44 protein-coding genes and 1 pseudogene are annotated in these 48,538 nt (G+C 68.2%); 25 read left to right on the forward strand and 20 right to left on the reverse strand.

Translation table 11 applies throughout. The features are described 5' to 3' along the window. Positions 1-157 precede the first annotated feature (157 nt). The 4 genes from ACFOLC_RS09655 to ACFOLC_RS09670 all read right to left on the reverse strand — a co-directional run bounded on the left by ACFOLC_RS09655 (position 158) and on the right by ACFOLC_RS09670 (position 3,973). On the reverse strand, positions 158-892 hold the full coding sequence (locus tag ACFOLC_RS09655) for a 2OG-Fe dioxygenase family protein (RefSeq protein ID WP_386759045.1): 735 nt from the start codon (positions 890-892) through the stop codon (positions 158-160). 26 nt (positions 893-918) lie between these two features. Continuing rightward, the gene (locus ACFOLC_RS09660; RefSeq protein WP_386759046.1) at positions 919-1,323 is read right to left on the reverse strand and encodes an MAPEG family protein; all 405 of its coding nucleotides are present in this window, start codon (positions 1,321-1,323) and stop codon (positions 919-921) included. Between the two features lie 127 nt (positions 1,324-1,450). Continuing rightward, positions 1,451-3,190, reverse strand: coding sequence for a M28 family metallopeptidase (locus tag ACFOLC_RS09665; RefSeq protein ID WP_386759047.1), 1,740 nt, complete (start codon positions 3,188-3,190; stop codon positions 1,451-1,453). Between the two features lie 114 nt (positions 3,191-3,304). Continuing rightward, entirely contained in the window at positions 3,305-3,973 is a 669-nt protein-coding gene (locus ACFOLC_RS09670) for a hypothetical protein (protein WP_386759048.1), read from the reverse strand. A gap of 146 nt (positions 3,974-4,119) precedes the next feature. Between ACFOLC_RS09670 and gpmI the strand changes: the two genes are divergently transcribed. From gpmI to ACFOLC_RS09685, 3 genes and pseudogenes are all read left to right on the forward strand, one after another. Further along, positions 4,120-5,688, forward strand: coding sequence for a 2,3-bisphosphoglycerate-independent phosphoglycerate mutase (gene gpmI, locus ACFOLC_RS09675; protein ID WP_386759049.1), 1,569 nt, complete (start codon positions 4,120-4,122; stop codon positions 5,686-5,688). Beyond that, positions 5,688-6,908: a murein hydrolase activator EnvC family protein gene (locus ACFOLC_RS09680; RefSeq protein WP_386759050.1), complete on the forward strand. Its 1,221-nt coding sequence runs from the start codon at positions 5,688-5,690 to the stop codon at positions 6,906-6,908. The genes gpmI and ACFOLC_RS09680 overlap by 1 nt, the downstream gene beginning before the upstream one ends. Before the next feature lie 159 nt (positions 6,909-7,067). Beyond that, a pseudogene (locus ACFOLC_RS09685) lies at positions 7,068-8,378 on the forward strand (S41 family peptidase); the annotation flags it as partial. Positions 8,379-8,613: 235 nt separating this feature from the next. On the opposite strand, the gene ACFOLC_RS09690 reads toward ACFOLC_RS09685, so the two are convergent. After that, positions 8,614-8,934 (reverse strand): DUF1820 family protein, encoded by a 321-nt coding sequence (locus ACFOLC_RS09690; RefSeq protein ID WP_386759051.1) that lies wholly within the window; start codon positions 8,932-8,934, stop codon positions 8,614-8,616. Positions 8,935-9,047: 113 nt separating this feature from the next. Next, positions 9,048-9,740 carry a rhomboid family intramembrane serine protease gene (locus ACFOLC_RS09695; protein WP_386759410.1) on the reverse strand — a complete coding sequence of 231 codons (693 nt, stop codon included), beginning with the start codon at positions 9,738-9,740 and terminating at the stop codon, positions 9,048-9,050. A gap of 256 nt (positions 9,741-9,996) precedes the next feature. Between ACFOLC_RS09695 and ACFOLC_RS09700 the strand changes: the two genes are divergently transcribed. Then, positions 9,997-11,355, forward strand: a complete 1,359-nt coding sequence (locus ACFOLC_RS09700; protein ID WP_386759052.1) for an OmpP1/FadL family transporter — start codon at positions 9,997-9,999, stop codon at positions 11,353-11,355. A gap of 84 nt (positions 11,356-11,439) precedes the next feature. Here the strand turns inward: ACFOLC_RS09700 and ACFOLC_RS09705 are convergent, their stop codons facing one another. Further along, positions 11,440-12,168 (reverse strand): glutathione S-transferase family protein, encoded by a 729-nt coding sequence (locus tag ACFOLC_RS09705; RefSeq protein ID WP_386759053.1) that lies wholly within the window; start codon positions 12,166-12,168, stop codon positions 11,440-11,442. A 118-nt stretch (positions 12,169-12,286) separates the two neighbouring features. On the opposite strand from ACFOLC_RS09705, the gene ACFOLC_RS09710 reads away from it, so the two are divergent. Beyond that, positions 12,287-13,183 (forward strand): LysR substrate-binding domain-containing protein, encoded by an 897-nt coding sequence (locus tag ACFOLC_RS09710; protein ID WP_386759054.1) that lies wholly within the window; start codon positions 12,287-12,289, stop codon positions 13,181-13,183. A 214-nt stretch (positions 13,184-13,397) separates the two neighbouring features. On the opposite strand, the gene putA is transcribed toward ACFOLC_RS09710, so the two are convergent. Next, a complete protein-coding gene (putA, locus tag ACFOLC_RS09715) occupies positions 13,398-16,634 on the reverse strand; it encodes a bifunctional proline dehydrogenase/L-glutamate gamma-semialdehyde dehydrogenase PutA (protein ID WP_386759055.1) in 3,237 nt (1,078 codons plus the stop codon). Positions 16,635-17,066: 432 nt separating this feature from the next. On the opposite strand from putA, the gene coxB reads away from it, so the two are divergent. From coxB to ACFOLC_RS09740, 5 genes are read left to right on the forward strand one after another with little or no spacing between them, the layout of a single operon-like run. Next, positions 17,067-18,026: a cytochrome c oxidase subunit II gene (coxB, locus tag ACFOLC_RS09720; protein ID WP_386759056.1), complete on the forward strand. Its 960-nt coding sequence runs from the start codon at positions 17,067-17,069 to the stop codon at positions 18,024-18,026. 26 nt (positions 18,027-18,052) lie between these two features. Beyond that, a complete protein-coding gene (gene ctaD / locus ACFOLC_RS09725) occupies positions 18,053-19,666 on the forward strand; it encodes a cytochrome c oxidase subunit I (RefSeq protein ID WP_386759057.1) in 1,614 nt (537 codons plus the stop codon). A gap of 16 nt (positions 19,667-19,682) precedes the next feature. Next, the gene (locus tag ACFOLC_RS09730) at positions 19,683-19,817 is read left to right on the forward strand and encodes a hypothetical protein (RefSeq protein WP_386759058.1); all 135 of its coding nucleotides are present in this window, start codon (positions 19,683-19,685) and stop codon (positions 19,815-19,817) included. Next, positions 19,814-20,410 (forward strand): cytochrome c oxidase assembly protein, encoded by a 597-nt coding sequence (locus ACFOLC_RS09735; RefSeq protein ID WP_386759059.1) that lies wholly within the window; start codon positions 19,814-19,816, stop codon positions 20,408-20,410. The genes ACFOLC_RS09730 and ACFOLC_RS09735 overlap by 4 nt, the downstream gene beginning before the upstream one ends. A 46-nt stretch (positions 20,411-20,456) precedes the next feature. Next, positions 20,457-21,335, forward strand: a complete 879-nt coding sequence (locus ACFOLC_RS09740) for a cytochrome c oxidase subunit 3 (RefSeq protein WP_386759060.1) — start codon at positions 20,457-20,459, stop codon at positions 21,333-21,335. A 139-nt stretch (positions 21,336-21,474) separates the two neighbouring features. Here ACFOLC_RS09740 and ACFOLC_RS09745 read toward each other — a convergent pair whose 3' ends face one another. Further along, on the reverse strand, positions 21,475-21,690 hold the full coding sequence (locus ACFOLC_RS09745) for a twin transmembrane helix small protein (RefSeq protein ID WP_386759061.1): 216 nt from the start codon (positions 21,688-21,690) through the stop codon (positions 21,475-21,477). Positions 21,691-21,756: 66 nt separating this feature from the next. Here ACFOLC_RS09745 and ACFOLC_RS09750 point away from each other — a divergent pair, with 66 nt between their 5' ends. The 4 genes from ACFOLC_RS09750 to cyoE are packed head-to-tail and all read left to right on the forward strand — an operon-like array spanning position 21,757 to position 25,200. Continuing rightward, positions 21,757-22,503, forward strand: a complete 747-nt coding sequence (locus ACFOLC_RS09750; RefSeq protein ID WP_386759062.1) for an SURF1 family protein — start codon at positions 21,757-21,759, stop codon at positions 22,501-22,503. Positions 22,504-22,515: 12 nt separating this feature from the next. After that, positions 22,516-23,109, forward strand: coding sequence for a hypothetical protein (locus ACFOLC_RS09755; protein WP_386759063.1), 594 nt, complete (start codon positions 22,516-22,518; stop codon positions 23,107-23,109). Between the two features lie 22 nt (positions 23,110-23,131). After that, positions 23,132-24,271, forward strand: coding sequence for a COX15/CtaA family protein (locus tag ACFOLC_RS09760; protein WP_386759064.1), 1,140 nt, complete (start codon positions 23,132-23,134; stop codon positions 24,269-24,271). Beyond that, positions 24,271-25,200, forward strand: coding sequence for a heme o synthase (gene cyoE, locus ACFOLC_RS09765; RefSeq protein WP_386759065.1), 930 nt, complete (start codon positions 24,271-24,273; stop codon positions 25,198-25,200). The genes ACFOLC_RS09760 and cyoE overlap by 1 nt, the downstream gene beginning before the upstream one ends. A gap of 86 nt (positions 25,201-25,286) precedes the next feature. Here the strand turns inward: cyoE and dnaG are convergent, their stop codons facing one another. From dnaG to rpsU, 3 genes are all read right to left on the reverse strand, one after another. Then, positions 25,287-27,029, reverse strand: a complete 1,743-nt coding sequence (gene dnaG / locus ACFOLC_RS09770; RefSeq protein WP_386759066.1) for a DNA primase — start codon at positions 27,027-27,029, stop codon at positions 25,287-25,289. Positions 27,030-27,148: 119 nt separating this feature from the next. Continuing rightward, on the reverse strand, positions 27,149-27,595 hold the full coding sequence (locus ACFOLC_RS09775; protein ID WP_386759067.1) for a GatB/YqeY domain-containing protein: 447 nt from the start codon (positions 27,593-27,595) through the stop codon (positions 27,149-27,151). Positions 27,596-27,753: 158 nt separating this feature from the next. After that, on the reverse strand, positions 27,754-27,969 hold the full coding sequence (gene rpsU / locus ACFOLC_RS09780) for a 30S ribosomal protein S21 (RefSeq protein ID WP_031371286.1): 216 nt from the start codon (positions 27,967-27,969) through the stop codon (positions 27,754-27,756). Between the two features lie 124 nt (positions 27,970-28,093). Between rpsU and tsaD the strand changes: the two genes are divergently transcribed. The 5 genes from tsaD (at position 28,094) to ACFOLC_RS09805 (ending at position 32,330) form a co-directional block, all read left to right on the forward strand. Continuing rightward, entirely contained in the window at positions 28,094-29,161 is a 1,068-nt protein-coding gene (gene tsaD, locus ACFOLC_RS09785) for a tRNA (adenosine(37)-N6)-threonylcarbamoyltransferase complex transferase subunit TsaD (RefSeq protein ID WP_386759068.1), read from the forward strand. Between the two features lie 76 nt (positions 29,162-29,237). Then, the gene (gene folB / locus ACFOLC_RS09790; protein ID WP_386759069.1) at positions 29,238-29,591 is read left to right on the forward strand and encodes a dihydroneopterin aldolase; all 354 of its coding nucleotides are present in this window, start codon (positions 29,238-29,240) and stop codon (positions 29,589-29,591) included. 8 nt (positions 29,592-29,599) lie between these two features. Beyond that, complete coding sequence (locus ACFOLC_RS09795; RefSeq protein WP_386759070.1) at positions 29,600-30,865, forward strand: mechanosensitive ion channel family protein; 1,266 nt, start codon at positions 29,600-29,602, stop codon at positions 30,863-30,865. Then, a complete protein-coding gene (gene folK / locus ACFOLC_RS09800) occupies positions 30,862-31,344 on the forward strand; it encodes a 2-amino-4-hydroxy-6-hydroxymethyldihydropteridine diphosphokinase (protein WP_386759071.1) in 483 nt (160 codons plus the stop codon). Before ACFOLC_RS09795 ends, folK begins: the two co-directional genes overlap by 4 nt. Before the next feature lie 137 nt (positions 31,345-31,481). After that, entirely contained in the window at positions 31,482-32,330 is an 849-nt protein-coding gene (locus ACFOLC_RS09805) for a DUF6159 family protein (protein ID WP_386759072.1), read from the forward strand. A 135-nt stretch (positions 32,331-32,465) separates the two neighbouring features. Here ACFOLC_RS09805 and ACFOLC_RS09810 read toward each other — a convergent pair whose 3' ends face one another. After that, positions 32,466-33,215 carry a pteridine reductase gene (locus ACFOLC_RS09810; protein WP_386759073.1) on the reverse strand — a complete coding sequence of 250 codons (750 nt, stop codon included), beginning with the start codon at positions 33,213-33,215 and terminating at the stop codon, positions 32,466-32,468. A 60-nt stretch (positions 33,216-33,275) separates the two neighbouring features. Between ACFOLC_RS09810 and ACFOLC_RS09815 the strand changes: the two genes are divergently transcribed. From ACFOLC_RS09815 to ACFOLC_RS09825, 3 genes are all read left to right on the forward strand, one after another. After that, the gene (locus ACFOLC_RS09815; protein ID WP_386759074.1) at positions 33,276-34,508 is read left to right on the forward strand and encodes a class I SAM-dependent methyltransferase; all 1,233 of its coding nucleotides are present in this window, start codon (positions 33,276-33,278) and stop codon (positions 34,506-34,508) included. An 11-nt stretch (positions 34,509-34,519) separates the two neighbouring features. Next, entirely contained in the window at positions 34,520-34,921 is a 402-nt protein-coding gene (locus tag ACFOLC_RS09820) for a VanZ family protein (protein ID WP_386759075.1), read from the forward strand. 144 nt (positions 34,922-35,065) lie between these two features. After that, positions 35,066-37,699 (forward strand): TonB-dependent receptor plug domain-containing protein, encoded by a 2,634-nt coding sequence (locus ACFOLC_RS09825; RefSeq protein ID WP_386759076.1) that lies wholly within the window; start codon positions 35,066-35,068, stop codon positions 37,697-37,699. A gap of 269 nt (positions 37,700-37,968) precedes the next feature. Here the strand turns inward: ACFOLC_RS09825 and ACFOLC_RS09830 are convergent, their stop codons facing one another. From ACFOLC_RS09830 to ACFOLC_RS09840, 3 genes are all read right to left on the reverse strand, one after another. Further along, positions 37,969-39,207 (reverse strand): multifunctional CCA addition/repair protein, encoded by a 1,239-nt coding sequence (locus tag ACFOLC_RS09830; RefSeq protein WP_386759077.1) that lies wholly within the window; start codon positions 39,205-39,207, stop codon positions 37,969-37,971. A gap of 552 nt (positions 39,208-39,759) precedes the next feature. Further along, positions 39,760-40,659 (reverse strand): complex I NDUFA9 subunit family protein, encoded by a 900-nt coding sequence (locus tag ACFOLC_RS09835; protein WP_386759078.1) that lies wholly within the window; start codon positions 40,657-40,659, stop codon positions 39,760-39,762. 27 nt (positions 40,660-40,686) lie between these two features. Beyond that, positions 40,687-42,759: a lytic transglycosylase domain-containing protein gene (locus ACFOLC_RS09840; protein ID WP_386759079.1), complete on the reverse strand. Its 2,073-nt coding sequence runs from the start codon at positions 42,757-42,759 to the stop codon at positions 40,687-40,689. 153 nt (positions 42,760-42,912) lie between these two features. Between ACFOLC_RS09840 and ACFOLC_RS09845 the strand changes: the two genes are divergently transcribed. Beyond that, entirely contained in the window at positions 42,913-43,716 is an 804-nt protein-coding gene (locus ACFOLC_RS09845) for a sulfite exporter TauE/SafE family protein (RefSeq protein ID WP_386759080.1), read from the forward strand. A 157-nt stretch (positions 43,717-43,873) separates the two neighbouring features. After that, the gene (locus ACFOLC_RS09850) at positions 43,874-44,164 is read left to right on the forward strand and encodes a DUF6916 family protein (protein WP_386759411.1); all 291 of its coding nucleotides are present in this window, start codon (positions 43,874-43,876) and stop codon (positions 44,162-44,164) included. Here the strand turns inward: ACFOLC_RS09850 and ACFOLC_RS09855 are convergent. The 4 genes from ACFOLC_RS09855 to ACFOLC_RS09870 form a co-directional block, all read right to left on the reverse strand. After that, positions 44,157-44,723, reverse strand: coding sequence for a GNAT family N-acetyltransferase (locus ACFOLC_RS09855; RefSeq protein ID WP_386759081.1), 567 nt, complete (start codon positions 44,721-44,723; stop codon positions 44,157-44,159). The genes ACFOLC_RS09850 and ACFOLC_RS09855 overlap by 8 nt on opposite strands. Positions 44,724-44,727: 4 nt before the next feature. Continuing rightward, positions 44,728-45,267 (reverse strand): phage tail protein, encoded by a 540-nt coding sequence (locus ACFOLC_RS09860; RefSeq protein ID WP_386759082.1) that lies wholly within the window; start codon positions 45,265-45,267, stop codon positions 44,728-44,730. Positions 45,268-45,355: 88 nt separating this feature from the next. Beyond that, positions 45,356-45,886, reverse strand: a complete 531-nt coding sequence (locus ACFOLC_RS09865) for a phage tail protein (RefSeq protein ID WP_386759083.1) — start codon at positions 45,884-45,886, stop codon at positions 45,356-45,358. A gap of 71 nt (positions 45,887-45,957) precedes the next feature. Next, positions 45,958-46,497, reverse strand: coding sequence for a phage tail protein (locus ACFOLC_RS09870; protein ID WP_386759084.1), 540 nt, complete (start codon positions 46,495-46,497; stop codon positions 45,958-45,960). Positions 46,498-46,697: 200 nt separating this feature from the next. Here ACFOLC_RS09870 and ACFOLC_RS09875 point away from each other — a divergent pair. Further along, positions 46,698-48,538, forward strand: a 1,841-nt coding sequence (locus tag ACFOLC_RS09875) for a putative Ig domain-containing protein (RefSeq protein ID WP_386759085.1), incomplete at its 3' end; no start/stop codon positions are given.

Raw genomic sequence — 48,538 nt, forward strand, 5'->3', positions numbered from 1 at the left:
GCATGCCAATGCCGGACTGCCTGGCCTGCGGACCCGCACGCCGCCCGGATAATCCAAGGCCTTGAATCAGAACAACGGCAACGTCGTGCCTGCAGGTCTTCGAGTCACGTAGTGCATGAAGTTTCGCAGCCCGCGAATCCGGGGACTGCGAAGCACGTCAACCGGCCTTGCGCAATGTCACCACCAGCACGTCGCGGTGCGATGGCAAGCCAGGGTCTTGTGGCGTGACTGCAGTGACCCCGTGGAAGACGCGGTTGTCGTCGACCAGGGCGGCATCGAGGGGCGTGGTCAGGGTGAAGCTGCCGAGCTGGGTGCCGTCGGCGCTGTGGATCGTGGTGGTGCCGCTGACGATGTTCTGGCGGTCGACCAGCAGCACCAGTACGTAGTCGACGCCGTCGCGGTGCACGCCCTCGGGCGTCGGTTGACCCGGCTCATCCGGGCGGGCCTCGATACGGAACTGATGCAGCTCGATGTGCCAGGAGCGCACGCTCGGGGCGAGGCTTCCGAAGAAGTCGCGGCTGAATTCGAGGATCGCACGCAGGCTGATGCTGTCAGCAATCTCCGGCAGCACCGGCTCGAACCAGCGTTCGATGTCGCCCTGCAGGACGTTGTACTGCAGGCTCTGGTAATGCGGCTGGTGCGGCTTGCGCTGGATCGCACCCGTGGGTGCGGCCGAGAACACCGCATGGCGTCGTCGTCGATGGCGACCGAGGCTGGCCAGGTACGGGTCCGGTGCCAATTGATTCCAGCTCGCGGCGAACGCCGCCCAATCATCGAGCGTATGCGCCTGCTCGAGCAGTACGCGCATGGCGGTCGCGTCGACGAAACCAAAGCCATCGCGTTGCAGGTGACTACGCAGCGCGGGCATCGGGTTGTCGCTGACAGAGGGCATGGGCAGGGTATTCGATGAGTCGATGGTCACGCGGCCGCGGTCATGCGCAGTGCCGCCTGTGCCAGCAACCACAGCACGCAGACGAAACCGCCGGTCCAGGCCAGCGTGCGCAGCATGTGCTGGTTGGCGATGTAGAGCAGGCCGTGCAGCACGCGGAAAACGATGAAGACGACGGCGAGCCAGGCGATGCGCTCGTGTGCGACGCCGGCCAGCTGGGCCAGGATGACGCCGGTCGCGAACGGTGCAAACGCCTCGAAGCTGTTGAGCTGGGCGGCATTGGCGCGCTGCGAGCGCGGGTTGTCCTGGCGTGCCTGCCAGGCACGCGGGTCGCGGTTGTTGTAACGCTCGCCACTGGCCTTGGCGATGGCGACCCACAGGTAAGGCAGTGCGGCGGCGATCAGGACACACCAATAGGCCGTGGCAAGGGTCATGACGGGTTCCGGGAGTTCGGGCGCGATCAGCCTAACCGAAACCGGCCGAAGCGAATCCACCCGGCCGGAAACGGCAACGGCGCCCCGATTCCGGGACGCCGTTGCGTATGACCGCCTTGTGCACAGGTTACTTCGCGGCGGGTTGCATCAGCTTGTCGTGCGCGGCGCGGAAGGCGTTGCCTTCGTACCAGTTTGGCCATTGCTCGTTGCCGGCCAGGGTCTTGCCGACGCCGTACAGGGCGTCGAGGTCCTGGACCACGCCGTCGAGTTTCCAGGCCGGGTCGTACTGGTCACCGGGCTTGTGGTAGCGGTGGTCGCGGTAATCGACCTGGGCCTTCAGGCCAGCCTCAAGGCCGCCGTCGATCAGGTCGTCGCCGCCCTTGGCGTACAGCGCCGGCACGCCGGCCTTGGCGAAGTTGAAGTGATCGGAGCGGAAGTAGAAGCCGTTTTCGGGCGTGGCCTCGGCTTGCAGCACGCGTTGCTGGCCGCTGGCGACGGTCTTGAGGATGTCCTCCAGTTCCGAACTGCCGGAGCCGACCACGGTCATGTCGCGGGACTGGCCGATCACCGGCATCGCATCGAGGTTGATCACCGCCACGGTCTTGTTGAGCGGGATGCTCGGGTGGGCGACGTAGTACTTGGAGCCAAGCAGGCCGGACTCCTCCAGCGTCACCGCCAGGAACAGCAGCGAGCGGTCCGGCGGCGGCGTCTGCTTGCTGAAGGCCTCGGCGATCTCGAGGATGCCGGCCACGCCGGTGGCGTTGTCGACCGCGCCGTTGTAGATCGTGTCGGTGTGCGGCTCGCCACCGCTGGAGGCGCCATGCTCGTCGGCCTCATGCGCATGGTTGCCGAGGTGGTCCCAGTGCGCCATGTAGACGATGGCCTCGTCCGGACGCTTGGCGCCCGGCAGCAACGCGACCACGTTCTTCGACGACTTCTGGCTGGTCTTGCTCTTGAGGTCGACCGATGCCTTGGCCTGCAGCGGGATCGCCTTGAAGCCCGGTTGGCCGGCGGCCCGGTAGAGCGCGTCGAGATCCTGGCCGAGGTCGGCGAACAACTTGCGCGCGACCTCGCCGGTGATCCAGCCCTGCACCGGCAGGCGCGGCTCCGGGTCATCCTGCGAGGGCAGGTCGAACTGCGCGCCCGACCAGGAGTTCTTGACCACGTCCCAGCCGTAGGAGGCACCGTCGCTGTCGTGGACGATCAGCGCGGCGGCGGCGCCCTGGCGCGCGGCTTCCTCGAACTTGTAGGTCCAGCGGCCGTAGTAGGTCATCCGCTTGCCCTCGAACAGCTTCGGGTCTTGCGAATGGAAGCCGGGGTCGTTGACGAGGATGACCACGGTCTTGCCCTTGACGTCGACGCCGGCGTAGTCGTTCCACTTCTGCTCGGGCGCGTTGACGCCGTAGCCGACGAACACCAGCTCGCTGCCGTCGACCTTGACCTCGGGCTGGCCGGTGCGGGTGCCGACGACCATGTCGCTGCCGAACTTGAGCTCGCGCGGCTGACCCTTGACGTCGAGCTTGAGGGTGGTGGCTTCGTCGGCCGTGGTCTCGACCATCGGCACGTCCTGGAAATAGCTGGCGCCGTTGCCCGGCTTCAGGCCCAGGCGCTTGAACTGCGCTTCCAGGTACTGGACGGTCTTTTCCTCGCCGGCGCTGCCGGGGGCGCGGCCCTCGAATTCATCGGACGCGAGCGTCTTGACGTGCGCGGCGAAGTCGGCGGCGTTGATCGCGCCGTCGAAGGCGTGGTCGGATGCGGGTGACGGCGCAGGCGCGGTGGCCGTCGGCGCGTCGGCCTCGGGCTGGGTGCAGGCCGCGAGCGCAAGCGCGCCGAGCATCGCGGTCGTGAGCAGGGTTGTACGGGACATGGGACCTCCGGAAGGATCGATCGCGCCGGCCGGTGGGTGCCGGCGCGAAATTCCATTCTAGGCCCGCGGGCCGGACCGGCGTCGTGCCGGGTCCGGCAGTTCGGGACGACCGGATTACTGCGCCGGCGGCGTGGTGCCCTCGAAGCGCACCGCGGTGGCGCCGGTGATCGGGCCGGTCTTGGCGGTGCTGTGCACGTACAGGGTGACCTTGCGCTCGAACACCAGCGGGCCGTCGACAACCGCGTTGGGCCCGATGATCACCCGCGGGTCGCGCTGCCTGGTCGTGAACCACGACGTGCTGCTGGGCTTGGCGTAGTGCAGCCCGCCCTTGACGTGCGAGCCGGCGCCGACGGTGACGTCGCCGTTGACCGTGGCCAGGCCGCCGCTGACGTCGGTGTCGACCAGGCCGATCGCGCCGTTGACGGTTTCGATGTCGCCGCGGACGCTGCCGCCGCGATCGATGAAGACGCCGCCGTTGACGGTTTCGACGCCGTCGTCGAGGCGGGCCCGGGCCGCTACGCGGATGCTGCCGTTGACCGTGGACAGGCCGCCGGCCTGCACGTTCTCGGCGAGAGTGATGCTGCCGTTGACGGTCTCGGCATCGCCGGTCCGGGCCTGGCTGCCGACCTTGATGCTGCCGTTGACGGTGCCCAGGTCGCCGGCCTGCTGGCCGGCCTCGACGGTGATGCTGCCGTTGACCTTGTCGATGTCCTGGTTGGCGAAAGCGGCCGGTGCGGCGAGGGCCAGTGCGAGCGAGAGAGCGAGTCTGGAGCGGATGCGCATCGTTTGGGTTCCGGTTTGGACGGGTTTCAAAGTATGGATGCCGCGGAGACGGTGCCGGTTTAACCCGCTTCGCTACAATCGCGGGCAATGCCGCGTGCGGGCCCTGCCCGACGTCGCCGCCTCGTCACTCTAATTGGGAATCCGACGTGTCCGCAGAGATTGTGCGCCCCCACCCCGTGGTCCTGCTCATCCTCGATGGCTGGGGTCACCGCGACGACCCGGCCGACAACGCCCTGGCCCAGGCGACGCTGCCGCATTGGCACGCCCTGCTGGCCGCCGCACCGCACACGCTGATCCACACCGAGGGCCGTCACGTCGGCCTGCCGGACGGGCAGATGGGCAATTCCGAGGTCGGCCACATGAACCTGGGCGCCGGCCGCATCGTCTATCAGGACCTGACCCGGGTCGATGCCGCGATCGAGGACGGCAGCTTCTTCGCCAATGCCGAGCTGCGCGCCGCCTGCGCCGCGGCCAAGGCGCACAACGGTACGCTGCACGTGATGGGGCTGCTGTCGCCGGGCGGTGTGCACAGCCACGAGAACCACATCCTCGCGATGCTGGACCTGGCCAAGCGCGAAGGCGTCGCCGACGTCGCCGTGCATGCGTTCCTCGACGGCCGCGACATGCCGCCGCAATCGGCCGAGCCGAGCCTGCGCCGGCTGCAGGCCGCCTGCGATCGCCTCGGCAACGCCCGCATCGCCTCGGTCAGCGGGCGTTACTTCGCGATGGACCGCGACCAGCGCTGGGACCGCCAACGCCGCGCCTGGGACGCGATCGTCGAGGCAGCGAGCGAGCACGTCGCTGCCGATGCACTGAGCGCACTGCGCGAGGCCTACGCGCGCGGCGAGACCGACGAGTTCGTCGCGCCGACCGTGATTTCAGCGGGCACGGCGGCCGGCAGCGCGCCTATGCGCGACGGCGATGCCGTGGTGTACATGAATTTCCGCGCCGACCGCGCACGTCAGCTGACCGCAGCGTTCGTCGCGCCCGGTTTCGACGGGTTCCAGGCGCGGCGGCCGCAGCTGTCGCGCTTCGTCTGCCTGACCGGGTACGACGCCCGGCTGCCGGCGTCGGTGGCGTTTGCCCCCGACGAACTGCGCAACACGCTGGGCGAGGTGCTCGCAGCCCATCACCTCAAGCAGCTGCGCATCGCCGAGACCGAGAAGTACGCGCACGTCACCTTTTTCTTCAGCGGCGGCCGCGAGGAGCCCTACCGGGGCGAGACGCGCACGCTGGTGCCGAGCCCCAGGGTCGCCACCTACGACCTGCAGCCGGAGATGAGCTGCCCCGAAGTGACTGCCAAGCTCACCGCGGCGATCCGTTCCGGTGACATCGACGTGGCGATCTGCAACATCGCCAACCCGGACATGGTCGGCCACAGCGGCATCCTGGCCGCCGCGATCCAGGCCGCCGAAGCGGTCGATATCGCGATCGGCGCGATCGTCGAGGCCGTGCGCGACAGCGGCGGCGCGCTGCTGGTCACCGCCGACCACGGCAACCTCGAAATGATGCGCGATCCCGCGACCGGCCAGCCGCACACCGCGCACACGGTCGGGCCGGTGCCGTTCGTCTACCTCGGCCCGCGCGCGGCGACGCTGCGCAGCGGTGGGGCCCTGCGCGACGTCGCGCCGACCATCCTCGACCTGCTCGGCCTGCCGCAGCCGGCCGAGATGAGCGGGCGCAGTCTGCTCGAAGCCGGCCAGCCCATCGACTGATGCGGGCCCTGCGCACGCCCCTTGTCGTCGTCCTCGCCGCCGCGTTGCTGGCGTTGCCGGTCGCGGCGCAGAACAGCCGCGAGGCCGAGCGCAAGCTCGAGAAGGTGCAGCGCGAGCTCAAGTCGGTCGCCGCCGAGCGGCGCAAGATCGAGGGCCAGCGCGGCGCGGCGACCAAACAGCTGCGCGAGGCCGACCAACAGGTCGGCCAATCCAGCCGCAGCCTGCGCGCGATCGAGAGCCGTCTGGCGCACGAGCAGTCGTCGCTGGTCGCGCTGCAGCAACAGCGCGACGCGTTGCAGGGCAAGCTGGGTGCGCAACGCGAGGAACTGGCGCTGCTGCTGCGCGCGACCTACATGCAGGGCAACGATGCACCGCTGAAGCTGCTGCTGGCGCAGGACCGTGCCGCCGATGGCAACCGCCTGATCGCCTATTACGGTTACGTGCAACGCGACCGCACCCGGCGCATCGCCGCGCTCAACACCGAGCTCAGCGAACTAGATGCGGTCGAGCGCGCGATCGTGCTGCGCAAGAGCGAGCTCGACAGCACCCGCAAGCAGCAGCGCAGCCAGCTCGGCCAGCTCGAGAGCGATCGCAAGGCGCGTGCGACGCTGGTCGCGCAGCTCGACCAGCGCTACAAGGACCGCAGCAGCCGCGAGCGCGCGCTTGGCCGCGATGCCAAAGGACTGCAGCAGGTGCTGACCAAATTGCGCGCGGCCGCCGTACGCGCTGCGGCGCAGCGCCGTGCCGCGGCCGAGCGTGCGGCACGCGCGGCGCAGCGCAGCGGCAAGCCTGACGCGCCAACGCGCCGACCGGTGACGGTGGCGAGCGCGCCGCCGTTGCAGGTCGGCGGACTGGGCTGGCCGGTGTCCGGTGCCTTGCTGGCCGGCTACGGCGGCACCATGCCCGACGGCCGCGGCAGCGACGGCCTGCTGATCGGCGCCAACGCCGGCAGCACGGTCAAGGCGGTCGGCGACGGTCAGGTGGTCTACGCCGAGTGGATGACCGGCTACGGCCTGCTGCTGATCGTCGACCACGGCAATGGCTACATGAGCCTGTACGCACACAACGACGCCCTGCTCAAGGACGTCGGCGCGACCGTGAAGCGCGGCGATCCGGTCAGCACGGTCGGCAGCTCGGGCGGGCAGGGCCGGCCGGCGTTGTACTTCGAGTTGCGCCGCAACGGCGCGCCGGTCAACCCCAATACATGGCTGCGGCGTTAATGGCCCGATGCCGGTCACGGCGGCGTTAACGAAAGCTTCCATCGCGGCCGCCTAACGTGTTCATAATCCGTCGAACCGCCGCTGCCGGCTGCGGTCCAAGCCGGTATCCGTTGTTCGTGTATTGCCCGCGTGTTGCCGCGTGTTGCCCTGGAGTCGTGCATGTCCCTGCGTTATCTGGCCCCGCTCGTGTTCGCCGCTTTCGTCACCGCGCCAGCCGCGGCGCAGGACGCGCCTGCGCAGGACGTCGCGCCGATCGAGTCGCCCGATGCCGAGACCGCCGACTCCAAGGTGCCGCTCGACGAGATCCGCCGCTACGTTTCGGTCTACAACGCGGTCAAGCAGGCCTACGTCGAACCGATCGACGACAAGAAGCTGATGCACTCGGCGATCCGCGGCCTGCTGTTCGACCTCGACCCGCACAGCGTCTACCTCGACAAGAGCGATGCCGAGAATTTCGAAGAGCAGTCGCGCGGCGCCTACGACGGTGTCGGCGTCGAACTGCTGCGCCAGCCCGACGGTTCGCTGCGGGTGATCGCGCCGATCGACGACACCCCGGCCGCGCGCGCCGGCATCAGGGCCGGTGACATCATCACCGCGATCGATGGCAAGGCGTTCAAGCCCGACGAGGGCGACAGCTCCGGCCCGCTGCGCGGCCCGACCGGCAGCAAGGTCACCCTGACCGTGGTGCGCGAGGGTCGCGACAAACCCTTCGACGTGACCCTGACGCGCGAGACCATCCGCATCGTCAGCGTGCGCAGCAAGATGCTCGAGCCGGGGTACGGCTACGTGCGCATCGCCTCGTTCCAGGCCGACACCGCCGCCGATTTCGAGAGCCAGCTCGACAAGCTCAAGGCCCAGGCCGGCGGCAAGCTACGCGGTCTGGTGATCGACCTGCGCAGCAATCCGGGCGGTCTGCTGACCTCGGCGGTGCAGATCGCCGACGACCTGCTCGAGTCCGGCAAGATCGTCAGCACCCGCGGCCGCATCGCGATCAGCGACGCGCAGTTCGGCGCGACCCCGGGCGACAAGCTCGACGGCGCGCCGGTGGTGGTGCTGGTCGATGCCGGCTCGGCGAGCGCTTCGGAAGTGCTGGCCGGCGCGCTGCGCGACAACGGCCGCGCGCGCATCGTTGGCAGTCGCACGTTCGGCAAGGGCTCGGTGCAGACGGTGTTGCCGCTCGACAACGGCGACTCGGTCAAGCTGACCACCGCGCGTTACTTCACCCCGAGCGGCAAGTCGATCCAGGCGTTGGGCATCATTCCCGACGTGACCCTGCGCCCGGGCAAGGAGGCCGAAGGCGGCGTGCGCAATTTCAGCGAGGCCAGCCTGCCCGGCCACCTGCGCGGCGACGAGGAAGACCAACCCGGCGCCAATGCCGGCGACGTGCTGGAGGGCGATGCCCCGATCACCGCGGCGTTGGCTGAATTGAAGAAGCCAACGGTGGCGAGTGCGGCGCCGCCTGCGACCAAGCACTAAGCCGCATCCGACTAACTGATGTTTGATTTGCCCTAGCCCCCTGAGTCAGGGGGCGGTTCGCGCCGCAGGCGCGCAAGGGTGGGGGTGTGGAAGCGCACTGGCCGGGGCCCGAAGTTTGCGCAGCAAACTTCGGGCCCCGGCCAGGCGTAGCCTGAGTCAATGCCGCGAAAGGGCGGGGTATGGAGGTCCACGCGTGGGGAGTGAGCCGCCGCAGGTGGATCGCTCCCCGTTACCGCGGTTTGGCGGGCAGCGGGAACGGCGTCACCACCTTCTCGCCGGTGGCGGCGTCGCGGATCGCCGACTGGCCTTTGCGCTCGACTTCCTCGATGCGCACGATGCTCTGCATCGGCAGATGCAGCACACGGGTGTTGCCGAACTCGTCGCGCAGGCGCTCCTCGGTCGGGTCGATCACGACACCGTCGTGCACGTCAAACACCAGTTCGCCGACCTCGGTGAAACCCCACAGGGCGCCGGAGGCGACGCGGCGGGCGTACAGCTCGTAGACCTTGCCGGCGTTGAGGAAGGTCACTTTGTAGAGAGTCTTGGCCATCAGGCGGGAATCGGGAATGGGGAATAGGGAATCGCAAAGCTGCGATGGGCTCGGTTCCACGATGGGGTGGAAGCATGGGCATCTCAAGCTCTTGCCGTTTCGATTCCCGACGCTCAGAAGCCGCGTTTGCGGCGCAGGCGCCGGACAATGCCGGCGCGTGCGATCAGCGCGAACGCGCCGCCGAAAGCGAAGCCGGCCAGGTGCGCCGACCAGGCCACCGCGCCGAAGGCCGGGCCGATGAAGGTGAACACCAGTTGCAGCAGCGCCCACACGCCGATCAGCAGCGGCGCCGGCACCTTCACGAACTGCAGGAACAACCCCAGCGGCACCACCACGCCGAGCTTGGCGCCCGGGAACAGCGCCAGGTAGGCGCCGATCAATGCCGACACCGCGCCGCTGGCGCCGATGATCAGCCGGTCCGGCGTACCGATTGCGATCACCGCCGCCAGATTGGCGACGGCGCCGCCCAGCAGGAACAGCGCCAGCAGCCGCCACGGCCCCATCGCGCGCTCGGCAGGCAGGCCGAAGATCAGCAGGAACACCAGGTTACCGAGCAGGTGCGCCCAGTCGGCGTGCAGAAGCAGCGCGCTGAACAGACGCAGGGTGCTGCCGTCACGCAGTGCCTGCAGCCAGTCCTGCGGCGAGGCCAGCCCACCCGAAAGCGCGCCCCATTCCATCATCAGGCGGTGCTGCGCCGGGTCGGGCAGCAGCTCGGCGCCGATGAAGCACAGCCACAGCGCGCTGAACAGCAACGGCGTCGCCCAACGCAGCGGCGTGCGCTCGCGCGACGGGATCGCCACGAACACCATTCAGGCCCCGCCGCCGGCCGGGCCGGCACGGTCAAGAGGGCAAATCAGGGCGGGACAGCGCTTGGGCATGGGGGCGAAGAGGGTGGCTGGCCGGTGGCCCGGCTATTGTTAGCGTTGGGTTAATAGCCGCGCTATAGTGCATACGGCGTCGTACGTCGGGAGGGCTTCCGGCACGCGCTGACGACCGGCTCGGCCGGTCCTCAGGCAAAGACGGCCGCGGAAGACCAAAAATACTCCAATGGAGACTCCACGCATGCAACACGTTCACGGTTTCACGCGCCTGTCGGCGCTCGCACTCGGCATCACCGGCGCTCTGGCGTTCGGCCAGGTTCACGCCTCGGGCTTCCAGATCAAGGAAAACAGCGTCAAGGCCCAGGGCCGCGCGTTCGCCGGCTCCGCCGTCGCCGCCGGCGATGCCTCGGTCGTCGCCAACAACCCGGCGGCGATGACCCAGTTCGAGGGCACCACGGTCCAGGCTGATGTCACCACCATCGACCTGGGCTTTGAGTTCGAGGGCTCCGGCACCGCGCTGGGTGGCCGCCCGATGACCGGCGACAACGGCGGCGACGCCGGCGACCTGATCCCGGTGCCGGCGATGGCGTTCGTGCACAAGCTCGACAACGGCCTGGCGCTGGGCGCCATGGTCAGCGCGCCGTTCGGCCTGGTCACCGACTACGACGCCGACTGGGTTGGCCGCTACTCCGCCGACAAGTCCGACCTGCAGACCATCGACCTGACCCTGTCGGCCGCGCTCGACATCACCGAGCGCTTCTCGGTCGGCCTGGGCATGATCTATGAGCGCGCCGACGTGACCCTGTCGAAGGCGGTGGACTTCGGCACGATCATCTGCGCCTCGGGCAGCCCGGCCAACTGCTTCAACCCGGCCTACCCGTTCCGTCCGCAGGCCAACGACGGCCATGCCGAGGTCGAAGGCGACAGCAACAGCTTCGGCTGGCTGGTTGGCGCCACCCTGCGTCCGACCGACAAGCTGTCGATCGGCGTGTCGTACCGCTCCGAGATCGACCACGAGATCGACGGTTCGGTCGACTGGACCGTGCCGGGCAATGTGCAGGCCGCGCTCGGCGGCAACCCGAACACCGCCGTGCTGTTCAAGGACGGTGGCGCCCGCGCCGACCTGACCACGCCGTCGGTCACCACGGTCAGCGTCGCCTACCAGTTCACCGACGCCTTCTCGATGATGGCCGACTGGTCGCAGACCGGCTGGGACTCGCTGCGCGAGATCAACATCGACTTCGCCAACCCGGATCCGAACTCGGTCGAGGACTTCGACTGGAAGGAAACGCAGTTCTGGTCGCTGGGCGGCGAGTACAAGCTTACCGACGCCTGGACCCTGCGCGGTGGCTACGCCTACGACGAGAGCCCGACCGACATCGCCACGCGCACGCCGCGCCTGCCTGACGGCAACCGCAAGTGGTACTCGCTCGGCGCCAGCTGGCAGGCCACGCAGAGCCTCGAGGTCAACTTCGCCTACACCTACCTCGACGCCGGCAACCCGCAGATCGACCTTGCCGACGCCCAGGGCCACACCCTGGTCGGCGAGTACGACGCAAACGTCAGCCTGTACGGCATCTCGGCGCAGTACAAGTTCTAAGCAAGCGCGTCATCGAAAGAAAAAGCCCCGCTTCGGCGGGGCTTTTTTGTGGCGCAGCCTGGGCGCGCGATCCGCAACGGTGCCTCAGGCGGCCAGCGGCAGCCACTCCAGCGCTTCGCCCATATCGACCTCGCCGAGGAAGCCACCGGCCGTCACTGCCGGCTTCTGCTTCTCGATCGCGTGGGCGAAGACCACCGCCGGATCAGCTTCGAGCTTGTCATACAGGCGCTGCAGGTTCGGGTAGTCGCGGCGGTCGATGACGTCGTGGTAGCGGGTCCAACGGGCGATGCCGGCGAAGTAGGCGTCGGCCAGGGTCTTGTGTTCGCCCAGCAGCCAGGGTTGATCGCCGAGCATGGCCTCGAGCAGCGCATGGGCGCGGATCACCTTGGCGCGGCCGTATTCGCGCAGCACCGCCGCTTCGTTGGCGTCGCTGCCGTGCTCGAGGATGTGCCACAGCGGCACGAAGGCATTGAAGAAGGTCGTGTTGAGGAAGCCGAGCATCTGGTTGAGGCGGTCGAACTGCGCCGTGCCCTGGGCGAAGCCGATGCCCTTCGCGATGCCGCGCGCGCCGATGTGGTTGAGGATGGCGGCGCTCTCGCTGATGATCTGGCCGTCCGCGGTCAGCAGCGAAGGCGTTTCCGCGACCGGGTTGATGCGGCGGTAGGCGTCGCTGGTCACCATTTCGGGCATCTCGATGCGGGACAGGCGGTAGGGCTGTCCCAGCCATTCCAGCGCGACGATCGAACCGAACGAGCAGCCCGAAGGCACGCCGTAGAACAGGGTGGGGGCGGTGGCGGAGGAGGGGGTGGTCATGGTGGTTGTCCTTGATTGAGGGACCCGAAGTCGGGGTGCGATCAATCTATTTCCGTGGACATTGACTGAGTAGTAGGCAAATATTGGACTTATCGTCCATGATTACGGACTTTGCACCGTGCTCAATCTCAACGACCTCGTGCTGTTTGCCGCCGCCGTCGAGCACGGTGGCTTTGCTGCCGCCTCACGCCATCTGGGTGTGCCGAAATCGACCATCAGCAAGCGGGTGGCCGAGCTCGAAGAAGGCCTGGCAGCGCGCCTGATCCATCGCACGTCGCGCAGCTTCGTCCTGACCGAGCTTGGGCGTGACTTCTACGAACATGCGCGCGCCGCGTTGATCGAGACCGAGGCCGCAGAAGCGGTGGTGCGCCGGCGCCAGGCCGAACCCGGCGGCACGGTGAAGATCACCGCCTCGGTGCCGACCGCGCAGATGCACCTGGCGCCGCACTTGCCGGCGCTGGCGCGCGCGTACCCGCGCGTGCAGGTGCAGGTGGTGGTCACCGACCGCTTCGTCGATCTGGTGCAGGAGGGCTTCGACATCGCCGTGCGCAGCCACTTCGCGCCGTTGCCGGATTCCGGGCTGGTGCAGCGGCAGTTGCTGGTCGAGCCGATCCTGCTGGTGGCCGCGCCCGCCTACCTCGATCAACGCGAGGCGCTGCATTTGCCCGCGGATCTGGCCAGCCACGACGGCCTGCTGACCGCAGCGACGGCCACCCATTGGCAGCTCTCCGATGCGAACGGCGAGACGGCGCAGGTGACGCCGCTGCCGCGAATGGTGGCCAACGAATCGACCGTGCTGGTCAGCGCGGCGATCGCCGGGCTGGGCGTGGTCTGCCTGCCCGAGACGATCTGCCGCGCGCCACTCGCGGCCGGGCAGCTGGTGCGCGTGCTGCCGGAGTGGAGTGCGGGCCGTGTCACCACCACGCTGGTGATGCCGCACCGGCGCGGCCAGCTGCCGGCGGTGCGCGCTACCGTGGAGTTTCTGGCGCGCTGCCTGGGCGCAGCAGACACCTGAAAAAACACGCGCGAGGAGAAACCTCGCGCGTGGTGTTGGCGGCGGGCGTTGGGCCCGCCGAATGCTGGCGGCGTTTACTCGTTCCGGCCCTGCGCTTCGCGACGGGCGTTCGTAAGCACGCGAGCCAGTGGCTCGCAAACGCGCTTACTCGTCCGGCCCGCCGCAGCGCGGCGGGCGTTCGTAGCCACGCGCGGCAGTGCCGCGCAAGCCGTGGCTACTCACCCAACGTCAGCAGCGAGGCGTTGCCGCCGGCGGCCGTGGTGTTGATGGTGATCGTCTTCTCGGTGGTGAAGCGCGGCAGGTAGTGCGGGCCGCCGGCCTTGGGGCCGGTGCCGGACAGGTTCTGGCCGCCGAACGGCTGCACGCCGACCACCGCACCGATCTGGTTGCGGTTGACGTAGCAGTTGCCGACCTTCGCCCGCGCGCTGATCTTGTCGACGGTCTCGTCGATGCGCGAGTGGATGCCCAGGGTCAGGCCGTAGCCGGTGGCGTTGATCGCGTCGATGACGTTGTCGAGCTGGTCGGCCTTCCAGCGGATCACGTGCAGCACTGGGCCGAAGACCTCCTTGCGCAGCTGGTCCAGCGACTTCAGTGCGTACGCGCGCGGCGCGAAGAAGCTGCCGTGGGCGGCATCGCCGTCGAGTGCGACCTCGCCGATCTTGCTCGCTTCCACGTCCATGCGCGCGGCGTGGTCGACCAGCATCTGCAGTGCGTCGTTGTCGATCACCGGGCCGACGTCAGTCGACAGCAGGCCGGGGTCGCCGACCTTCAGTTCATTCATCGCGCCGGCCAGCATCGCGGTGACCTTGTCGGCGATGTCGTCCTGCACGAACAGCACGCGCGCGGCCGAGCAGCGCTGGCCGGCCGAAGTGAAGGCCGAGCCGATCGCGTCCTTGACCACCTGTTCGGGCAGCGACGAGGAGTCGGCGATCAGCGCGTTCTGGCCACCGGTCTCGGCGATCAGCACGCCGATCGCGGCATCGCGCGCGGCCATGGCGCGGTTGATGGCGCGCGCGGTGTCGGTTGAGCCGGTGAAGGCCACGCCGGCCACGCGCGGGTCACGCGTCAGCGCGGCGCCGACGGTGGCGCCGTCGCCGGGCAGGAACTGCAGCACCGCTTCCGGCACGCCGGCTTCGTGCAGCAGCTTGATCGCGTAGTAGCCGATCAGGTTGGTCTGCTCGGCCGGCTTGGCGATGACGCTGTTGCCGGCGGCCAGCGCCGCGGCGATTTGTCCGGCGAAGATCGCCAGCGGGAAGTTCCACGGGCTGATGCAGACGAACACGCCACGGCCGGACAGCTGCAGGGTGTTGGACTCGCCGGTCGGGCCCGGCAGGGCTTCCACCGCGAAGATCTTGCGCGCCTGCTGGCCGTAGTAACGCAGGAAGTCGACCGCCTCGCGCACTTCGGCAACGCCGTCGGGGATGGTCTTGCCGGCTTCCTTGGTGCACAGCGCCAGGTACTGCGGCATGCGCTGCTCAAGCATCTGCGCCGCGTGCTCCAGGATCGCGGCGCGCGAAGCGGCCGGCGTCGCATTCCATGCATCCTGCGCGGCGACCGCGTTGTTCAGCGCCAACTCGACCGTGGCGGCATCGGCGGCCTGCCATTGGCCGACGGTCTCGCGGCGGTCGGCCGGATTGGTCACGGCGATGTGCGGACCGGACACGGTCGCGCCCGGCACCAGCGGTGCGGCACGCCAGTCGGCCTTGGCTGCGGCATTGACCTGCTCGGCGAGCATGCGAAGTTGATCGTCGTTGGCGAGGTTGATGCCCATGGAGTTGCTCCTCTCGAAATACTGATGTGCAGCCGCATAGCTGCGGTACAGGTCGACCGGCTGCGGGATGCGCGGGTGTGGAATGGAATCGAACGACGACACGGTTTCGACCGGATCGCGGATGAGGTCGTCGATGGCGACGTCCTCGTCGGTGATGCGGTTGACGAAGCTGGAGTTGGCGCCGTTCTCGAGCAGGCGCCGCACCAGGTACGGCAGCAGGTCTTCGTGCGAGCCGACCGGTGCGTACACGCGGCACGGCACGTCGAGACGATCGGCCGGGATGACCTCGGCGTAGAGGTCGTCGCCCATGCCGTGCAACTTCTGGAACTCGAAGTGTTTCTCGCGGCCCATCGCCTTCGCGCGCTGGTGGATCGTGGCGATCGTCTGCGCGTTGTGGGTGGCGAACATCGGGTAGATCGCATCCGATGCTTCGAGCATGCGGCGCGCGTTGGCCAGGTACGACACGTCGGTGTTGGGCTTGCGCGTGAACACCGGATAGCCGGCCTGGCCGTCGACCTGCGCGCGCTTGACCTCGCTGTCCCAGTACGCACCCTTGACCAGCCGCACGGGAATGCGACGGCCGTTGCGGCGGGCGAGGTCGGCGATGAACTCGATCGCCTCCGGTGCGCGCTTCTGGTAGGCCTGGATGGCCAGGCCGTAGCCTTCCCAGCCGTCGAGCGAGATGTCGCGGTAAGCCGCGGCGATCACGTCGAGCGACAGCTCGAGGCGGTCGGCTTCCTCGGCGTCGATGGTGAAGCCGATGCCGTAACGCTTGGCCAGTTGTGCCAGTTCAAGCACGCGCGGCGTCAGTTCGGCGAACACGCGTTCGCGCTTGGCGTGCTCGTAGCGCGGATGCAGTGCAGACAGCTTGACCGAGATGCTTGGCGCGGCGAACACGTCGCTGCCGATGTAGTTGCCGCTCTGGCCGATCGCATGGATCGCGTCGCGATACGCCTGCTGGTAACGCAGCGCGTCCTGGGTGGTCAGCGCGCCTTCGCCGAGCATGTCGAACGAGTAACGGTAGCTGGCGTTGTCGCCCTTGCGCGAACGGCCCAGCGCTTCGCCGATGGTGCGGCCCATGACGAACTGGTGGCCCATGATCCGCATCGCCTGGCGCACCGCCAGGCGGATCACCGGCTCGCCGACGCGGCCGATCAGGCGCTTGAAGGCGTTGTGCACGTCGCGCTTGGTGTCGTCGGCCAGGTCGACCAGGTGGCCGGTCAGCATCAGGCCCCAGGTCGAGGCGTTGACCAGCACCGAATCGGACTGGCCCATGTGCTTCTTCCAGTCGGCGTCGCCGAGCTTGTCGCGGATCAGCTTGTCGGCGGTTTCCTGGTCCGGAATGCGCAGCAGCGCCTCGGCCACGCACATCAGCAGCACGCCTTCCTCGCTGCCCAGGTCGTACTGGCGCATGAAGGCCTCGATCGCGCCCTGGTCCTGGGCGCGATCACGTACGCGGCGCACCAGGTCGGCGGCGGTGGCCTGCGCGGCGGTGCGTTCGGCGTCGGGCAGGTGCGCCTGCTCGAGCAGATGGCGGACGTGGGCGGCCTCGTCGCGGACCCAGCCGGCGGTGAGTGCGGCGCGTGGGCCGGTTGGGGCCGGCGGGAGTTCGGGGCTGAGCAGCAGCGCGTGCGGCGGCGGGACGTCGCTGGTGACGGCAGAGGAAGCGGTGGTGGTCATCGGACCCGTGGGACAGCCGTGGGAAGCCCGTTAGTTTAGAGCTTTCGGCCGATCCCGGCCTGTGCGCGGCCGGTCCGCCCGCCGCGTCGGAATGGGGCGGCGGTGCGCAGTCGCGACGGGAACGCCCGAGATTGCGGCAAACCTTGCGGCACAGGGCGTTTCGGGCCATTTGCGCAAGGCGCGGAGCCGTGTCATGAACGCGCCGCGGGTTGCCGCAAGGCGGGGCGGCGGCTACCATTTCTCGGTTATCCGTAGCGCCCATGGGCCAGATTGCCCAGGCGTGATGGGCCCCCACGCAGGTGTTTGGGGCTCGCCAGCCACCTCCTTCCGGACGGTCCCCGCGTGTTGGCGCGGCCGGTGCCGGGAGAGGCAGCCCGCGGAGCACGACAACGCAACCACGTTTACCTAGTGACTTTTCTGGGGCTCGAACAGATGAAAGCCGGTCGTTTCAAGCAGTGGGCAGCGGGCATCGCCGCGATGGCGCTGCCGGTCCTTGCGTTTGCGCAAGCGACCGACCCGAAGCCGTGGCAGCTGAACATGGGTCAGGGCGTCACCGCCCAGTCGGCCAACGCCTATTCGGCGCACATGTTCGCGCTGTGGGTGTGCGTGATCATCGGCATCCTGGTGTTCGGCGCCATGGCCGTGGCCATGTTCAAGTTCCGCCACTCCAAGGGCGCGGTGCCGGACAAGGACTTCACCCACTCCACCAAGCTCGAGATCATCTGGACCGTGGTGCCGGTGGTGCTGCTGGTGCTGATGGCGTTCCCGGCGACCAGCAAGCTGATCGCGATGTACGACACCCGCAACGCCGAGATGACGGTGAAGATCACCGGCTTCCAGTGGATGTGGAAGTACGAGTACCTGGGCGAGAACGTGGCCCTCACCAGCCGCCTCGACCGCAAGAGCGACGAGATCCGCCAGAGCAAGGCGGTCCCGACCGCGGCCGACCACGCCCACTACCTGCTCGACGTCGACAACGTGCTGGTGCTGCCGACCGACACCAAGATCCGTTTCGTGATCACCGCCGACGACGTGATCCACGCCTGGTGGGTGCCGGCGCTGGGCTGGAAGCAGGACGCGATCCCGGGCATCGTCAACGAGGCCTGGACCGAGATCCAGAAGCCGGGCATCTACCGCGGCCAGTGCGCGGAGCTGTGCGGCAAGGATCACGGCTTCATGCCGATCGTGGTCAAGGCCGTGCCCAAGGCCGAGTACCAGCAGTGGCTGGCCGCCGAGAAGGCCAAGAACGCGCCGGCCCCGGCTCCGGCCCCCGCCGCTCCGGCTGCCCCTGCACCGGCCGCTCCGACCGAGGCGCAGCCGCAAGGCAGCTCCACCCCGAACACCGAAGCCACGGCCGCAGCTGCTCCCCAGCACGCTCCGGTCGCCGGCTGATCGTCACGCATTCTCTGAGGTAGGCCATGGCCGTCACGCACGCTGACACCCATCACGATGATCACGCCCACAAGCAGGGCTTCATCGAGCGTTGGTTCTTCTCGACCAACCACAAGGACATCGGCACGCTGTACCTGATCTTCAGCTTCATCATGTTCATCATCGGCGCGGCGATGAGCGTGGTGATTCGCACCGAGCTGGCGGTCCCGGGCCTGCAGCACGTCAGCCCCGAGTTCTTCAACCAGATGACGTCGATGCACGCGCTGGTGATGATCTTCGGCGGCGTCATGCCGGCCTTCGTCGGCCTGGCCAACTGGATGATCCCGCTGCAGATCGGCGCGCCGGACATGGCGCTGCCGCGCATGAACAACTGGTCGTTCTGGATCCTGCCGTTCGCCTTCACCCTGCTGCTGATGACCCTGTTCCTGCCCGGCGGCGGCCCCGCCGGCGGCTGGACGCTGTACCCGCCGCTGTCGCTGCAGGGCGGCAGCAACGTCGCCTTCACCATCTTCGCCATCCACATGATGGGCATCAGCTCGATCATGGGCGCGATCAACGTCATCGCCACCATCCTCAACATGCGTGCCCCGGGCATCGACCTGCTGAAGATGCCGATCTTCTGCTGGACCTGGCTGATCACCGCGTTCCTGCTGATCGCGGTGATGCCGGTGCTGGCCGGCGCGGTGACGATGCTGCTGACCGACAAGTTCTTCGCCACCTCGTTCTTCAATGCGGCCGGCGGCGGCGACCCGGTGATGTACCAGCACATCTTCTGGTTCTTCGGGCACCCCGAGGTCTACATCATGATCCTGCCGGCGTTCGGCATTGTCAGCGAGATCATCCCGACCTTCAGCCGCAAGCCGCTGTTCGGCTACCAGGCCATGGTGTACGCGACCGCCGCGATCGCCTTCCTCTCGTTCATCGTGTGGGCGCACCACATGTTCACCGTCGGCATGCCGCTGGGTGGCGAGATCTACTTCATGTTCGCGACGATGCTGATCTCGATCCCGACCGGCGTGAAGGTGTTCAACTGGGTCACCACCATGTGGCGCGGCTCGATCAGCTTCGAGGCGCCGATGCTGTGGGCGATCTCGTTCGTGATCCTGTTCACCATCGGTGGCTTCTCGGGCCTGATGCTCGCCATCGTGCCGGCCGACTTCCAGTACCACGACACCTACTTCGTGGTCGCGCACTTCCACTACGTGCTGGTCACCGGTGCCCTGTTCGGCATCATCGCCGCCGTGTACTACTGGTGGCCGAAGTGGTCGGGCCGCATGTACAACGAGACCTGGGCCAAGTTCCACTTCTGGTGGACGATGGTGTTCGTCAACCTGCTGTTCTTCCCGCAGCACTTCCTCGGCCTGGCCGGCATGCCGCGCCGCATCCCGGACTACAACGTGGTGTTCGCCGACTGGAACCTGATCAGCTCGATCGGCGCGTTCGGCATGTTCATCACGCCGTTCCTGATGGGCTTCATCCTGTGGCGCTCGCTGGCCACCGGCGCCAAGGCCGACGCCCGCGCCTGGGAAGCCGCAAAGGGCCTGGAGTGGACCGTGCCGAGCCCGGCGCCGCACCACACCTTCACCACGCCGCCGGTGATCCGCGACGGCGACCTCGCCCATGGCGACATCTCGCACTGAGTCCGAGCCGGCCGACATGACCCCGACCACCGCCCCCCGCAATGACGATGCCGCACGCCGCAAGGCCGTGCGCCGCACCGCGCTGTGGGTGGCGGCGATCGCGGTTGGCATCTACATCGCCTTCATCCTCAGCGGAGTGCTCGGGCAATGAGCGACGCGCCCGACAGCCGCAAGAGCAGCAGCGCCGGCCTGACCAAGATGGTCGTGGTGGCGATCGGCGCATTCGCGCTGACGTTCGCGCTGGTGCCGCTGTACCGCATTGCCTGCGAGAAGGTGTTCGGCATCCGCCTGGAGCGCAGTGCCGCCAGCGGCGTGCAGGACGCCAAGGCGGCGCCGGCGAAGCGGACGATCACCGTGCAGTTCGACGGCGGCGTCAATTCCAAGTTGCCGTGGGAGTTCTCGCCGCACCAGGTGACGATGCAGGTCGTGCCGGGCGAGCAGTACCAGACCACCTACTACGCGCGCAACACCAGCGACCGTGCCGTCGTCGGCAGCGCAGTGCCTTCGGTGGCGCCGGCGCGCGCGTCGGGTTACTTCAACAAGACCGAGTGTTTCTGCTTCACCGCTCAGACCCTGCAGGCGGGCGAGGCACGCGACATGCCGGTGCGTTTCATCGTCGACCCGAACCTGCCGGCCGACGTCAACACGATCACCCTGTCCTATACCTTCTTCAAGAACGACACGCTGACCGCACAGCAGCAAGGCACGGCCAAGGCCGCGCCCGCGCCGCTTTCGGCTCCGTGACGTAGATCCTTTCCTTGTAATCGCCGCACTTATACGGAACGCCGCCATGGCCCAAGCCCACTCGCCAGACGCCAACATCTACTTCGTGCCGCACAGCAGCCGTTGGCCGTTCCTCGGTTCGATCGCGTTGTTCACGACCATGATCGGCGTTGCCAGCTGGCTCAACGAGGCCAGCTGGGGCAAGGGTGTCTTCTTCTTTGGCATCGCGCTGCTGATCGCCGTGCTGTTCGGCTGGTTCGGCGACGTCGTGCGCGAGTCGGTGCGCGGCAACTACAACAAGCAGGTCGACACCTCGTTCCGCATGGGGATGATCTGGTTCATCTTCTCCGAGGTGATGTTCTTCGGCGCGTTCTTCGGCGCGTTGTACTACGCGCGCCAGTTCGCGCTGCCGTGGCTTGGCGGTGAAGGCGACGGTGTCATGACCAACTCGCTGCTGTGGCCGGGCTATTCCACGGCTTGGCCGAGCAACGGTCCGGGTGCGATCGGAGGTCTCTACCAGACCATCCCGGCGTGGGGCCTGCCGCTGCTCAACACCATGATCCTGCTGACCTCGGGCGTGACGGTCACCATCGCCCACCACGCGCTCAAGGCCGGCCACCGCAAGCAGCTGTTGCTGTTCCTTGGCCTGACAGTGCTGCTCGGCGCGCTGTTCCTGTTCTTCCAGGCTGAGGAGTACATCCACGCCTACAAGGAACTGAACCTGACCCTGGGCTCGGGCATCTACGGCTCCACTTTCTTCATGCTCACCGGCTTCCACGGCGCGCACGTGACGCTGGGCACGATCATGCTGGCGGTGATCTGGTTCCGCTGCCTCAAGGGCCACTTCAGCAAGGACCAGCACTTCGCGTTCGAGGCGGTGGCCTGGTACTGGCACTTCGTCGACGTGGTCTGGCTGGGCCTGTTCCTGTTCGTCTACGTGCTGTAAGGCCGTGCTTCGTGATGGGTGATTCGTGATTGGCGAATAAACACCAGCACGAGCCCGGTCGAACAAGAAAGGCGACGGCATCACCGTCGCCCTTTTTGCTTTTACGAATCACCAATCACCAATCACCAATCACGGCTCCTCACGGCCCGCCGTGGAACTTGATCCAGCCCATGTAGTTGGCCAGGACGACCAGCAGGATCAGCGCGACGGACAGCGCGATACGACGGGTCAGTGCGTTCACGGTGCGCTTGCTCTCGCCCTTGTCGACGAGCATGTAGTAGAGGCCGGCGCCCAGGTTCCACAGGATCACGATCAGGAAAGCGATGACCAACAAGGTCTTCAGGGAATCGTTCATGGCAGCGTCCGATCGGCCCCGTGACGGGGCGTATTCGTCATTATCGCAGCCACACGCGAGGAAGTCGTGAGCCGTCGGAGCAGCCTCATCATCGGATGGATTGCGGCAACCTTGGCGATCGCGCTGTTCGTCCATCTGGGCCTGTGGCAATCGCGTCGTGCGGTCGAGAAACAGGCCATGCTCGATGCCGCGGCGCAGGTGCTGGAAACCCGCACGCCGAAGCCACTGGCCGTCGCGTCCGATCCACGGCGCGCGCGCGCGTACGACTGGAGCGCAGGCGCCGGTTCGTTCGAGGAAGACGGTGCATGGCTGCTCGACAACCAACTGCGCAACGGTCGCGCCGGTGTGCGTGTCTATCGTGTATTCCACCCCGGCCGTGCCGTGCCGTCGCTGCAGGAAGGGCGGTTGCTGGTTGACCTGGGCTGGGTGCCGCTGTCGGGCGATCGCCGGATGCCCGCCCTCGAGCCCGCGCCATCGGGCATCGTCGAAGTGCGCGGCCTGTTGGCGCCGCCTCCCTCGGGTGGCCTGGCCATGGGGCCGGCTTTCCGCCAGGAAGGCGCGCATCGGCTGATGACGCGGCTCGATACCAGGCAGATGAGCGCTGAGCTGGGACTGGCCGTGCCGCTCGCGCCGCGCGTGCTGCGCCTGGACCCGGCCCTGCCGAGCGGCTACCAACGCGACCTCGAGCTGCTGCCCAACACGCTGCCGCCGGACAAGCACCGCGGCTATGCCGTGCAGTGGTTCGGGCTGGCGCTGACGGTGCTGGCCACCGCGCTGATCCTGACCTTCCGCAAGCCGCGTCGACGACCGTAGGAGTCCCGTGCGATGAACACCGACAACACCCACCGCACCCGCAACCGCAGCCTGCTGATCGCGCTGTTCGTGATGTTCTTCGGCAGCATGCTGGTCGCGGGCCTGCTGCGTTTCTCCGGCTGGCGCCCGGAAGGCATGAAGAACCACGGCGAGCTGCTGCAGCCGCCGACCGACCTGCGCCAGCAGGTGCCGCAACTGCACGATGGCACGGCTTACCGCTGGAACCCGGCCGGGCGAGTCTGGCGCATCGTGGTCGCACCGCCGGCCGATTGCGCGGCGCAATGCGAGCAGCTGGCACGCGACATCGACACGGTCTGGCAGCTGTTCGGCAAGGATGCGGACGACGTGCACGTGTTGTGGCTGTGCCAGGCACCGGACTGTGCGCCACCGGCGAACGTGCCGCGCCCGGCGACGTTGCGCGTGCTCCGGCCCGATCCGGTGCTGCGTGCCGCCTTGCCGCGCGTCGACGAGACCGCTGCAAAGGGCGCGCGCGGTGTGCCGGTGTACGTCATCGATCCCTACGGCTTCGTCATTCTGCGCTACCCTCCCGGCTTCGATCCGGCCGGGCTGCGCGCCGACCTGGCCAAGCTGCTCAAGCTGAAGTGATCCGTCCGGAAGAGTTCTGCGCATGACCAAGCCCGTCGCCTACCGACATTTCCATCGCATCGCCTGGCTGGCGGTCGCGCTCGCGCTTGGCGTGATCGTGTTCGGTGCCTTCGTGCGCTTGTCCAATGCCGGCCTGAGCTGCCCGGACTGGCCGACCTGCTACGGCCGCGCCGCATGGCCGAGCACGGCGCACGAGATCGGCGACCACGCCGCCACCGCGATCCGTCCGGTCGAGGTGCACAAGGCCTGGCGTGAACAGTTCCATCGCATGATCGCCGGCGTGCTGGGCGTGCTGGTGCTGATGCTGGCGCTGCTGGCCGCACGCAAGCGCCGTTATGGCGCGCTGCAGGTGATCGCCGCGGCGGTGCTGGTGGCGGTCGCCATCCCGCTGTACATGCAAGGCCAGCACGTCGCCGCCTCCGTGCTGGCGATCCTCGGCGAGGCCGTGTTGCTGTTCGCGGCGTTGCGTTGGAGCAACCTGGACCTGTCGCGCGTTGCCGCGCTCACCCTGGCGGTGATCATCTTCCAGGCACTGCTCGGCATGTGGACGGTGACCTGGCTGCTCAAGCCGATCGTGGTGATGGCGCATCTGCTCGGCGGCCTGCTCACCTTCTCGCTGCTGCTGTGGACGGCCTGGCGGGCGACCGACCTCCCGATCCGGCTGGCCGAGGCCGTTGCCGTGCGCCGCTGGATGATCATCGGGCTGGTGCTGCTCGGCGTGCAGATCGCACTGGGCGGCTGGACCAGCGCCAATTACGCCGCGCTCGCCTGCGGCAACGACTTCCCGACCTGTGTCGGGCGGTGGTGGCCGCCGCACGACTTCGGCGAAGGCTTCGTGCTGTGGCGCGGCATCGGCGTCGACTACGAAGGTGGCATCCTCGACGGCGAGTCGCGCATCGCGATCCAGCTTGCGCACCGGATGATGGCGGGCGTCGTGTTCGTCTACCTGCTGTGGCTGGCGGCAAGGTTGCTGCGCACGCCGGGCATGCGCGGCTGGGCGACGCTGCTGGGCATACTGACGCTGGCGCAGGTCGCGCTCGGCATCGCCAACGTCAAGCTCGGCCTGCCGTTGTCGGTGGCAGTGCTGCACAACGCCGGCGCGGTGCTGTTGCTGTTCGTGCTGGTGTCGCTGCTGGCACGCTTGCGCGAGCCTGCGCCGTGATGTCCGCGACGCTGCGCCAGTACTGGGACCTGACCAAGCCGCGCGTGGTTGCGCTGATCGTGTTCACCGCACTGGTGGGCATGCTGCTGGCGGTGGACGGCATGCCCGATCCCGCGGAGACCAAGCGCGGCCTGCTCGGCTTCCTCGGCATCTGGCTGGCCGCGTCCAGCGCGGCGGCGATCAACCAGCTGCTCGACTCGCGCATCGATGCCAAGATGGCGCGCACCTCGTGGCGGCCGATCGTCGCCGGACAGATCACGCCGGCCCAGGCGCTGGTGTTCGCGCTGATCCTGGCGGCGCTGTCGATGCTGATCCTGGTGCTGTGGGTCAACACCATCACGGCGTTGCTGACGTTCGCCTCGCTGATCGGCTACGCGGTGGTCTACACCGTGTTCCTCAAGCGCGCCACGCCGCAGAACATCGTGATCGGCGGCATCGCCGGCGCGGCGCCGCCGTTACTGGGTTGGGCCTCGATCACCGGCATGCGCGGCGAGTGGGATTGGGCGCACGCGCTACTGCTGGTGTTGATCATCTTCGTATGGACGCCACCGCATTTCTGGGCGCTGGCAATCTTCCGTCGCGCTGACTACGCGCGAGCGATGGTGCCGATGCTGCCGGTCACGCACGGAGTCGAGTACACGCGTTGGCAGATCCTGTTCTATACGATCCTGCTCACTGTGGTGACGATTCTTCCGCGCGTCATCGAGATGAGCGGTGACTTCTACTTGTGCGGTGCCATGGTTCTGAACGCTGCCTTCCTGTGGCACGCCTGGAAGCTGATGAGCCCACCCGACGAGCTGTACGCGATGAAGGTGTTCAACTACTCGATCGTCTACCTGATGGCGCTGTTCGCGTTCCTGCTGCTCGATCATTGGCTGCTGCCATTGCTGCAGCCCGGGGCGGCCTTCAAGTTGCAGCCGGTGGCTTGATCAAAGTCGTCCTATGACGGATCCGGGTTGATGCGGCCACCGCATCAGGGCCTACCCTGGGCGTCGCGGCCGTGCGATCGGTCCGATCAGGCGAAGCGTGATTGCAGCAGGCCGCGCAGCTCGGCCTTGTCGGTGTCGTCGAGGCCGCTCTCGCGCTGCTTGCTCTGCAATTCTTCCAGCCGCTGCTGCAGGGTCTGGCGGTCGAGCTGGGTCATGGCGTCGATGAATTCACTGCGCCAGGCGCCTTCGTCGCCGGGCAGGGTCTGCGCGGCCAGCTTGTACAGCGCCGCCTGTTCCTCGCGCTCGGCGAAGTGTTCGATCAGCGAGCCGGTGCCGATGTCGGGGCGGTGCTGGACCAGCTGCAGCAACTCGATCAGCAGCGGCACGCCGGGCTGGCGCAGGCCGGCGAAGCGGAACGGCGGCCGTGATTCCAGGGCGAGCGCCGGTTGCTGCAGCAGCAGCGAGATCGCGCTGCGCACCACGCTGCGCTTGGGGGCCGGGGTGCCGCTGGCGGCGCGGGCGCGCTGGGTCGGCACGTGTGTTTCCGGCGAGCTGGTGCGCGCGCCCACGCCGGTGAGCTCGGTGAGGCGTTGCTTCATCAGGTCGCCGAAGGCGCCGTCGGGAATCTGCGCCAGCAGCGGCTTGGCGCGTTCGGCCAGGCGGCCCTTGCCTTCCAGGGTGCCGAGATTGACGTCGCCGGAGAGCGAATCAAAGAAGAACTGCGACAGCGGCGTGGCGTCGCGCAGGCGCACATCGAAACCGTCGCGGCCTTCGCTGCGGACCAGCGAGTCCGGGTCCTCGCCCTCGGGCAGGAACAGGAAGAACGCCTGGCGGCCGTCCTTCATGCGCGGCAGCACCGACTCGACCGCCTTCCACGCCGCGCCGCGGCCGGCGCGGTCGCCGTCGAAGCAGAAGTAGACGTCGGGCGCGTTGCGGAACAGCAGCTCGGCGTGGTCGGGCGTGGTCGCGGTGCCCAGTGTGGCCACCGCGCAGTCGACGCCATGCTCGAACAGCGCGATCACGTCCATGTAGCCCTCGACCACCACCAGCTTGTCGATCTTGTTGTGTGCCTGGCGCACCTGCCACAGGCCGTAGAGCTCGCGGCCCTTGTGGAACAACGCGGTCTCGGGTGAGTTGAGGTATTTGGGACCGGCGTCCCGGCCGTTATCGGACGCACTGAGCACGCGACCGCCGAAGGCGATCGTACGCCCACGGCGGTCGTGGATCGGGAACATCACCCGGTCGCGGAATTTGTCGTAGACGCGGCCGCTGTCGTTCCTGGAGAACAGGCCGGCGCGTTCGAGCAGCGACATGCGGCGCGGGTCGGTACCGAGCGCGTCGCGCAAGGCGTTGAAGCCGTCGGGCGCGTAGCCGATGCCGAACTGCGCGCGGATCGCCTCGCCGACGCCACGGCCGTCGAGGTAGGCGCGCGCCTTGTCGCTGCCGGCGAGTTGCTTCTGGAAGAACTTCGATGCCGCCTCGACCGCGTTGTAGAGGTCGGCGCTGTCCGGGTTGACGTTGCGCTGCTGGGTGTCGCGTGGCACTTCCATGCCGACGCGCTTGGCCAGCTCCTCGACCGCATCGAGGAACTCGAGGCGGTCGTAGTTCATCAGGAAGCTGATCGCGGTGCCGTGCGCGCCGCAGCCGAAGCAGTGGTAGAACTGCTTGGTCGGCGACACCGTGAACGACGGTGAGCGCTCGTCGTGGAACGGGCAGCGCGCCGAGTATTCCTTGCCCTGACGCTTCAGTGGCACGCGCGCGCCGATGATCTCGACGATGTCGGATCGCGCTAGAAGATCATCGATGAACGCGTCGGGGATGCGGGCCATGATCTACAAGAATGCCACGCGGTTCATGCCCTGTAGGAGCGGCTTCAGCCGCGAGCTGTCGGACTCCGGCCATGCAAAGGCGGCCAAGAGCTCGCGGCTGAAGCCGCTCCTACCAAAATTCAGCTGGCGAGCCGTTGCTTCACCAGCGCCGATACCTGGCCCATGTCGGCCTGGCCGGCGAGCTTGGGCTTCAATGCGCCCATCAGCTTGCCGATGTCGGCCGGGCCGATGGCGCCGGTCTCGCTAACCGCGGCATCGATCGCGGCCAGGATCTCGGCCTCGCCCAGCTTGGTCGGCAGATAGCGCTCGATCACGACGATCTCGGCCAGCTCGACATCGGCCAGGTCGGGGCGCGCGGCGGCCTGGTACTGGGTGACCGAGTCGCGGCGTTGCTTGACCATCTTGTCGAGCACGGCGATCACCGCGGCGTCGTCAAGCTCGATGCGCTCGTCGACTTCCCTCTGCTTGATCGCGGCGTTGATCAGGCGGATCACGCCGAGGCTGTGCTTGTCGCCGCCCTTCATGGCGGCCTTCATGTCGTCGGTGAGTCGCTGCTTGAGGCTCATCGGGCTGCTCCTTGGCAGGGGGGACCGGGCGGAGTGGGGCGCGGTCGAGTGGTCGAAATCCAGAAACACAAAAAGCCGGCAGCGCAGGGCGCGGCCGGCTCGATGATGGCGTTGAAGCGACAGGTCCGCGCGCTGCGCGAGGCCTGCCGCGGACGCGATCAGTACAGGCGCTGACGCTTGGTGACGTCGCGCGAGGCGCGGCGCGCCTGACGCTTCACCGCAGCGGCGGCCTTGCGCTTGCGTTCCTGGGTCGGCTTCTCGTAGAACTCGCGCTTGCGGGTCTCGGCCAGGACACCGGCCTTCTCGCAGGTGCGCTTGAAGCGACGCAGAGCAAACTCAAAAGGCTCGTTTTCGCGGACTTTGACGCTGGGCATACGTAATCTCGTTTCGGTGACCGGCCCGGGCAGACCGGGAGAGCCGCGCATTATAGCGATGGGCGCCTTGAAGGTGCAACATAGGGCCCCATCCAGGGCCCAGGCCCGTGAATCCGCAACCGACGTGAAAGTCCTCGGCATCGAAACCAGTTGCGACGAGACCGGCGTGGCCGTGTACGACACGGACGCCGGCCTGCGCGCGCATGCCCTGTACAGCCAGATCGCCCTGCACGCGCAGTATGGCGGGGTGGTGCCGGAGCTGGCCAGCCGCGACCACGTGCGCAAGCTGCTGCCGCTGATCCGCCAGACCCTGGCCGACGCCGGCCTGGGCGTCGACGACCTCGACGGCGTGGCCTACACCGCCGGTCCCGGCCTGGTCGGGGCGCTGCTGGTCGGCGCCGGGGTGGCGCGGGCGCTGGCCTGGGCGCTGGAAGTGCCGGCGGTCGCCGTGCACCACATGGAGGGTCACCTGCTGGCGCCGCTGCTGGAGGACGACCGCGAGCGCGGCCGCCCCGAGCCGCCGTTCGTGGCCTTGCTGGTCTCCGGCGGCCACACCCAACTGGTCCATGTCGAGGCGATCGGCCGCTACCGTCTGCTCGGCGAGACCCTGGACGACGCCGCCGGCGAGGCCTTCGACAAGACCGCCAAGCTGATGGGCCTGCCGTACCCGGGCGGGCCGCAACTGGCGGCGCTGGCCGAGCACGGCCGGCCCGGCGTGTACAAGTTCGCCCGGCCGATGACCGACCGCCCCGGCCTCGACTTCAGCTTCAGCGGCCTCAAGACCCAGGTGCTGCTGGCCTGGCAGAACAGCGACCGCAGTGACACCACCCGTGCCGACATCGCCCGTGGCTTCGAGGACGCGGTGGTCGACACGCTGGCGATCAAGTGCCAGCGCGCGCTCGACGCGGCCGGCTGCGACACCCTGGTGGTCGCCGGCGGGGTCGGCGCCAACAAGCGCCTGCGCGGCAAGCTCGACGAGATGACGCGCCAGCGCGGGGGGCGCGTCAGCTTCCCGCGGCCGGCGTTCTGCACCGACAACGGCGCGATGATCGCCTTCGCCGGCGCGCTGCGCCTGCAGGCCGGGCAACACGAAGACCTGGCCGTGAAGGTCACGCCGCGCTGGGACATGGCGAGCCTGCCTGTGGTCGCAGGCACGCCGGGAGTCGGGAATCGGGAGTCGGGAGTCGTCTAACTCCCCGGATTCCCATCATTCGCCTCAGACGCTTTCGCCTTTACGATTCTCCACTTTCCATTTCCTATTCCCGTTCATGGACCACGTCTTCATCGAAGGCCTCGAAATCGAGGCACTGATCGGCATCTACGACTGGGAGCGGCGCATCCGCCAGACGCTCGTGTTCGACCTGGAAATGGCCTTCGACAACCGCGTGCCGGCGGCGAGCGACGCCATCGAGGACACGCTCAACTACAAGGCGATCAGCAAGCGCCTGGTCGAGTACGTGTCGCAATCGGACTTCGGCCTGGTCGAGACGCTGGCCGAGCGCGTGGCCGCGATCGTGCTCGACGAGTTCGGCGTGCGCAGCGTCAAGCTCAAGCTGAGCAAGCCCGGCGCGGTGCGCGGTGCGCGCGCGGTCGGGGTGATGATCGAGCGCTCGGCGCCGTGAGCAGGCACATGGACTGGCTGCCCGAATCCCTGCAGCCACTGCTCGACTGGCCCTACGCACCGACCGTGATCCAGGCGTTGGTGCTGGTGCTGGTGGCGGTGTTGTCGAGTTGGCTGAGCCACAAGATCCTGCGCCGCGTGGTCACGCCGCTCGTGCGCGCCTCGCCGATGAAGTGGGACGATGCCCTGCTGGTGCGGGGCGTGTACTCGCGCCTGGCGCACGTGGTGCCGGCGCTGGTGCTGTACTTGGGCTGCGCGGCCATCCCCGGGTTGCCGCAGGTGCTGGTGACCGTGGTGCGCCACGTCGCCGCCGCGTACGTCGTGCTGACGGTGGCGCTGGCCCTGGGCGACCTGCTCGATGCTGGCAACGACCTCTACGAGGGGCGCGGGCCGCATGCACGCGAGCGGCCGATCAAGGGCTACCTGCAGGTCGCCAAGATCGTCGTGTTCGTCGTGGCCTTCGTGCTGATCGTGGCGACCCTGGTCGACGAGTCGCCGCTGTTGTTGCTGTCGGGCTTCGGCGCGATGTCGGCGATCATGTTGCTGGTGTTCAAGGATTCGATCCTGTCGCTGGTGGCCAGCGTGCAGTTGGCCAGCAATGACATGCTGCGCCTGGGGGACTGGATCGAGATCCCCACGCTTGGCGCCGACGGTACCGTGATCGACATCGCCCTCAACACGGTCAAGGTCCAGAACTGGGACCTGACCATCACCACCGTGCCGACCTATCGCCTGGTCAGCGACAGCTTCAAGAACTGGCGCGGGATGCGGGAGTCCGGTGGGCGCCGCATCAAGCGCGCGCTGTACATCGACCAGGGTTCGGTGCGCTTCATGACGGCGGCCGAGCTGGATGCATTGAGTCGGACCGCGCCGATCGGCGATTACCTGGCGGACATGAAACGCGAGATGGAGGCCGACGGCCGGCCCGCCCGAACCGACCTGCCCAGCGACGATCTGCGTGAGGTGACCAACCTCGGCACGTTCCGCCACTATGTCGAGGCCTACCTGCGCGCCAGCACGCGCCTGCGCCAGGACATGGATTTGATGGTGCGCCATCTCGCCCCCGAACCGACCGGGTTGCCGCTGGAAATCTGGTGCTTCACCAAGACCACGATCATGACCGAGTACGAGACGATCCAGGCCGACATCTTCGACCACCTGATCGCAATCCTGCCGGAGTTCGGCCTGCGGCTGTTCCAGCAGCCGGGCGGCGCCGATTTCACCCGGGCCATGGCCGAAGGCGGCAAGGCCGCGGCCCAGTCCCCGTTGCCATGAGTCGCGCCTACCTGAGCCTGGGCAGCAATCTCGATGCTGCTGTCCACCTGCGTGGCGCGATCGCGGCATTGCGCGATCGCTTCGGCGCGGTCGTGCTGTCGCCGGTGTATCGAACGCGCGCGGTCGGTTTCGACGGCGCCGATTTCTACAACGCGGCGGCGATCATCGAGACCGGGCTGGAGCCGCAGGCGCTCAACGCCTGGTTGCACGCGCTCGAGGACGCGCACGGCCGCGACCGCAGCGGTCCACGCTACGGCGACCGCACGCTCGACATCGACATCGTGCTGTTCGACGACCGCGTGCTGGAAGGCCCGGGCAACCTGCGCATCCCGCGCCCGGAACTCAAGCACGCGTTCGTGCTGCGACCGCTGGCCGAGATCGCGCCCGACGTAGTGGTGCCGGGCGGCGGTCGTACATTGGCGCAGCTGTGGGCGGCGCATCCGGAGTGCGGCGCGGATCTGGAGTCGGTCGCGATCTGACCGTCGTTGCCGCCTCGTGGGGATGACGGCTGTTCGAGATCGCCACTCGGCGGTGCCCGTACTGAGCCTGCCGTAGCAGTCACGCGGTCGGCCGCTTGCCGGCGACCCGGGTTTGGTCCGAGGATGCGCCCTGGCCCATGGGGACGAAGGGGATGGCGATGTTCGAGAAGTTCTCGCGCAGTTGGGAGCTGGTCAAGGCGAGCGCGGCGGTGCTGCGCTCGGACAAGGAGCTGATGCTGTTTCCGATGATTTCGGCCGCCGCCACGCTGATGGTGCTGGCGACGTTCCTGGTGCCGATGATCGGCTGGCGCGTGTTCCAGCACGGTTTCGGCGTGTCCGCGGCGGTGTGGACGTTCCTGTTCTATTTCTGCCAGTACACCGTGATCTTGTTCTTCAACAGCGCCCTGGTCGGTGCGGCGATGATTCGCCTGGAAGGCGGCGACCCGAGCCTGGCCGACGGGCTCAATGCCGCCAAGGCGCGGCTGCCGGCGATCCTGGGCTACGCCGCGATCGCCGCGACCGTCGGCCTGGTGCTCAAGCGGATGAAGGACGACAGCCATTTCCTGGTGCGCCTGCTCGGCGGCGGCCTCGGTGCGGCGTGGACGCTGGCGACGTTCCTGGTGGTGCCGGTGCTGGTCAGCCAGGACATCGGTCCGGTGGATGCCTTGAAGAAGAGTGCGGGCCTGCTCAAGCGCACCTGGGGCGAGAACGCGATCGGCAACATCGGCATCGGCGCCGCATTCGGCCTGATCATGTTCGCGGTGATCGTCGTTGGCGTGTTGCTGGCGTATGCGGCGGCGCAGCTGTCGATGGCGCTGGCGGTGGTGATCGCGGTGCTGTTCGTGATCGCGGCGCTGCTGCTGGGCGTGTACCAGTCGGCGCTGAGCGGCATCTACTCGGCGGCGTTGTACCGCTACGCGACCCACGGCGAGGCGCCGCCGGCGTTCCAGGGGCTGCATCTGGAGAGTGCGTTCCAGCCGAAGTGATTAGGGCAACGCTGATAAGCGTCGTCATCCCCGCGAAGGCGGGGATCCATGGACGTCAACCCCTTGAACAACAACATCCTTGGATTCCCGCCTTCGTGGGAATGACGAGCAAGAGCGACTTATTCAGCGTTGCCGCTAGGCATTAAGCAGCCGCCCGCCATCCAGATGCAGCACCTGCCCGGTGCTGTAGTGCGCATCCTGCAACAGCCAGCGCACCGCCTCGGCCACCTCCTCCGGCGTGCCGGTGCGTGCCAGTGGCGTGCGCGCCAGCATCGCCTGCTGCGCGGCGGCATTGCCGCCGTCTTCCGGCCACAGGATCGCGCCGGGCGAGACCGCATTGACGCGCACCTCGGGGCCGAGTTCCAACGCCAGCGATCGCGTCATCATCAGCAGCGCCGCCTTGGCCATGCAGTAGACGGTGTGCTGGCGCAGCGGGCGCTCGCCGTAGATGTCGGTGAGGTTGACGATGGCGCCGCGCGTCGCCTGCAGGTGCGGCGCGGCGGCCTGGGCCAGGAAGAACGGCGCCCGTGCATTGCTGGCCAGCAGCGCGTCCCACAGCGCCGGCGTGGTGCTGCCGATCGGTGAAGGCGTGAACGCAGAGGCGTTGTTGACCAGCGCGTCGAGCCGGCCGAAGCGGCCGATGGTGTGGGCGACGAGCTCCGGCAGGCGGTCGAACTCGGCCAGGTCGGCCGGCAACAGGAGCGTGCTGCCGGGGCGCGTGCGTTCGAGTGCGGCGGCCAGCGCCGCGGCCTCATCCTGCGAATGGCGGTAATGCAGGGCCAGGTCGTAGCCGGCCGCGTGCAAGGTGCGCGCGATCGCGGCGCCGATGCGCTTGGCGCTGCCGGTGATCAGCGCGACCGGCGCGGGCGAAAGGGCGATCGACATGACGAGGCTCTCCGGGGGCGTGCCGTATCCTGAGCGCCCAGTGTCCCACGCAGCCGTTGCATGTCCACCGACTCCACGCCCCTCGACCGCCGCCGCGATGCGCAGGCGTTGCCCGCGCCCGATGCCGACGCGCTTGCCCACAGCGCGCAACTGGAGGCGCTGATCCGCGCGCAGATCGCCGACAGTGGCGGTGCGATCCCGTTCTCGCGCTTCATGGAGCTGGCGCTGTACGCACCGGGCCTGGGCTACTACAGCGCCGGCGCCAGCAAGTTTGGCGAGAGCGGCGATTTCGTCACCGCGCCGGAGCTGGGCCCGATCTTCGCCGCCTGCGTGGCCGATGCGGTGGCGCCGGTGCTGCAGCAGCTCGGTGCCGACGCGCCGGCCGCACCCGGCGTGTTCCTTGAGCTCGGTGGTGGCACCGGTGCCTTCGCCGAAGTCGCGCTCAAGCGCCTGCTCGAACTCGACGCCTTGCCCGGCCGCTATGCCATCCTCGAGCCGAGCGCGCAGTTGCGCCAGCGCCAGCGCGAGCGTCTGCAGGAGCGGCTGACGCCGCCGCTGTTCGAGCTGGTCGAGTGGCTCGACGGTCCGCTCCCGGGCGACTGGAACGGCGTGCTGTTCGCCAACGAGGTCATCGATGCGCTGCCGACGCCGCGCTTCGCCATCGAGGCCGATGAGGTTTACGAGGAGCACGTCGCGGTCGAAGACGGCCGGCTGGTGCGCGTGCTGCGCCCGGCCGACGGCTTCCTCGGCCATGCCGTGCGGCACCTGGAGCGGCAGCTTGGCCAGCGCTTCGCGCACGGCTACCAATCCGAGGTGCTGCCGCAGCTGCCGTACTGGCTGCAGGCGGTGTCCGGCGGCCTGCAACGCGGCGCGATGCTGTTCGTCGACTACGGCTACGCGCGTGGCGAGTACTACCTGCCCGAGCGCAGCGACGGTACGTTGCGCGCGTTCTATCGCCACCGCATGCACGGCGAACCGCTGCTGTGGCCGGGCCTGCAGGATCTGACTGCCTCGGTCGACTTCACCGCGCTGGCCGAGGCCGGCGTCGCCGCCGGCTTCGATTTCGCCGGCTACTGCTCGCAGGCCAGTTTCCTGCTCGGCAACGGCCTGGCCGGCGTGCTCGAACGCATCGAGCGCATCGCCGACGAGGGCGAGCGCCTGCGCCGCACCCAGGAGGTCAAGCGCCTGACCCTGCCCAGCGAGATGGGCGAGCGCTTCCAGGTGATGGGCTTCGAGAAGGACGTCGAGTTCGGCGCCGCCTTCCTTGCCGGCGACCTGAGCTTCCGCCTGTGAGCGCGGCTACGGTGGCACCCTTGCTGCGCGACTTCCGCCGGCCCGGCCTGTGGCTTGCCGTGTGGTTGGCGATGGTGGGGGCGGTGATCGCCACCTCGCTGATGTCCGCGCGCGACCTGCCGCCGGCGCCGTTCGAGGGCGTGGACAAGGTCGAGCACTTCCTCGCCTACCTGCTGCTCAGCGCCTACGCGGTGATGCTGTTCGCCCGGCGCCGCACCCAGGCGCTGGCCGCGGTCGGGTTGATCGCACTGGGGGTCGGGCTGGAGGTCGCCCAAGGCGCGTTGACCGCCTCGCGCCAGGCCGATTCGGCCGATGCGCTGGCCAATACGCTGGGCGCCTTCGCCGGGCTGTGCCTGGCGCCGACCCCCTTGGCGCGGGGGCTGCTGTGGCTGGACGGGCGCCGGCTGAGCTGAAACGGCCGTCTGCCGGCAGAAAAACCGCCATGAAAGCAGATTGAGCAAAGCAGCGGTAGGTATTGCGCAAAGGTTAAAGACTGGTTAAAGCTCGGCCCGGGCTCGACAGGGGGAGTCCGCCCACCCTGAGCAAGGAAACCCGCCATGCTTGCCGTCACCCGCAATCGCCTCACCGTGGCCGTCGCCACCGCGCTTCTTTCTGCTGCTTCCGTGCCGGTCCTGGCTCAGGACAGCCCACAAACAAGCCCGCCCGCCCCCCCGCCCCGGACCGCTGCGCCGCGGCAGAGTCCCGTCGACCTCGACAAACTGGTCGTCACCGGTACCCGCGTGCAGGGGCGCTCGCCGACGCAGTCGCTCTCGCCCGTCGACGTCTTCAGCCCGGCCGAACTCGAAAAACAGGCCTCGGCCGACTTCACCGACCAGCTTGCCGACATCGCGCCCTCGTTCAACACGCAGCGCTTCCCGATCGCCGACGGCACTGCCTTCGTGCGCCCGGCCAACCTGCGCAACTTGCCGCCCGACCAGACCCTGGTGCTCATCAACGGCAAGCGCCGTCACCGCTCGGCGCTGGTCAACCTGCAGACCGAGCCGTTCGGCACGGTCAATCAGGGCTCGCAAGCGGTCGACTACAGCCTGATTCCCTCGGCCGCGATTTCGCGCGTGGAAGTGCTGCGCGACGGCTCCTCGGCGCAGTACGGCTCCGACGCCATCGCCGGCGTGATCAACATCCTGCTCAACGATTATTCCGAAGGCGTGCGCGTCGACGCCCAGTACGGCTCGACCTACAAGGGCGACGGCGACAAGTGGCGGACCTCGTTCAACCTCGGCCTGCCGTTGGGCGAAGACGGCTTCTTCAACATGACGGCCGAGTATTTCCAGAGCGACTTCACCTCACGCGGCGTCGCGCGCGCGGATGCCGCTGCAGTCGGCGCCTTCCTTGGCCGCGACCAAGTGCCGTTCGAGGGCCTGGGCCAGCGCTGGGGCGATCCCAATGGCGAAGGGCTGCGTTCGTTCTTCAACGGCGAGTACGCGATTTCCGACAGCGTCAGCCTCTACGGCTTCGGCAGTTACGGGGATTTGAAATACGACTCGAGTTTCTTCTACCGCGCGCCAGTGGGTGTGCCGGGCGTTGCGCCGCGCGGCACGCTGTTCGTGGACGGCGATGGTGATGGCGTGGCCGATCCGGTCGACCAGGCCATCGTCGACGGCATCAACGCGCGCGGCCTGGACCCGAACGACTTCCTGACCGCCGATCCGTCCAGTCCGTCCGGCTTCATCGCACTCAACCCGATCCACGTCCTGTTCCCGGGCGGCTACACACCGACCCTGGCCGCGGACATCACGGACTACGAAGGGGTGTTCGGGGCCAAGGGCGAACTGGGCGGCGGGCTGCGCTGGGACGTGAGCCTGCGCCAGGGCCAGAACGAAATGATCTACAAGCTGATCAACTCGATCAATCCGAGCCTGGGCCGCATCAGCCCCATCCAGTTCAAGCCGGGCCAGATCACCCAGCTCGAGCGCGGCGCCAACGCCGATTTCGTCTATCCGTGGCAGAACGACGTCTTCGCCTCGCCGATCAACCTCGCTTTCGGCGCCGAGTGGCGCGAGGAGACGTACAAGATCGGGACCGGCGATCCGGCCTCCTTCGCAGTCGGCCCGACCGCCGAACTGTTCGGCGTCGGCTCCGACGGTTTCCAGGGCGACGCGCCGGAAGGTGCGGGCGAATTCAGTCAGTACAGCCGTGCCGCCTATGTGGACGTGGAAACCGACGTGATCGAGCGGCTGACCATGGGGTTGGCCGGACGGTTCGAGGATTCCTCCGGATTCGGCAACACCTTCGACTGGAAGCTGTCGTCGCGGTTCGAGTTCACCGACGCGTTCGCCATGCGCGCCACCGTCAACACCGGTTTCCGCGCGCCGACGCCGGGCCAGATCAACACCCTCGACGTCACCACGACGGCTGACGCCACCGGCGCGCTGGTGCCGCTGGGCACCTTCCCGGTGAACAGTGCCGCCGCGATGGCGCTGGGCGCGCAGCCGCTGCAGGCGGAAGAATCCTCCGCCTACTCCGTCGGCCTGGTGTACGCGCCCAACGAGGCCTTCAGCTTCACGCTGGACTACTACAACATCGACATCGACGATCGCATCGCACTGCGCAACTTCAACATCACGCCGGGCTCGCCGGAGCAGCAGGCGTTGATCGACGCCGGCGTGCCGGGTGCCACGTTGCTGCGCCAGGTGTCGTACTTCAGCAACGGCTTCGACACCACGGTGCAGGGCGTGGACCTGGTGGCGACCTATCGCACCGACTTCGCCCAATGGGGCACCGGCGTGTTTGATTTGCGCCACAGCTACAACAAGCAGGAGGTCGACCACGTCGACCTGGTTCCGGGCACCACCACGCCGATCATCGACGCCGAGCGCGTGGCGGACCTGGAGAACCAGCTGCCGAACAACCGCAGCGTACTGACCTTCGACTGGCGCTCGCCCTGGAATTTCAATGTCACCGCGCGCGCCAATTACTACGACAGCTGGGAAGACTTCACCTTTGGCGAGAAGGGCGAGTTCGGATCGGAGTGGCTGTTCGACCTGTCGGTGAGCCTGGATCTGCTCGACGGCATGGCGCAGCTCACCGTCGGTGGAAACAACATCTTCGACAACTACCCGGACAGGGAAACCAACAGCACGCTCAACTTCCTGGGCGCGAAGTACCCGCTGTCGTCGCCGTTCGGCTTCAACGGTGGCGAGTGGTACGTCAAGGTGACTTACCAGTTCTGACCGGTGCCGTTCGGATGTTTCCAATCGACGGGCGGCTTTGGCCGCCCGTCGTTTTCCGACCGCTACGCGCGCTGACGACAGCCGCCGTGATCATGAAGTGGGATCCTGTGACCGCTGCACCGTTCCCCTGATCCGGTTTCAAGTACGGTGTCGCGATCTTGCCGTTGGGCATCACGGCTACCGCCGCGACGCACGCTTCGGTGACAAACAGTGGGGAGAAACGCCGGGCGACGGGGAGGTCGCCCGGCGTTGCTTTTTGCGCCATCCGCTCAGCGTTTTCCGGTAGCTTCGGCAATCGCGGCAGTACGGGCGCGGCGCATCGCTTCGCCGATGTCCGGACCCTGCAGGTGCCCGGGCAGGTCGCTGGCACGCACTGCCATTGCGGCCGCATGCGCGGCCTGCAGGGCGCGGCCCTGCGGGTAGTCGTCGTCGGCGTGGCCGCTGCGGCCGCGCTTGTCGGCCTCGCACACCAGCGCAAGCTGGGCGATGCGCTCGGGCCTGCGGAAGCCGTCGCAACGCGCGATCAGTTCGTGCACGGTCTGCGCCCGCAGCTCGTCGAAACGGTGCACGTTGAGGTGCTCCCGGCACACCGCCTCGGCCAGCTGGCGGTACTCGGTCGGGACCTTCAGGCGCTCGCACAATGTGCGCAACGGGGCCAGGCCGGCCTGCTCGTGGCCGAGATGGCGCGGCAGCACGTGCGCCGGCGTCAACGCCTTGCCGAGATCATGGGTAAGCGCGGCGAAGCCGATCAGGTCATCGCCGGGGGCGAGCCGTGCGGCCATGTCGCAGACCAGTTCGACGTGCACGCCGGTGTCGACTTCGGGGTGAAACTCCGCTCGCTGCGGCACGCCGTAGAGCGCTGCGACCTCGGGCAACACCACGGCGAGCGCCCCGCACTCGTGCAGCGTGCGCAGGAACGCCGACGGCGTGGCGCTCGCCAGCGCGCGGCGCAGCTCCTGCCAGACGCGCTCGGGCACCAGGTCGGCGAGCTCGCCGCTGGCGACCATGGTGCGCATCAGCGCCATCGTTTCCGGGGCGACATGGAAACCGAGCGCGGCGAAGCGCGCCATGAAGCGCGCCGCGCGCAGCACCCGCAGCGGGTCCTCGGCGAAGGCCGGGCCGACGTGGCGCAGCACCCGCGCCTCGATGTCGCGCGCGCCGCCGTACGGATCGATCAGGGCGCCGTCGCTGCCGTCATCGGACGGCTCCTGCGCAATCGCATTGATGGTGAAGTCGCGACGACCGAGGTCCTCCTCCAGCGTCACCGACGGATCGGCATCGACGACGAAGCCACGGTAGCCGCGCCCGCTCTTGCGCTCGGTGCGCGCCAGCGCGTACTCCTCGCCGCTGTGCGGGTGCAAAAAAACCGGGAAGTCGCGCCCGACCGGCTTGAAGCCGGCGGCTTCCATCGAGGTCTGGTTTTCGCCAACCACGACCCAGTCGCGATCGCCCGGCACCAGGCCAAGCAGGCGATCGCGCACGGCGCCGCCAACCAGGTAGGTCTTCATCGCGGCGCCTGGCGCGGGTGCGCGGGGTGGCGGTCGGTCGGTGCTGGCTGCGAAGGCGTCAACGTGGGCTCTGTGTGACTCGGTCAGGGTGTGATCTTAGTGCCGCAGGCGTGCAGGGCGGGCGTGGGCGATCAAGAGGCTTGGGGTCGAATGCCCATTCGTCATTCCCGCGTAGGCGGGAATCCAAAGATTTTGCCTTTCAGAGGATTGAAGGCACTGGATCCCGCTTGCGCAGGGATAGTGGCATTTATTCAGCGCAGCCTTAAACAGCAACATCCAATGCTTCCGTCCGCTGATGCGGCCGGGCTACTTTCTTTGCTGCCCAAAGAAGTAGCCAAAGAAAGGGCTTTCCTCGACAGGTCAAACCTATAGATTCGTTGCTGCGGGGATTTTCCGACTCGGCATCCTGCCTCGGAAAACGGCGTGCATCCATGCACGCCGCCCTTCGGGTCTGGGGAGTTAGCTGGTGGTGGGCTGATCCGAAAAGCCACAAGCCGTAAGCCTGAGACGGCGATATGTCGCCGCCATGGCCTCAAACATGCGAAGCGCCGCTCAACACCCCGCCAGAATCTCCGCGATCTTCGGCTCGACCGCCGTCGGGGTGATGCCGAGCCGGCGCAGGCCGTCGTTGAAGCTGATCGAGTCGAGCTGCAGCGAGCGCCAGTTGTCGCGGCTGATCGGTTTGCCCGGCAGGAATTCGCCGATGCCGGCCTGCAGCTTGCCCAGCGCGTCGGGCAGCGGGATCACCGCGCGATGACGGCCGCGCGCGCGCGCGCTCAGTTGCACGATCTGCGCCAGGGTCATCACGTCCGGTCCGACCAGGTCGTAGCTCTCGCCGATGCTGCGCGGGTCGTCGAGTGCGCGCACGTAGGCTTCGGCAACGTCGCCAACCCACACCGGCTGGAATTTCGCCCCGGCGCGGCCGATCGGCAGCACCGGTGCGTAGCGCAGCAAGGCGTCGAAGCGACAGAACAGGCCGTCGCCGGGGCCGGCGATCACCGACGGCCGCAACAGCGTCCAGTCGAGCTTGGAACCGCGCACGTGCTGCTCGGCGCGACCGCGTGCCTGCAGGTAATGACTGTCGCCGTGGCCGGCGTTGAGCGCGCTCATCTGCAGCAGGCGACGCACGTTCATGTCGCGCATCGCCGTGATCAGGGCCTGCGTGATGCCGACGAAGACCTGCTCGAAACCGGCGCCGTCGTCGCCGCGCTCGTTGAGGATGCCGACCAGGTTGACCACCGCATCGGCATCGTCGAGCACGGCGCGCAGGAAATCGACGCTGCCGACATCGCCCTCGATCAGGCTGGCCTCGCGCGGCAGCTGCGCGCGCTTGCCCGAGTCGACGCCGCGGCTGAGCACGGTGATGCGGTCGCCGCCCTGCAGCAGGCGCGCGACCAGATGCCGGCCGACGAAGCCGGTCCCACCGAGAATCACCACATGCCGACGTGCCATGCCGGCGAGTTTAGGCCGGCCGACGATTCAGCGCTGTGACGAAGCCCGGGGTTGCGGAGCCGGTGCCGACGATGCGCTCTGCAGCGGGCAGGTGAAGCGTTTGCGCGGGCCGTCGAGACGGCCGCGCATGCGCTCGCTCAAGGTCAACGCGTCGCCGTTGAGACGCCAGTCGTAGAGCACGCTGAAGGCGAGCACGCGGGCGACGTAGTCGCGCGTTTCCTTGTAGCTGATCGTCTCGATCCAGAAGTCCGGGTCCATGCCGGGGCGCTGCGATTGCCAGCGCGTCAACGGCGCCGGCCCGGCGTTGTAGCCGGCGATGGCCTGGTAGGGCTGGCCGCCGTACTTGTCGAGCAGCTGCCGCAGATAAGCACTGCCGAGGACGATGTTGGTGTCCGAGTCGTACAGGCTGTCGGCGCCACCCCAGGGCAGGCCGAGGCTGCGCGCGACCGCGGCGCCGGTGGTGGGCAGCACCTGCATCAGGCCCATGGCGTTGGCGCTGGAGCGCGCACGCGGCTGGAACACGCTCTCGGCACGGATCTCGGCGGCGATCCAGGCCGGGTCGAGGCGGTTGCGGGCGGCCTCGCGGCGAATCGTGGCGTCGTGGTGCAGCGGAAAACGCAGGTGGTACAGGCGCAGCTCGTCGGGCCGGCTCTTGCCGCCGAAGTTGCCGAGGGCGAACACGGCGCGGTCGAACCAGCCGTGACTCTGCGCTACTTCCACCGCCAGGCGCCGCTGGCTGTCGTCGAAGCGCGACAGGGCATCGTCCCATTCGCGCACCGCCCAGCCGGTGCGATCGATCGCGAACAAGCCCATCGCCCGCACGATCACCGGATCGCGTGCGATCGCGGCCCGCGCCGGGGCGCTGTCGTTGGGCAGCCACGGGCACAGCGCGTACGACTGGCCGAGTTTGTCGGCGGCGAGGAAGCCGTGGAAGTCGGGCTTGCCGGCGGCTGCGCGGTACAGCTTGTCGGCCGCGGCCTTGCTGCCGGCGCGTTCGTTCAAACGCGCTTCGAAGTATTGCCAGCGCGTATCGCCGCGTTGCTTGGTGCCCATCTTCTCGATTGCCGCCAGCGCCGCGCGCCAGTCCGAGCGCGCCAGCGCCTCGCGCGCGCGCCACTCGTGCAGGCGCTCATCAAAGGCCGATGCAGGTACGGCGGCGAGCCGCCGTGCCGATTCGGGTTCGTACGAGGCCACGGTCCACAGCGCGACCTGGTACAGCACGCGGCCGCGGTCTTCCTCGCTGAAACCGAGCGCCTGCGCGTACTGCGGCAGCTGCGCCTCGGCCGACGCCGGCGAGGCTTTTCCCAGCTTGGCCAGACCGTGCGAGGCGATGCGGCGGCTGCGTTCGGTCTTCGGCCAGCCCAACGCACGTGCATGCGGCGCATCGAGAAACGCGGCGTAGTCGTTGGCCTGGGCCTGCTGGTCGACGGGCAGGGCGCGCGCTGCGCTGCGCATCACACCGGGTTGCCACTCGGCCGCGGCCAGGTCGATGCGCTCCCAGAGCAGCTCCGGCGTCAGGCCGCCCTGCGCGGCGAGCACCGCCAAGGGTGCATCGCATTCGCTCGGCAGCGACTTGCCGGTGCTGCGCCAGATCGCCTGCGCGTCGCGGGTCCATTGCGCGTCGGCACGGCCCAGCGCCTGGCGCGCGTTCAACTCGGCGCAGCGCAGGCTGGTGCTTTTGTTCAAGTTGTCGGAGGGCAGTGGTTTCCACGCCGCCTGGAACGCCGGCCAGTCCTCGCGCCGGGCCAGTGCCGGCAGCCAGATCTCGCGGAAGGTCGCGGCCACGGCCTGACCGTTGTAACGCGACAGGAACGCCTGCCCCTGTGCATTGGGCAGCGTGTCGATCGTGCGGCGCAGGCCGGCGTACTCGATCCAGCCGAACAGCGGATGCCGGGCCAGGTCGGCGTATTGACCGGCGTCGTACTGCCCGCGTTCGGCCGCTTCGATCGCGGCGCGCACGCGCGGCAGTTGCGGGTCGGCCGGTGGTGTCGGCAACTTGGTTGAGGTGGCTGGCGGTGCGGCGGGGCTCTGCGCACAGGCGGATGCGGCAAGGGCGGCGACACAGGCAGCGAGTACGATGATGAACGGGCGAGGCAACATGCGCCGGACTATAGCCCAGCGATGTGAAGCATCGGTCTGCATCGAAGTCATCGCGTCAGGCGGCGTTACGTGTTGCCGCGATGCACGCAGCACGATGGCCTGCGACGTTGCGTATTCGATTCGTTGTGCGAATTCTTTCTGCAAGGAGACACCGTGGCCGCTGCATTGTTCGTATTCCTCGCGCTCGGCGCCGTTGCCGGCGTCCTCGCCGGCCTGCTCGGCGTCGGCGGTGGCCTGGTCCTGGTCGCCGCGCTGGCGTGGTTGCTGCCGGGCATGGGCATCCCGCAGGACGCGGCGATGCATGCGGCATTGGCCAGCTCGCTGGCGAGCATCGTGCTGACCGCGGCGGCGTCGGCGCGCGCGCACAACCAGCGCGGCAGCGTGCTGTGGCCGACCGTGGCGTGGATGGTGCCGGGGCTGCTGCTTGGCGGCTGGCTCGGCAGCGGCGTGGCGGTGCGCATCGACGATGACGTGCTGCGCTGGATCGTCGCCGGCTATTGCTTCATCGCCGCCGCGCAATTGCTGTTCGGCAAGTCGCGCAACGGCGGTGGCGGCGAACCCGTGCCGGCACCACGCGGCGCGCCGATGACGGCGGCCGGTCTTGGCATCGGCGCGGTCTCGGCGGTGGTCGGCATCGGCGGCGGCAGCATGACGGTGCCGCTGCTGGTGTGGCGCGGCATCGTGCCGGTGCGCGCGGTCGGTACCTCGTCGGCCTGCGGCATCGCGATCGGCCTGGCCAGCGCGGTCGGCTACGCCCTGCATGCGCCGGCCGGGGCGCTGCCGCAGTACGCGGTCGGCTATGTCTACCTGCCTGCCGCGATCGGCGTGGCTCTGGCCTCGGTGTTCGCCGCGCCGTACGGCACCCGCCTGGCGCACCGGCTGCACGGCGACACGCTCAAGCGCGTGTTTGCCGGCTTCCTGGTCATCGTCGGCACGAGCCTGCTGCTCGGCGGGTGAGCGGCAGCCGGTGCGGTCGGCTCAGTGGGCCTCCATGCCGGCGCGGGCCGGTGTCCGTGATGCGGGCGTGCTTGTGCAGGCCGGCCAAAGTCGCCACGATTCGCGGCAACCAAAACGCCGGGCCACACCGGTGCATAAGGCGCGGGGCGCTGGCTGGATGGAATTGCTGACACTGGAGCACTTTGCGGGCTGCCTCAACGAAGCATTCGATGCATCGCTGCAAGGCATGGAAGTGCCATTCGTGCTGGTCGAGGCGCGGCCGTTGCAGGGCTTGGCGCCGAACGCTTTGCGTGCGCCTTTCTCGCTGCTGTTCCGCAACAGCTCGGCCTTCCTGTTCCCGCAGCAGACTTATGCGATGCGGCATCCGAAACTGGGCGAGGTCGGTATCTTCCTGGTGCCGATCGCGCAGGAGCGCGACGGCTTCCTCTACCAGGCCGTCTTCAACTGAAGCAGGCTTCTGCCCGCCAGTGCATTGCCTGGTGCGTGGCGGTGACGCCGTCGACGACGAAGCCGAGCCGTTCGTAGAGGCGGCGCGCTTCGGCGTTGCCGTGCAGCACGTGCAGGCGCAGCCCGTGGCCGAGGTTTGCGGCGCCCTGCTGGCTGTGGCGGATCAGCGCCGTTGCCACGCCGTTGCCGCGGAACGCGGGGAACAGGCTGATGTCCACCAGCAGATGGTCGGGTGCCGAACGCTGGAGGTAGTAACGACCGGCCGATCCCTGCCGCGCGTGTTCCAGCACCAGGAAATCGGCATCGGCGAAATGCGTCAGGTAATGCCGGTGTTGCAGCGTGAACTGCTGGTCGAGGAAGCTGCGCTTGGCGGCCTCGGGCCAGGGCAGCCGGGCCATCTCCACCGCGCGTGTGCTGGCGTACAGGTCGCGCAGCCAAGGCAGGTCGCCGTCGCGCGCAACGCGCAGCTGGAACCCGCGTCGCGCCAGCGAATCGGGAAGGCGCTCGCGCTCGGGTCGTTCCGGCGGGAACGGCGCGAGTTGCAGCGGCATTGTCTGCATCACGTCATTCGAACGCCGGAAAGATCCCCTGCAGGGCGATGCAGAAATTCATCGCGAGGTAGGGCTGCTCGTTGCTGTGCGGCGTGCTGCCCCCGCTCGGCGTGAGCATGCCCGGCGCGAATTGCGTATTGGGCGTGCCGGCGGCGAAGGTCTTGGCCGTGGTGCTGGCGGCGAGGAAGGACAGCCCGCCGCCATCGACCGGTGTGCCGGTGCCGCTGCCCGCGGCGGATTGCGAATACGCACTGACGCCGTGGCTGTGTCCGGGCATCTCGGCGTGGGTGAGGGTCACGGTGCTCGCGCCGAAGGTTTCTCCCACGACGCGCGGCGTAAGGCCCGGCCCCTGGCCTTGCCGGCAGCCGGCGCGGGCGGACAGGTTCGGCAACTGGAACGTGGTCCGTCCATCGCCCCCATACTGGGTGCCCAGCAGCGAGAAGAGCGCGGTGTTCTGCTGGATGGCCAGCGTGGCGCCACTGCAGTACGCCCAGCCTTTTGGACTGAAGTTGAAGCCGAACAGCTGGATTTCGCCGATGAACGGTTGGGTCATGGTCCTGCTCCTCGATGGGTGCGCGTCGTGTTGACGTGGAGCGCGCCGGAGCGCCGCTGCGCAATAAGGGTGTGGCGCGGCATGCCGGTCAGCTCGGCGACGGGAAGATGCCCAGTGTGGCGATGCAGTACTGCACGGTCAGCGTGGGCATGGTGTTCTCGTGCGGCTGCGAACCACCGCTCGGTGCTATCACCTGTGCCGACATGGCGGCGGCTTTGTTGCCGACGAGGGTGTTGACGTAGAACGTGTCGCCGCTGACCGCGCCCGGCAGCAGCCCGGTACCAGGCGTGGTGGACGTCGCCGCGGCGGTGGTTGCGTGCAGCGTGTGGCTGTGGCCCGGGATCTGGGTGGAGATCAGGGTGGCCGTCTCGGTACCCGCGGCCTCGCCGATGACGCGGTTGCTCAGGCCAGGCCCCTGGCCCTGGTGCAGCGGCACGCGGCCGCTCAGGTCGGGCACGGCAAAGGTGGTCTGGCCGTCGCCACCGTAGATCGTGCCGAGCAGGGTGAACAGGACCTCATTTTCCGAGATTGCCAGCAGGCTGCCATCGCAGGCCTGCCAGCCGACGGGCGTGCGGCTGAAGCCGAACATGCGGATTTCGCCGACGAAGGGGGTGCTCATGGGGGCTGTGCTCCGGAAGTCAGTGAACTGACGCGCGCTGCGAACGCAGCGCCCTGCGCTTGCGAGGGCTGTCAGCTGCGCGGAGGGAAGATGCCGCTCAGTGCGATGCAGAAATTGATCACGCTGTAGGGCTGCATGTTCGCATGAGGCTGGGTGCCGCCGGTCATGCCGATCGTCTGCGCGGCCATCGCCACCTGTGCCCCGCTGGCCGGGCCGTACAACGCCTTCGGTGCCGACGCATCGATGCTGGTGGCATGGACGCGATTGCTGGGGATGCGGCTGTCGCCGTTGCCGGTGGAGGCGTTCACCCCGTGGGTGTGCGCGGGCAGGTTGTTCGCCAGCAGGGTCACGGTCTCGGTGCCCCCGACCTCTCCCAGTTGCTTGGGTGCAGTACCTGGGCCGATCGACGAGGCGAAACCGACGGGCGTACGCCCGCGCAGGTCGGGCAGGGCGAACGCGGTCTGCCCATTGCCGCCGTACGTCGTTCCCAGCAGCGAGAACAGCGCCTGGTTCTGGTTGATCGGCAGCCACTGGCCGTTGCATTGCGCGAAGAACTTCGGCGCGAAATTGAAGCCGGCCATCATGACCTGGCCGATGAAGACCTCGCTCATCCACACTTCTCCCCGGAAGTGGCGCAGCCTGATGGGCGCCGGGGCGTACTGTGAACCTCCTCACGCTTCCTCTCAAGGGCCGCTATGCTTATGGGATCGCCGTGACCGCGCCCAAGCCGGTCGACGGTTGGGATGGGGTGGTCCAGGGGCAAGGGTATTCACGGGTCGCCTGGAGTCGGCGGCCTTCAAGGGGAAGGGAAATGCATCAGTCGCTTTTCGCGTGCGGCCGCGGCCGACTCACTCGTTGCTGGCTTGCGGCCGTGCTGCTGTGCGTGGCGATGGTGTGGTCCACGCTCGCAAGCGCGCAGACATCCACCTACTGCCCGGACCCGCTGACCGCAACCGTCGCCAACGGCGGTTCGGTCGACGTTGACGTCAGTGACTGCGACGGTCCCTTCGACGGCGGCATGAGCGGCCCGATCGCGCCGTTCGCCCAGCACGGCGGCGTCACCATCGGCACGAACAGCGGCGGCGTCCAGTTCGTCACCTACGCCCACAGCGGCAATGCGGCGACCAGCGATGTCATCTGGCTGGAAGACAACGACCTGGGCACCGTCCGGATTGACCTCACCATTTCCGCGCCGACCTCGGCGATCACGGTGTCCCCGGCCAGCCTGCCGGCCCTGACCGCGGGCACGGCCTACGCGCAAACCCTCAGCTCCGCCGGCGGGGTGACTCCGTATTCCTATTCGCTCAGTTCGGGCGCCTTGCCGGTCGGCGTATCCCTTACCTCGGCGGGTGCGATCTCGGGCACACCGACCCGGCGCGGCACGTTTTCCTTCTCCGTCCGCTCGCAGGATGCGGGCGGCGACTTCGTCATCAAGGGGTACACCGGTTCGGTCCAGGACCCGACGCTGAGCATCGCACCGGCCGCGGCCACGGCCGCGCAAGGCGTGGCGTTCTCGCAGGCACTCACCCCGTCGGGCGGCGTCGCACCGCATACGTTCGCGCTGGAAAGCGGCAGCCTGCCCGCGGGCATCGCCCTGTCTTCGGCCGGTGTGCTGAGCGGCGCGACCAGTGCGGCCGCGGGCAGCTATCCGGTCACGCTGCGCGTCACCGATGCCAGCACCGGGCCGGGCAGCTACTTCGAACTCGAGACGTTCACCCTGCAGGTCACCGCCACGCCGATCATCGTGGTCGACCCGGCGTCGCTGTCGAACGCGACCGTCGGCGCCGCCTACAACCAGACCGTCAGCGCCAGCGGCGGCACTGCGCCTTACGCCTTCGCGATCAGTGCCGGTGCCTTGCCGGCCGGCCTGATGCTCGATGCCAACAGTGGCGCGATCACCGGCACCCCGACCGCGGCCGGAAGCTTCAACTTCACTGTGCGTGCGACCGACGCCAGCAGCCTCACCGGCACGCGCGCCTACACTCTGACCGTGAGCGCACCGACGCTGACCCTGACTCCAGCCACGGGGGTGCTCGCGGTGGCGTACGGCGTGCCGTACTCGCTCGACTTCGCCACCAGCGGTGGCACCGCGTCGTACAGCTATTCGCTGGCCGCGGGCTCGCTGCCGCTGGGCATGACGTTGAGCAGCACCGGCCGGCTCTCGGGCACGCCGACTGTGCCGGGCAACTACAACATCACCGTACGCAGCACCGACAACAGCACCGGCACCGGTGCGCCGTTCGCCATCCAGAACAACTACACGCTGCAGGTCAGCGCGTCGATCATCACCATCGATCCGCCGGCGCTGCCCAACGGCGTCGCCGGCACCGCCTACAGCGCCACGCTCAGCGCCCAGGGCGGCGTCGCCCCGTACACCTACTCGCTGCTGAGCGGCGCGCTGCCGATCGGTATGACGTTCAGTTCCGGCGGCCAGGTATCCGGCGTCCCGCGCTCGGATGGCAACTTCAGCCTGACCGTCCAAGCAACCGACAGCAACGGCCAGACTGGGCAGAAGGTGTACACCTTCAGCATCGCGCCGGCGTCCGTCGTGATTTCGCCGGCCACCCTGCCGGGCGGCACCGCCGGCGTCGCCTACAGCCAGACGCTGAGCAGCAGCGGCGGCATCGCGCCTTACAGCTACTCGATTCCATC

Source organism: Lysobacter cavernae, from assembly GCF_042648505.1.
Classification (GTDB): domain Bacteria; phylum Pseudomonadota; class Gammaproteobacteria; order Xanthomonadales; family Xanthomonadaceae; genus Lysobacter_L; species Lysobacter_L cavernae.

Bases quoted from the DNA above. Each gene is read 5' to 3' on its own strand.
- ACFOLC_RS09730 (WP_386759058.1), top strand. From the start codon at position 19,683: ATGACCCCGACCACCGCCCCCCGCAATGACGATGCCGCACGCCGCAAG.
- ACFOLC_RS09850 (WP_386759411.1), top strand. From the start codon at position 43,874: ATGGAATTGCTGACACTGGAGCACTTTGCGGGCTGCCTCAACGAAGCA.
- ctaD (WP_386759057.1), top strand. From the start codon at position 18,053: ATGGCCGTCACGCACGCTGACACCCATCACGATGATCACGCCCACAAG.
- ACFOLC_RS09760 (WP_386759064.1), top strand. From the start codon at position 23,132: ATGACCAAGCCCGTCGCCTACCGACATTTCCATCGCATCGCCTGGCTG.
- ACFOLC_RS09815 (WP_386759074.1), top strand. From the start codon at position 33,276: ATGTCCACCGACTCCACGCCCCTCGACCGCCGCCGCGATGCGCAGGCG.
- ACFOLC_RS09700 (WP_386759052.1), top strand. From the start codon at position 9,997: ATGCAACACGTTCACGGTTTCACGCGCCTGTCGGCGCTCGCACTCGGC.
- ACFOLC_RS09795 (WP_386759070.1), top strand. From the start codon at position 29,600: ATGGACTGGCTGCCCGAATCCCTGCAGCCACTGCTCGACTGGCCCTAC.
- ACFOLC_RS09810 (WP_386759073.1), bottom strand. From the start codon at position 33,215: ATGTCGATCGCCCTTTCGCCCGCGCCGGTCGCGCTGATCACCGGCAGC.
- ACFOLC_RS09775 (WP_386759067.1), bottom strand. From the start codon at position 27,595: ATGAGCCTCAAGCAGCGACTCACCGACGACATGAAGGCCGCCATGAAG.
- folB (WP_386759069.1), top strand. From the start codon at position 29,238: ATGGACCACGTCTTCATCGAAGGCCTCGAAATCGAGGCACTGATCGGC.
- ACFOLC_RS09740 (WP_386759060.1), top strand. From the start codon at position 20,457: ATGGCCCAAGCCCACTCGCCAGACGCCAACATCTACTTCGTGCCGCAC.
- ACFOLC_RS09755 (WP_386759063.1), top strand. From the start codon at position 22,516: ATGAACACCGACAACACCCACCGCACCCGCAACCGCAGCCTGCTGATC.
- ACFOLC_RS09680 (WP_386759050.1), top strand. From the start codon at position 5,688: ATGCGGGCCCTGCGCACGCCCCTTGTCGTCGTCCTCGCCGCCGCGTTG.
- ACFOLC_RS09825 (WP_386759076.1), top strand. From the start codon at position 35,066: ATGCTTGCCGTCACCCGCAATCGCCTCACCGTGGCCGTCGCCACCGCG.
- ACFOLC_RS09865 (WP_386759083.1), bottom strand. From the start codon at position 45,886: ATGAGCACCCCCTTCGTCGGCGAAATCCGCATGTTCGGCTTCAGCCGC.
- ACFOLC_RS09660 (WP_386759046.1), bottom strand. From the start codon at position 1,323: ATGACCCTTGCCACGGCCTATTGGTGTGTCCTGATCGCCGCCGCACTG.
- ACFOLC_RS09670 (WP_386759048.1), bottom strand. From the start codon at position 3,973: ATGCGCATCCGCTCCAGACTCGCTCTCTCGCTCGCACTGGCCCTCGCC.
- ACFOLC_RS09705 (WP_386759053.1), bottom strand. From the start codon at position 12,168: ATGACCACCCCCTCCTCCGCCACCGCCCCCACCCTGTTCTACGGCGTG.
- ACFOLC_RS09870 (WP_386759084.1), bottom strand. From the start codon at position 46,497: ATGAGCGAGGTCTTCATCGGCCAGGTCATGATGGCCGGCTTCAATTTC.
- ACFOLC_RS09745 (WP_386759061.1), bottom strand. From the start codon at position 21,690: ATGAACGATTCCCTGAAGACCTTGTTGGTCATCGCTTTCCTGATCGTG.
- ACFOLC_RS09835 (WP_386759078.1), bottom strand. From the start codon at position 40,659: ATGGCACGTCGGCATGTGGTGATTCTCGGTGGGACCGGCTTCGTCGGC.
- folK (WP_386759071.1), top strand. From the start codon at position 30,862: ATGAGTCGCGCCTACCTGAGCCTGGGCAGCAATCTCGATGCTGCTGTC.
- rpsU (WP_031371286.1), bottom strand. From the start codon at position 27,969: ATGCCCAGCGTCAAAGTCCGCGAAAACGAGCCTTTTGAGTTTGCTCTG.
- dnaG (WP_386759066.1), bottom strand. From the start codon at position 27,029: ATGGCCCGCATCCCCGACGCGTTCATCGATGATCTTCTAGCGCGATCC.
- ACFOLC_RS09655 (WP_386759045.1), bottom strand. From the start codon at position 892: ATGCCCTCTGTCAGCGACAACCCGATGCCCGCGCTGCGTAGTCACCTG.
- coxB (WP_386759056.1), top strand. From the start codon at position 17,067: ATGAAAGCCGGTCGTTTCAAGCAGTGGGCAGCGGGCATCGCCGCGATG.
- ACFOLC_RS09735 (WP_386759059.1), top strand. From the start codon at position 19,814: ATGAGCGACGCGCCCGACAGCCGCAAGAGCAGCAGCGCCGGCCTGACC.
- ACFOLC_RS09805 (WP_386759072.1), top strand. From the start codon at position 31,482: ATGGGGACGAAGGGGATGGCGATGTTCGAGAAGTTCTCGCGCAGTTGG.
- ACFOLC_RS09690 (WP_386759051.1), bottom strand. From the start codon at position 8,934: ATGGCCAAGACTCTCTACAAAGTGACCTTCCTCAACGCCGGCAAGGTC.
- putA (WP_386759055.1), bottom strand. From the start codon at position 16,634: ATGACCACCACCGCTTCCTCTGCCGTCACCAGCGACGTCCCGCCGCCG.
- ACFOLC_RS09830 (WP_386759077.1), bottom strand. From the start codon at position 39,207: ATGAAGACCTACCTGGTTGGCGGCGCCGTGCGCGATCGCCTGCTTGGC.
- ACFOLC_RS09855 (WP_386759081.1), bottom strand. From the start codon at position 44,723: ATGCAGACAATGCCGCTGCAACTCGCGCCGTTCCCGCCGGAACGACCC.
- cyoE (WP_386759065.1), top strand. From the start codon at position 24,271: ATGTCCGCGACGCTGCGCCAGTACTGGGACCTGACCAAGCCGCGCGTG.
- ACFOLC_RS09860 (WP_386759082.1), bottom strand. From the start codon at position 45,267: ATGACCCAACCGTTCATCGGCGAAATCCAGCTGTTCGGCTTCAACTTC.
- ACFOLC_RS09840 (WP_386759079.1), bottom strand. From the start codon at position 42,759: ATGTTGCCTCGCCCGTTCATCATCGTACTCGCTGCCTGTGTCGCCGCC.
- ACFOLC_RS09665 (WP_386759047.1), bottom strand. From the start codon at position 3,190: ATGTCCCGTACAACCCTGCTCACGACCGCGATGCTCGGCGCGCTTGCG.